This is a genomic window from Streptomyces meridianus (assembly GCF_023703325.1).
GTDB classification, from domain to species: domain Bacteria; phylum Actinomycetota; class Actinomycetes; order Streptomycetales; family Streptomycetaceae; genus Streptomyces; species Streptomyces meridianus.
The window spans coordinates 171,708-217,649 of the sequence record NZ_JAMQGM010000008.1 but is presented as its reverse complement, the minus strand read 5'-3'; the positions used below and the strand labels follow the sequence as shown (position 1 = coordinate 217,649).

The 45,942-nt window shown below is 70.9% G+C and carries 38 protein-coding genes and 1 tRNA gene (1 of these 39 cut by a window edge); 25 read left to right on the top strand and 14 right to left on the bottom strand.

Annotation, left to right across the window (positions count from 1 at the left end; translation table 11 throughout):
* Nucleotides 1–230 (bottom strand): hypothetical protein (locus tag M1E25_RS04140; RefSeq protein WP_251409650.1); only part of this gene is annotated, 230 nt, incomplete at its 3' end.
* Between the two features lie 200 nt (nucleotides 231–430).
* Between M1E25_RS04140 and M1E25_RS04135 the strand changes: the two genes are divergently transcribed.
* A complete protein-coding gene (locus tag M1E25_RS04135; RefSeq protein WP_251409647.1) occupies nucleotides 431–691 on the top strand; it encodes a DUF6343 family protein in 261 nt (86 codons plus the stop codon).
* A 161-nt stretch (nucleotides 692–852) separates the two neighbouring features.
* Here the strand turns inward: M1E25_RS04135 and M1E25_RS04130 are convergent, their stop codons facing one another.
* The gene (locus M1E25_RS04130; RefSeq protein WP_372500516.1) at nucleotides 853–1,674 is read right to left on the bottom strand and encodes a DMT family transporter; all 822 of its coding nucleotides are present in this window, start codon (nucleotides 1,672–1,674) and stop codon (nucleotides 853–855) included.
* A gap of 73 nt (nucleotides 1,675–1,747) precedes the next feature.
* On the opposite strand from M1E25_RS04130, the gene M1E25_RS04125 reads away from it, so the two are divergent.
* Nucleotides 1,748–3,199: an aminotransferase-like domain-containing protein gene (locus tag M1E25_RS04125; RefSeq protein ID WP_251409641.1), complete on the top strand. Its 1,452-nt coding sequence runs from the start codon at nucleotides 1,748–1,750 to the stop codon at nucleotides 3,197–3,199.
* Nucleotides 3,200–3,247: 48 nt separating this feature from the next.
* On the opposite strand, the gene M1E25_RS04120 is transcribed toward M1E25_RS04125, so the two are convergent.
* The 3 genes from M1E25_RS04120 to M1E25_RS04110 form a co-directional block, all read right to left on the bottom strand.
* On the bottom strand, nucleotides 3,248–3,616 hold the full coding sequence (locus tag M1E25_RS04120) for a tetratricopeptide repeat protein (protein WP_251409638.1): 369 nt from the start codon (nucleotides 3,614–3,616) through the stop codon (nucleotides 3,248–3,250).
* A gap of 236 nt (nucleotides 3,617–3,852) precedes the next feature.
* On the bottom strand, nucleotides 3,853–4,461 hold the full coding sequence (gene coaE, locus M1E25_RS04115; protein ID WP_251409634.1) for a dephospho-CoA kinase: 609 nt from the start codon (nucleotides 4,459–4,461) through the stop codon (nucleotides 3,853–3,855).
* Nucleotides 4,462–4,508: 47 nt separating this feature from the next.
* Nucleotides 4,509–5,453: a proteasome assembly chaperone family protein gene (locus tag M1E25_RS04110; protein ID WP_251409630.1), complete on the bottom strand. Its 945-nt coding sequence runs from the start codon at nucleotides 5,451–5,453 to the stop codon at nucleotides 4,509–4,511.
* A 161-nt stretch (nucleotides 5,454–5,614) separates the two neighbouring features.
* On the opposite strand from M1E25_RS04110, the gene M1E25_RS04105 reads away from it, so the two are divergent.
* On the top strand, nucleotides 5,615–6,259 hold the full coding sequence (locus M1E25_RS04105; protein ID WP_251409627.1) for an ArsR/SmtB family transcription factor: 645 nt from the start codon (nucleotides 5,615–5,617) through the stop codon (nucleotides 6,257–6,259).
* Nucleotides 6,260–6,261: 2 nt separating this feature from the next.
* The gene (locus M1E25_RS04100) at nucleotides 6,262–6,978 is read left to right on the top strand and encodes an SRPBCC family protein (protein ID WP_251409624.1); all 717 of its coding nucleotides are present in this window, start codon (nucleotides 6,262–6,264) and stop codon (nucleotides 6,976–6,978) included.
* Between the two features lie 67 nt (nucleotides 6,979–7,045).
* Here the strand turns inward: M1E25_RS04100 and M1E25_RS25730 are convergent, their stop codons facing one another.
* Nucleotides 7,046–7,939 carry an ATP-grasp domain-containing protein gene (locus M1E25_RS25730; RefSeq protein ID WP_251409621.1) on the bottom strand — a complete coding sequence of 298 codons (894 nt, stop codon included), beginning with the start codon at nucleotides 7,937–7,939 and terminating at the stop codon, nucleotides 7,046–7,048.
* Nucleotides 7,940–8,109: 170 nt separating this feature from the next.
* Here M1E25_RS25730 and M1E25_RS04090 point away from each other — a divergent pair, with 170 nt between their 5' ends.
* From M1E25_RS04090 to M1E25_RS04060, 7 genes are all read left to right on the top strand, one after another.
* On the top strand, nucleotides 8,110–9,783 hold the full coding sequence (locus tag M1E25_RS04090; RefSeq protein WP_251409618.1) for an AMP-binding protein: 1,674 nt from the start codon (nucleotides 8,110–8,112) through the stop codon (nucleotides 9,781–9,783).
* Nucleotides 9,780–11,216: an MFS transporter gene (locus M1E25_RS04085; protein WP_251409615.1), complete on the top strand. Its 1,437-nt coding sequence runs from the start codon at nucleotides 9,780–9,782 to the stop codon at nucleotides 11,214–11,216. The genes M1E25_RS04090 and M1E25_RS04085 overlap by 4 nt, the downstream gene beginning before the upstream one ends.
* Nucleotides 11,213–12,298 (top strand): NAD(P)/FAD-dependent oxidoreductase, encoded by a 1,086-nt coding sequence (locus tag M1E25_RS04080; RefSeq protein WP_251409612.1) that lies wholly within the window; start codon nucleotides 11,213–11,215, stop codon nucleotides 12,296–12,298. Before M1E25_RS04085 ends, M1E25_RS04080 begins: the two co-directional genes overlap by 4 nt.
* A 10-nt stretch (nucleotides 12,299–12,308) precedes the next feature.
* A complete protein-coding gene (locus tag M1E25_RS04075; protein WP_251409610.1) occupies nucleotides 12,309–15,323 on the top strand; it encodes a non-ribosomal peptide synthetase in 3,015 nt (1,004 codons plus the stop codon).
* Nucleotides 15,324–15,395: 72 nt separating this feature from the next.
* Complete coding sequence (locus M1E25_RS04070) at nucleotides 15,396–16,379, top strand: aldo/keto reductase (protein WP_251409607.1); 984 nt, start codon at nucleotides 15,396–15,398, stop codon at nucleotides 16,377–16,379.
* A complete protein-coding gene (locus M1E25_RS04065; protein WP_251409604.1) occupies nucleotides 16,367–17,110 on the top strand; it encodes a sulfotransferase-like domain-containing protein in 744 nt (247 codons plus the stop codon). The genes M1E25_RS04070 and M1E25_RS04065 overlap by 13 nt, the downstream gene beginning before the upstream one ends.
* 23 nt (nucleotides 17,111–17,133) lie before the next feature.
* Nucleotides 17,134–17,964 (top strand): family 3 encapsulin nanocompartment shell protein, encoded by an 831-nt coding sequence (locus tag M1E25_RS04060; RefSeq protein WP_251409601.1) that lies wholly within the window; start codon nucleotides 17,134–17,136, stop codon nucleotides 17,962–17,964.
* A gap of 57 nt (nucleotides 17,965–18,021) precedes the next feature.
* Here M1E25_RS04060 and M1E25_RS04055 read toward each other — a convergent pair whose 3' ends face one another.
* Both M1E25_RS04055 and rpsA read right to left on the bottom strand, forming a co-directional pair.
* Nucleotides 18,022–19,056 carry a Gfo/Idh/MocA family protein gene (locus M1E25_RS04055; RefSeq protein WP_251409598.1) on the bottom strand — a complete coding sequence of 345 codons (1,035 nt, stop codon included), beginning with the start codon at nucleotides 19,054–19,056 and terminating at the stop codon, nucleotides 18,022–18,024.
* 174 nt (nucleotides 19,057–19,230) lie between these two features.
* Nucleotides 19,231–20,742 carry a 30S ribosomal protein S1 gene (gene rpsA, locus M1E25_RS04050; RefSeq protein ID WP_251409595.1) on the bottom strand — a complete coding sequence of 504 codons (1,512 nt, stop codon included), beginning with the start codon at nucleotides 20,740–20,742 and terminating at the stop codon, nucleotides 19,231–19,233.
* Nucleotides 20,743–21,129: 387 nt separating this feature from the next.
* Between rpsA and M1E25_RS04045 the strand changes: the two genes are divergently transcribed.
* Nucleotides 21,130–21,933, top strand: coding sequence for a class I SAM-dependent methyltransferase (locus M1E25_RS04045; protein ID WP_251409592.1), 804 nt, complete (start codon nucleotides 21,130–21,132; stop codon nucleotides 21,931–21,933).
* A gap of 422 nt (nucleotides 21,934–22,355) precedes the next feature.
* On the opposite strand, the gene M1E25_RS04040 is transcribed toward M1E25_RS04045, so the two are convergent.
* Nucleotides 22,356–22,631 carry a hypothetical protein gene (locus M1E25_RS04040; RefSeq protein WP_251409697.1) on the bottom strand — a complete coding sequence of 92 codons (276 nt, stop codon included), beginning with the start codon at nucleotides 22,629–22,631 and terminating at the stop codon, nucleotides 22,356–22,358.
* A gap of 337 nt (nucleotides 22,632–22,968) precedes the next feature.
* On the opposite strand from M1E25_RS04040, the gene hrpB reads away from it, so the two are divergent.
* On the top strand, nucleotides 22,969–25,536 hold the full coding sequence (hrpB, locus tag M1E25_RS04035) for an ATP-dependent helicase HrpB (RefSeq protein ID WP_251409589.1): 2,568 nt from the start codon (nucleotides 22,969–22,971) through the stop codon (nucleotides 25,534–25,536).
* Nucleotides 25,537–25,631: 95 nt separating this feature from the next.
* Here hrpB and M1E25_RS04030 read toward each other — a convergent pair whose 3' ends face one another.
* Nucleotides 25,632–27,335: a lytic transglycosylase domain-containing protein gene (locus M1E25_RS04030; protein ID WP_251409586.1), complete on the bottom strand. Its 1,704-nt coding sequence runs from the start codon at nucleotides 27,333–27,335 to the stop codon at nucleotides 25,632–25,634.
* Nucleotides 27,336–27,532: 197 nt separating this feature from the next.
* Nucleotides 27,533–30,265: a DNA polymerase I gene (gene polA, locus M1E25_RS04025; RefSeq protein WP_251409583.1), complete on the bottom strand. Its 2,733-nt coding sequence runs from the start codon at nucleotides 30,263–30,265 to the stop codon at nucleotides 27,533–27,535.
* Nucleotides 30,266–30,414: 149 nt separating this feature from the next.
* Here polA and M1E25_RS04020 point away from each other — a divergent pair, with 149 nt between their 5' ends.
* The 8 genes from M1E25_RS04020 to M1E25_RS03985 all read left to right on the top strand — a co-directional run bounded on the left by M1E25_RS04020 (nucleotide 30,415) and on the right by M1E25_RS03985 (nucleotide 40,073).
* The gene (locus tag M1E25_RS04020) at nucleotides 30,415–32,694 is read left to right on the top strand and encodes an FdhF/YdeP family oxidoreductase (protein WP_251409581.1); all 2,280 of its coding nucleotides are present in this window, start codon (nucleotides 30,415–30,417) and stop codon (nucleotides 32,692–32,694) included.
* A 73-nt stretch (nucleotides 32,695–32,767) separates the two neighbouring features.
* Nucleotides 32,768–33,241, top strand: coding sequence for a PaaI family thioesterase (locus tag M1E25_RS04015; RefSeq protein WP_251409578.1), 474 nt, complete (start codon nucleotides 32,768–32,770; stop codon nucleotides 33,239–33,241).
* 354 nt (nucleotides 33,242–33,595) lie between these two features.
* On the top strand, nucleotides 33,596–34,198 hold the full coding sequence (locus M1E25_RS04010; protein WP_251409575.1) for a hypothetical protein: 603 nt from the start codon (nucleotides 33,596–33,598) through the stop codon (nucleotides 34,196–34,198).
* 169 nt (nucleotides 34,199–34,367) lie between these two features.
* The gene (locus M1E25_RS04005; protein WP_251409572.1) at nucleotides 34,368–35,612 is read left to right on the top strand and encodes a branched-chain amino acid ABC transporter substrate-binding protein; all 1,245 of its coding nucleotides are present in this window, start codon (nucleotides 34,368–34,370) and stop codon (nucleotides 35,610–35,612) included.
* 102 nt (nucleotides 35,613–35,714) lie between these two features.
* Nucleotides 35,715–36,644 (top strand): branched-chain amino acid ABC transporter permease, encoded by a 930-nt coding sequence (locus tag M1E25_RS04000; RefSeq protein ID WP_251409569.1) that lies wholly within the window; start codon nucleotides 35,715–35,717, stop codon nucleotides 36,642–36,644.
* 5 nt (nucleotides 36,645–36,649) lie between these two features.
* Nucleotides 36,650–38,455, top strand: coding sequence for a branched-chain amino acid ABC transporter permease (locus tag M1E25_RS03995; RefSeq protein WP_251409566.1), 1,806 nt, complete (start codon nucleotides 36,650–36,652; stop codon nucleotides 38,453–38,455).
* 5 nt (nucleotides 38,456–38,460) lie between these two features.
* Nucleotides 38,461–39,360: an ABC transporter ATP-binding protein gene (locus M1E25_RS03990; protein WP_251409563.1), complete on the top strand. Its 900-nt coding sequence runs from the start codon at nucleotides 38,461–38,463 to the stop codon at nucleotides 39,358–39,360.
* Nucleotides 39,357–40,073, top strand: coding sequence for an ABC transporter ATP-binding protein (locus M1E25_RS03985; protein WP_251409560.1), 717 nt, complete (start codon nucleotides 39,357–39,359; stop codon nucleotides 40,071–40,073). The genes M1E25_RS03990 and M1E25_RS03985 overlap by 4 nt, the downstream gene beginning before the upstream one ends.
* Nucleotides 40,074–40,164: 91 nt before the next feature.
* Here the strand turns inward: M1E25_RS03985 and M1E25_RS03980 are convergent, their stop codons facing one another.
* Nucleotides 40,165–40,806 carry an ANTAR domain-containing response regulator gene (locus M1E25_RS03980; protein WP_251409556.1) on the bottom strand — a complete coding sequence of 214 codons (642 nt, stop codon included), beginning with the start codon at nucleotides 40,804–40,806 and terminating at the stop codon, nucleotides 40,165–40,167.
* A 96-nt stretch (nucleotides 40,807–40,902) separates the two neighbouring features.
* Here M1E25_RS03980 and M1E25_RS03975 point away from each other — a divergent pair.
* Nucleotides 40,903–40,976, top strand: a tRNA-Leu gene (locus M1E25_RS03975).
* A 108-nt stretch (nucleotides 40,977–41,084) separates the two neighbouring features.
* A complete protein-coding gene (locus M1E25_RS03970) occupies nucleotides 41,085–41,855 on the top strand; it encodes a transcriptional regulator (protein ID WP_251409554.1) in 771 nt (256 codons plus the stop codon).
* 24 nt (nucleotides 41,856–41,879) lie between these two features.
* On the opposite strand, the gene pyk is transcribed toward M1E25_RS03970, so the two are convergent.
* Nucleotides 41,880–43,316 carry a pyruvate kinase gene (gene pyk, locus M1E25_RS03965; RefSeq protein WP_251409551.1) on the bottom strand — a complete coding sequence of 479 codons (1,437 nt, stop codon included), beginning with the start codon at nucleotides 43,314–43,316 and terminating at the stop codon, nucleotides 41,880–41,882.
* 266 nt (nucleotides 43,317–43,582) lie between these two features.
* Here pyk and M1E25_RS03960 point away from each other — a divergent pair, with 266 nt between their 5' ends.
* Entirely contained in the window at nucleotides 43,583–44,227 is a 645-nt protein-coding gene (locus M1E25_RS03960; protein WP_251409548.1) for a TetR/AcrR family transcriptional regulator, read from the top strand.
* 50 nt (nucleotides 44,228–44,277) lie between these two features.
* Here M1E25_RS03960 and M1E25_RS03955 read toward each other — a convergent pair whose 3' ends face one another.
* Entirely contained in the window at nucleotides 44,278–45,024 is a 747-nt protein-coding gene (locus M1E25_RS03955) for an SIMPL domain-containing protein (protein ID WP_372500515.1), read from the bottom strand.
* A gap of 98 nt (nucleotides 45,025–45,122) precedes the next feature.
* Here M1E25_RS03955 and M1E25_RS03950 point away from each other — a divergent pair, with 98 nt between their 5' ends.
* On the top strand, nucleotides 45,123–45,942 hold the 5' portion of the coding sequence (locus tag M1E25_RS03950) for a bifunctional metallophosphatase/5'-nucleotidase (protein WP_251409694.1). Its footprint extends 992 nt past the window's final position; the window shows 820 of its 1,812 coding nt (coding positions 1–820); it begins with the start codon at nucleotides 45,123–45,125; its stop codon lies off the right edge, out of view.

Below are 45,942 nucleotides of genomic sequence, written 5' to 3'. Positions count from 1 at the left end.
GCGCGAGTCAGCGGCGGCAGCGCCGCGGCGACGGGCAGGATCACGGCGGGAACGGTGCGGCTGCGGGCGCCGTTGCCGTGGCGGCGGGCGACGGTCAGCTCGGCGTCGGCGCCGGGCGGGCCGGTCCCGTCGGGGTGCCAGAAGGCCACGCGTCCCTCGCGGGGCAACCGGCCGGGGAGGAACACGGCGGCGCAGCGGGTGAGGGCGTCGTCCGCAGGGGTCGGTGCCACCTTGCCACTCCCCTTGCGCCGTGCGGTGCCGCGTGCCGGTTCGCCAGTCTAGTGCCGGGGGGTGTCAGTGCCGGGGTGTCACCCCTGGCGGGCTTCCGCCGCCCCTCGGCCGCTCCCGTGGACCGTCCCGCCACGGCCGTGCGGGCCGGGGTTCCGTCCCGCCGGCCGTGGGTGGATGCTGGAAGAGGTGGTGGTTTGCGATGCGTACCGGAAGTGAGCCCGTCGAGGCCCGCAGCCCCCTGAGGTTCCGGCTGACGCTGGCGATCTGGGGCCTGTTCTGGGCGATCGCCGGGACAGTGATCTTCGCGGAGCTCGACCGGATCGGCTGGGCCGTCGCCTGCGGCGTGGTGATGCTGACGGCAGCGGCAGACATCGTGCTGGTGGTGCACCGGATGCATCAGGGCGCGCACTGGCAGCCCGGACGTGACGTGCCGCCGTACCGGCCCGTCGGACGACGCTGACGCCGTTGCCGTGAGCCGTGCCCGCGGGCGGTACGGGTACAGCCCGCCGGGCTCAGGAGGACGCGCTGGGTGGAGGTCCGCCGATGTGGGCACGGCGGCCCCGCGGACTCCTGGGCGTCGGGTGGGACAGCCATCCCTCACCGTCCCACCCGACGTCCACCTCAGCTGCGTGCGCGCTGAGTTGCGGCGATGCAGGCCAGGACGACCAGGGCGGTCACCGGTGCCAGGGGGGACGGGTGCTCGCCCATCAGCCAGACCGCCCAGACGAGCGTGACGAGCGGTTGGGCGAGCTGGATCTGGCTGGCCCTGGCGACGCCGATCGCCGCCATGCCGCGGTACCAGAGGACGAAGCCGGCGAACTGCGAGACCCCGGCGATGTACGTCATGCCGATGACGGCGTCGGCGGTGAGACGGACCGGCTCCGACGGCAGGGCCAGGGCCGTGGTCGTCGCCATGACCGGCAGTGCGGCGACTGCTCCCCAGGCGATCACCTGCCATCCAGGCATGTGGCAGGACAGGCGGCCGCCTTCCGCGTAGCCGGCCGCGCACACCAGCAGAGCTCCGAACAGATACAGATCGCCCACGGCGGGTTCGCCGTGGCTCTGGTACAGCGTGAAGCCGATCACGACCGCCGCGCCGGTCAGTGCCGCGGACCAGAACAGGCGGGAGGGACGCCTGCCGGTGATCGCGGCCGACGTCGCCGCGGTGGCCAGCGGGAGCACCCCGATGACGACGGCCGAGTGCGCGGTCGATGACGTCTGCAACGCGAGCGTCGTCAGCAGCGGGAAACCAAGGACGCAACCGCCGGCGACCGTCAGCAGCCCCGGCCAGTGGCGTCGTTCGGGAACGGGGACGCGGAACCCGATCAGGCAGGCCCCGGCGAGCAGTCCGGCCAGCACCCCCCGGAGACCGGTCGCCGTCCAGGGGCCGAAGCCCTCCAGGGCCCAGACCGTCGCCGGGAAACTGGCGGAGAAGGAGACCACGCCCAGGGCGGCGAGAAGCGCGCCGCCGCTTTCCGCTGTCTCCCGTGTGCGAGTAGCGCTATCTTGTACTGTCATGCACGAACGTAGCAGTGTGGCCCAACTGGCGGCCATTCTTCGGGAAGATCTGCCCCGCTACTCCGAAGGCGAGAAACTGCCGTCCAGCCGGATACTGGTCGAGCGGCATCAAGTGAGTCCGGTGACGCTGTCCCGCGCCATCGGCGTCCTGGTCGCCGAAGGCCGGGTGGTCTCCCGCCCCGGCGTCGGTGTCTTCCGGGCCGGCCCCAACCGCGCGGCGGACCGGGCCGGCGACCTCTCCTGGCAGGAGGTCGCCCTCAGCGCGGAGCCCGGCGCGGCTCCGGGTGAGTCCGGCTCCCGGCGCGTCAGGGCATCCGGGGTCCTGGCCACCCTCACCGTCCCGCCGCCCGAGGTCATCGATCTCAACGGCGGTTATCCGCATCCGTCGTTGCAGCCCGAGCGCCCCCTCGCCGCGGCTTTGGCCAGGGCGGGGCGCAGGCCCGGCACCTGGGCACGGCCGCCGGTGGAAGGACTCCCGGACCTCAGGGAGTGGTTCGCCCGGGACATCGGCGGCCCGCGCGGTAGCCTCACCGCCTCCGACGTCCTGATCACGGGCGGGGGCCAGAGCGCGCTCACCACGGCGCTCCGTTCGCTCGCCGCCCCCGGCGCGCCCGTGCTCGTCGAGTCCCCCACCTACCCCGGCCTGCTGGCCGTCGCACGGGCGGCCGGTCTGCGTCCGGTTCCGGTGCCGGTCGACTCCGACGGGGTACGCACCGACCTGCTGGCGGAATCCTTCCGGCTCACGCAGGCGCGGGTCTTGGTCTGCCAGCCGCTGTTCCAGAACCCCACCGGGGCGGTCCTCTCCCCCGGTCGCAGGAACGACGTGCTCCGCATCGCGCGCGCGGCCGGGGCCTTCGTCGTCGAGGACGACTTCGCACGCCGGCTCGTCCACGCGGACGCGCCCCCGCCTCCCCTGCCCCTGGCCGCCGACGACCCCGACGGCGTGGTGGTGCACGTACGTTCGCTGACCAAGGTCACCTCACCCAGTCTGCGCATCGCCGCGCTCACCGCCCGCGGCCCTGCTCTGGAGCGACTGCGAGCGACTCAGGTCGTCGACAGCTTCTTCGTTCCCCGGCCGCTCCAGGAGACTGCGCTCGAACTCGTCGGCTCCCCGGCCTGGGGCCGTCACCTGCGGTCCCTCGCGGCGGCCCTGCGCGATCGCCGGGAGGCCATGGTCGCCGCACTGCTCCACCGGGTCCCGGGCCTGCTCGGGCCGGCCCCGGCCGGCGGCTACCACCTGTGGCTGCGCCTGCCCGACGGCACCGACGAGTGTGCTCTGGCGGCCGCAGCCCTGCGGGCGGGCGTCGCCGTCACCCCGGGCGGACCGTACTTCCCGGCCGAGGCGCCGGCACCGCGTCTGCGGCTGAGCTACGTGAGCGCCGCGGGCCCGGGCCCGATCGCCGACGGTGTGCGCCGACTGCATCTGGCCTGCTCCGGGACCGGCCTCTGAGCACCTGCGGCCGGGACGGGACCCGCTCCGCCCGGACTGTGCCTCGGGTCACGCGCCCTCGCCGAACCGGGCGGCCTCGACGAAGTCGGGACGCGGATCCAGGGCCGCCGCCAGCCGGAAGAACGGAACGGCCTCGTCGGCCCGGCCCGCCCGCTGGAGCGTGCGGCCCAGCGCGAAGTGCGCGAAGGCGTTGTCGGGCTCACGTTCCACGATCAAACGGAACTCCCGCTCGGCGGCACGCAGTTGCGCGGACGCGAAGTAGGCGCGGGCCCGCAGCAGCCGGGCTGCCCCGCTCTCCGGATGGTCGGCGAGGACACGGTCGAGCAGCTTGACCGCGCCCCGCGGGTCACGGGCGGCCAGCAGTTGCTCGGCGGCACGGAAGTCGATCACATGGGTCTCGGGCGTACGCTCGGCCACCGCTGCCTCCCGGAAAATCGCGCTGCTTGCCCGTTTGCGGTCCGCCACGACGCAACAAGTCCGGACCTCGGCTGATTCCCGTGCGACACGGCGTGCACCAGTGATGCCCGCGCGGGGCGGCGCTCAAGCGCCGGGCCCGTTCGCTGCCCTGCTCGGGACAACCGGTCGGTGGGAGCCCCGCGCTCGGGCCACGCCCTCGAGCCCCGGTCCGGATGGCGTGTCGGGCTCCCGTCCGTTCAGGCCCGGGCCGCCGCTTCCCGGCGCCGCAACTCGCCCCAGAGTTCGTCGATCCGCGGCTCCAGGTCCGCCGGCGGACCGTCGTTGCCGATCACCAGATCCGCGACCGCCCGGCGCTCCTCACGGGTGGCCTGGGCGGCCATCCGGGCACGGGCGTCGGCCTCGTCCATGCCCCGCAGCCGCACGAGACGGTCCAGCTGGGTCTGTGGGGAGGCGTCGACGACCACGACCACCTCGTAGAGGGGCGCCAGCCCGTTCTCGGTCAGCAGCGGAACGTCGTGGACGACGATCGCGTCCCGCGCCGCCGCCTCCTCCAGCTCGGCCGAGCGGGCGCCGACCAGCGGATGGACGATCGCGTTCAGCGCCTTGAGGCGGTCCGGGTCGTTGAAGACGACCGACGCGAGCCGGGGACGGTCCAAGCTCCCCTCGCTCGTCAGCACCTCCGGCCCGAACTCCGCGACGACGGCGTCCAGGCCGGGCGTGCCGGGCGCGACGACCTCGCGTGCGATCCGGTCGGCGTCGACGATCACCGCCCCACGGACGGCCAGCAGCCGGGACACCTCGCTCTTGCCGGCGCCGATCCCGCCGGTCAGGCCCACCTTCAGCATGAGAGCCACCCTAAGCCCCGCCCGCCCCCGGGCATCCGGCCGCCGCCTCAGCTCCCCTCCTCGCCCTCCCGCTCGGCGAGGAAGCGCTCGAAGTCCCGGCCGAGTTCGTCGGCGGAGGGGATGTGGGAGGGATCCGCGAAGAGGTTGCCGCGGGTCTCGGCCCCGGCCGACGCGTCGTACTGGTTCTCCAGACCGCGCACCAGCGCCACCAGTTCCTCGTCGCCCTCGCCCAGTTGGCGTTCGATCTCCGCCTGGGTCCCCTGGGCCTCCGTGCGCAGCTGCTGCGCCACGTCCGGCAGGACGAGGCCGGTGACCGAGACGACCGCCTCCAGGGCCGCCAGGGCCGAGTCGGGGTAGGGGGAGCGCGCGATGTAGTGCGGCACGTGCGCGGCCACGCCGAGCACGTCGTGTCCGGCTTCGGCGAGCCGGAATTCCAGGAGAGCGGCGGCACTGCCGGGCACCTGGGCCTCCTCGAAGACGCTGCGGTGGCCGGGCAGCAAGTCGACGCGGTTCCCGTGCGGTGTGATACCGACCGGCCGGGTGTGCGGCACGCCCATCGGGATGCCGTGGAAGTTCATCGCGAGCCGGACGCTCAGGCGTTGGACGATCTCGCGCACTGCGGCGGTGAAGCGTTCCCACTCGACGTCCGGCTCCGGGCCGGACAGCAGCAGGAAGGGGGTGCCGGTGGCGTCCTGCAGCAGTTTCACCTCGAGCTCCGGGGCCTCGTACGCGGTCCAGCGGTCGCGGCGGAACGTCAGCAGCGGGCGCCGGGCGCGGTAGTCGACGAGCCGGTCCGCGTCGAACCGCGCGACGGTGCGGCCGGGCAGCTGGTCGAGGAGGCGTTCGACGATCTGGTCACCGGTGTCACCGGCGTCGATGAAACCGTCGAAGTGGTAGAGCATGACCAGCCCGGCCGAGGCCTGGGCGATCGCCGTGTCCGCCGCGGCCAGCCCCTCCGGCTCCCATGTGTACAAAGCCTGCGGATCCAGCACCGTTCCTGCTCCTCCTCGTGGTTCTTCTGCACCCAACACAGCGCAGGGCGTCGGCATTCCCGTTGCCCCGTGCCCGGTCGCGGGAACCGCCCCACGACCACGGGAACACCGAAAGCTTATACATTCTTGACAAAGAAAGTTTTCGGAGTGATCCTGGTCTCATGTTGGACGTCGCAGTGATCGACGACCCGGCGGCGGCCGGGGTGTCCCTCGACCCGGTGCGAGCGCAGTTGCTCGCACACCTCGCCGAACCCGGCTCGGCGAGCACGCTGGCACCCCGGGCCGGACTGTCCCGGCAGAAGATCAATTACCACCTCAGGGCGCTGGAGCGGCACGGCCTCGTCGAACTCGTCGAGGAGCGGCGCAAGGGCAACTGCACGGAGCGGGTGCTGCGCGCCACCGCCGCGTCCTACGTCATCTCGCCGGCCGCGCTGCCCGCGGTGGCCCCCGACCCGGACCGCTCGCGCGACCAGCTGTCCGCGCGCTGGCTGCTGGCGCTGGCCGCCCGGATGGTGCGCGAGGTGGGCGAGCTGATGGCCGGAGCGAGCGCGGCGAGGAAGCGACTGGCGACCTTCGCGGTCGACACCGAGATCCGGTTCGCCTCAGCCGCCGACCGGGCCGAGTTCGCCGCCGAGCTGAGCCGCACTGTCGCCGCCTTGGCCGCCGAGTACCACACGGAGAAGGCGGAGCGGGGGCGGGACCACCGTCTGGTCATCGCCCTCCACCCCAGTCTCAAGGACCACGCCGTGCCCGGCGGCCGCACGACACGAGCCGCCGGCGACGGCACCACGACCGAGGAGCCGTGAACATGGGCAAGGAATTCGAGATCCGGCGCGAGGGCGAGCTGCCGACCACGCCGGAGGAGTACTGGGACGCGATCACCACGGGCCTCGGCGGATGGCTGTGGCCGATGGACATCGAACCCCGCGAGGGCGGAAGCGCGGCCTCCGTGGGCACGGTCACCGTCTGGGACCCGCCGCACCGTCTCGTCACCCGGGCTGAGGGGGAGGACGGCTGGTTCAACCAGTTGGAGCACGTCGTCCAGGCGCACGAGGGCGGCACGGTCCGGTTCCGTTACGTGCACAGCGGGGTCTTCACCGACGACTGGGACAACCAGTACGACGGCGCCGGCCGGCACACCGACTTCTACCTGCACACCCTCGGCCAGTACCTGCAGCACTTCAGCCGCCGGCCCGTCACCTACGTCTCGGCCGACGGCCCGAAGGCATCGACTGCACCCGACGCGTTCACCACACTGCGCCGGGATCTCGGACTCGGCCCGGCCACGGCCCAGGGGGACACGGTTCGTGTCGTCCTGCCGGGCGCCGGGACGCAGGAGGCGGTCGTCGACTACCACGCGGCACACTTCACCGGCCTGCGCACCCGGGACGCCCTGTACCGCTTCTTCGGGCGCAACGCCTTCGGAGCGCCGGTGGGCGTCGCCCTGCACCTGTTCGCCGAGGACGCAGACGGGACGCAGGCCGAGGAGTCCTGGCAGAGGTGGCTGGACGAGCTGTACGCCTGACCGTTCCCGGGCGTGCCGCCGCGGCGCCGCTCCGCCCCGGCTCCCCGGAGCCCGGGGCGGAGCCGCGTCACATCGCGGCCACCTTCTCCTCCACCCAGTCGTACACGCCGGCCAGCGTCGCCCGGTGCTGTTCCCGGCCGAGCATGTGCAGCCACCCGGGCACCATGTTGACCTCGATGATCACCCAGCCGCCGGCGGGATCCGGCAGGACGTCGAGGCCCGAGAGCGTCAGGCCCATCAGACGGGTCGCCCCGAAGGACAGTTCCAGCAGGTCGTCGGGGGCGTCGAGGCGCTCGAAGCTCGCGCCCTCCAGGGTCTTGCAGCGCCACGACCCGACCGCGGGCAGCTTCAGGATGTTCATCGGCGCCACGTCACCGGCGACGGTGATGCGGTACTCCCCGAACCGCGTCGGGTAGTACGGCTGGCACATGAGCGTCTCGTACTTCTCCAGCAGCCGCTCGGCGACCGCCTTGTCGGCCTCCGGGTCGGTGATGCGCTCGACGTCCCTGCCGCCGTAGCCGTACGACGGCTTGACGATGGCCGAACCCCACTGCTCGCAAGCCGCCGCCACCTCCTCCAGGGAGGTCGCCGAACGGACGGGCGGCACCGGGAACCCGTTCTGCGCCAGCTTCTGGTTCATCAGGAACTTGCTGTAGGTGTGGTGCCACACGTCGGCCGGGTCGAAGAGGCGCCCGCCCAGGGCGTGGCTGAGCATCGACAGCCGCTCGACCCGGTCCTGCCAGTCGTCGCCGTGCAGTCTGGCCCGACTGATCACCGCGTCGAACGACGACGCCGGCTCGCCCTTCAGCATCAGGTCGGGGCCGTGGTTCCCGGGGATGTAATCGATTTCCTTGAGCGTGAACAAGGACGTCTCATGGCCGCGTTCCCGTCCGAATTCGGCGAGATTCGGACCATCCGGATCCACACCGGTGTAGTCCCAGGCGAGAATTCCGATCTTCACGGCCACACCCCAGAGTTGACGAGCGGTCACCGGGCTCCGAATTCCGGCTGAACCACGGCACCGTACAGCAGTTTTCGCACGAAACAACAGATGGCGAAACGACTTTCGCATTGGCTATGGTGACCGCAATTCAGGGCCCCGCGAGGGGGCTCGGCGGGGAGGGGAAACCGATGGCAGCGCTGTTGGAGACGCTCGAGGCACCCAGCCCGGAGCGACTCGCCGAGTACCGGGCCGAGGGGTGGTGGAGGGAGTCCACCTTCCTCGACGACCTTGCGCGCGCGAGCCGGGAGCGCCCCGGCCATCCCGCCGTGATCGGCTACCTCGACGGCGCGCACGAACGCACCCTGACCTACGCCGAACTGGCCGCCACCGTCGACCGTTTCGCCGGTGCGTTCACCGAACTCGGCGTCGGACGCGGCGACGTCGTCGCCCTCTACCTGCCGAACCGCTGGATGTTCACCCCGCTGCTGCTGGCCTGCCACCGCGTCGGCGCCGTCGTCGCCACGGTCGGGCCGCCGCTCGCCGACTGGGAGCTGAACCTCGTCCTCGAGGCCACGTCCGCCAAACTGTGCGTCACCGTCGACACCTTCGAGGGCATCGACTACGCCGCCCGCCTCGCGGCCGCCACCTCCGCGGCCCTCGAACACCGCGTCGTCGTCGGGAACGCGTCCGCGACCGGCGCCATGTCCTTCGGCGAATTCTTCCTCGACACCCCGTGGGAGGAGCGGCACACCATCGACCCCTCGGCCGCGCTCGGTCCCACCGAGCCCGCGCTGCTGCTGTCCTCCTCCGGCACCACCGGGCCGATGAAGACCATCGCGCACAGCCAGGACACCGTCTACTCGTCGGTGCGTGCGGTCTCCGTGCCCCACGGCATCACCGCCGACGACGTCATCGCGATCCCCCACTACGCGACCCACATGGCGGCGCTGTCCTACTCCAACTACATGGCGCTCCTCGTCGGCGGCACCTGCGTCATGCAGGACACCAACACCGACATGAACCTGCTGCTCGACCTGGTCGCCCGGCACGGTGTCAGCTGGCTCTACGCGGCCCCCGGCTACCTCGTCAACGCCTGCGCCGCCCAGCAGGAGAAGCCCCGTGAGACCGGCACGCTGCGGCACATCGTCTCCGGGTCCGCGCCCATCCAGCCCCAGCTGATCGACGACGTCCGCGGGGCGTTCGGCGTCGAACCTCACGCCCTGTGGGGCATGACGGAGAACGGCGCCGTCACCATCACCCGCCCCGACGACCCGCCGGGCTGGGCCGCGCACAGCGACGGCAGCCCCGTCCCGTGGATGGAGATCCGCATCGCGGAGGACCCCGAGGCGGACCCCGACGCCCCCGACGGAGTCGGCCGGCTGCTCGTCCGCGGTGCCTCGCAGTGCCTCGGCTACGCCGGCCAGCGCGAGACGTACGAGGCGAGCGTGGACGCAGACGGCTGGTTCGACACCGGTGACCTCGCCAAGGACGACGGCCGCGGCGGCATCCGCATCACCGGCCGACGGGTGGACCTGATCATCCGGTCCAATGCGATCAAGATCCCCACACTGGCGATCGAGGCCGTCCTGCTGCGTCACCCCAAGATCACCGAAGTCGTCCTCGTCGGCTACCCCGACCCGGCCGTCCCGGGCACCGAACTGGCCTGTGCCGTGGTCGTGTTCGAGGGCGAGCCACCGACGCTCGAGGAACTCCACGAGCACCTGGAGAAGGAGGGCGTGGCGCGGGTGATGTGGCCCGACCGCGTCCAGTTCGTCTGGCAACTGCCCAAGAACTCGCTCGGCAAGGTGATCCGCCAGCCCTTGCGCGAGCGACTGGAAACCGCTCCGGTCCCACGGGCGTGAGCGGCATCGGCACCGAAGCCGGACAGGTCACGGCCGGACCGGCGACCGGCGGACGGGCCCGGACGTCCGCGCTGGTCCTGATATCGGCCGCCCAGCTGATGCTCCTGCTCGACTCCACCATCGTGAACGTCGCGCTCCCCGCCATCCAGGAGTCGCTGGGCATCCACGGGGCGGAACTCGAGTGGGTCGTCAGCGGCTACTCACTGGCCTTCGGCGGGCTGCTGCTCCTCGGCGGCCGCGCGGGCGACATCCTCGGCCGGCGCAGGGTGTTCACCGCCGGACTCGCCCTGTTCACCGCCGCATCCCTGCTCGGCGGCTTCGCCTCCGAACCATGGATGCTGCTCGTCAGCAGAGCCGCCCAGGGCGTCGGCGCGGCGGCCGCCTCCCCCGCAGCCCTCTCCCTGATCGCCACGACCTTCCCCGAGGGCCGCGAACGCAACCGGGCCATCGGCATCTACACGGCCGCAGCCACCTCCGGCGGCGGCGTCGGCCTCCTGGCCGGCGGCCTCATCACCACCTACCTGTCGTGGCGATGGATCCTCTTCGTGAACGTTCCCGTCGGCACGCTCATGATCGCCCTGGCATGGAAGCTGCTCCCGGAGACCGAACGCAGCCGCAAACGGCTCGACCTGCCCGGCGCCCTCACCGGCACCCTCGGGATCACGCTGCTGGTGTACGGGCTGATCAACGCCGCCACCGACGAGACGGGCCGGCAGCACTGGGCCGACCCCGACGTCCTGCTGACGCTCGCCGCCTCGGCACTGCTCATCGCCGCCTTCGCACGCATCGAGCGCCGCGCCGCCCATCCGCTCGTCCCGCTGCGCATCCTCACCGACCGCGCCCGCGCCGGCACCTACCTCATCCTCACCCTGTCGAGCACCGCCATGTTCGGCATCTTCTTCTTCCTCACCCTCTTCCTCCAACAGGTGTGGAACTACACGCCGTTGAAGACCGCCCTGGGATACCTCCCGCTGACCTGCCTGCTGATGTACAGCACGAGTCTCGGCGGACGGCTGCTCGGCACGCTCAGCGCCCGCACCCTCGTCCCCGGCGGCCTCACGATCGCCGCGGCCGGCATGTTCTGGCTCTCGCGCATCGGCGACTCCGCCGGCTACTGGACCGGCCTGCTGCCGCCCACGATCCTCACCTACCTCGGCCTCGGCGTCATCAGCGTCCCGCTCACCGCCGCCGCCCTGTCCGGCATCTCCGCCGAGGACTCGGGTATCGCCTCCGGGCTGTTCAGCACCGCGCGCCAGGTCGGCGGCGCCACCGGCCTCGCCGTCCTGGGCACGGTGGTCTGGGCCTCGGCCGCGCACTCCTCGCTCTCGGTGGCGGCAGGCCACGGATTCGCCGTCGCCGGCGCGGCGGCCGCAGTCGCCGCCCTCGTGGCGCTCGCGACGGTCCCCCGCGTACGGAAGGAGCCCGGCGCATGAGCGAGACGAGCGACTTCCTCGTCCTCGGCGGAGGCATCGCCGGCGCCGCGGCGAGCCACCACCTGGCCGAGCACGGCCGGGTGACCCTGCTCGAGGCGGAGCCCCGGCCCGGCCTGCACTCCACGGCCCTGTCCGCAGGCCTGTTCTCCGAGTACTACGGCAACCGGGCCGTCCGCACCCTCACCACCGCGTCCCGGCCCTTCTACGAGGAGGCAGGCCTGCTCCGCCCCCGCGGGGTCCTGGCCCTGGCGCCCCCCGGCACCGGCAGCGCCTTCGAACAGGCCCTGCGCTCCGGAGCCGAAGCCCCCGAGGGCGTCGCCGAACTGGAACCGGACGAGGCACTGCGGCTCTGCCCGATCGTGCGGCCGGGCTTCGAACGCGCCCTGCTGCGCCGCGGCGCCTGTGACGTCGACGTCGCGGGCGCCCACCGGCTGCTGCTGCGCCGCGGCCGGGTGGTGACCGACGCCCGGGTCACCGCGCTGAGTCGCAACGGCGGCGGCTGGGTCGCCGAGACCACTGCCGGCCGCTTCACCGCCCCGGTCGTCGTGAACGCGGCAGGCGCCTGGGCCGACGCGATCGCCGTACTCGCCGGCGTCGCCCCGCAGGGCATGGTCCCCCTGCGCCGCACCGCCGCCGTGGTGGCGCCCCCGGACGGGCACGACATCAGCGGCTGGCCGATGATCACCGACATCGCCGGGACCTACTACGCCCGGCCCGAAGCCGGCGGCCTGCTGCTGAGCCCCGCCGACGCCGCCCCGATGCCGCCCGGCCCCGTCCACGCCGACCCCGCGGACATCGCCACAGCCCTCACCCGGTTCGAACGGGCCACCACCGTCCCGGCCGGACCGGTCCGCCGCAGCTGGGCCGGGCTGCGCACCTCCACCCCCGACGACACCCCCGTCATCGGCGAAGCGGCCGGTGCGCCGGGGTTCTTCTGGCTCGCCGCCCTCGGCGGATACGGAGTGCAGTCCGCCCCCGCCGCAGGTCTGCTCCTCGCCCACCTCGTCACCGGAACCACCACGCCACCACCACTCTCGGCGGTCACCGCGGCCCTCGCGCCGGACCGGACCGCCCGGATCTGAGGGACGACGCATGGGGAACACCACGGGCACATCCCGGCGGCAGGACGACCCGGCCGTCAGAGCACGCGTCCTGGGAGCCCAGGCCGGCCAATCGGTCGACCACGGTCCGTACCGGCCGGTGAGCGCGCTGTTCGAGGCCCAGGCCGACCGGACACCGGACCGTCCGGCGCTCTCGTACCGCGGGACCACCGTGAGCTACCGCGAACTCGACGAGCTGGCCAACGGTCTGGCCCTCCGGCTGCGCGCGGCCGGGGTTCAGCGCGGCGACCTGCTGCCGGTGTTCGTCCCCAACAGCCTCGAACTGCCCCTGTGCATGCTGGCCTTGATGAAGCTCGGCGTCGCCTTCGCCCCCTGCGACCCCGCCTGGCCCGCCGAGCGGATCCAGGCCGTGCACTCCCTGCTGAGACCCCGGATCACCCTGGTCACCGGAAATTCCGGGCTGCCCGGCCTGGTCGTGGACCGGGACCACGTCACGCCCGTGCCGGAACGCCCGGGGCAGCCCCCCGGCCCGAACGAGCCCGCGTACGGCATCTTCACCTCCGGCACCACGGGCACCCCGAAGTGCGCGGTCAACGTGCACCGCGGACTGACCAACCGCTTCCGTTTCATGACCCGTCACATGCGCGCCGACGGCTCCGAAGTCGTGCTCCAGAACAGCAAGCACACCTTCGACTCCGCCATCTGGCAGCTGCTGTGGCCGCTGACCACCGGCGGGCACAGCGTCATCCCGGAACAGGGCGAGTTCCTGGACCTGGAGCGAACGGTCGCAACCATCGCCGAACACCGGGTCACCATCACCGACTTCGTTCCCGCCACCCTGGCCTCCCTGGTGGCACTGCTGGACAACGATCCCGCAGCAGTCCCCGCGGTGTCCTCGCTGCGCCATCTCGTGGTGGGCGGCGAGGAGATCGTCCCGCACTCCGTCCACCGACTGCGCGAACTCGTACCGGGAGTGGCGGTCAGCAACGGCTACGGGCCGTCCGAGACCTCGATCGGCATGGTCTTCCACCCGGTCGACACGGCCGACGGCGACCACATCCCGCTGGGCCGTCCCATCGACAACTGCTACGCGGTCGTACTCACCGACGACCTCGGGCTGCTGCCGCCCGGGGAAGTCGGGGAGATCGTCATCGGCGGTGCCTGTCTGGGCACCGGCTACTTCGCGGACGCCGGACAGACCGCGCGGGCCTTCGTCCCCAACCCGTTCCCCGAGATACCCGGCAACCGCCTCTACCGCACCGGCGACCTCGGCTGGTTCGACGACCGCGGCGACCTCCGCTTCGCCGGCCGGCTCGACCAGCAGGTGAAGATCGACGGCGTCCGCATCGAACTGCTCGAGCTCGAGGCCGTGGCCGAAGGCGCCGACGGCGTGCAGCAGGCCAAGGCCCTGGCCGTGCGCGTCGGGGGGCGCAACCGCCTCGCCGTCGTCGCGGCCGGCACCGTCGAAGCCGGTGAACTGCGCGACCACCTGGTCTCCCGCCTTCCGCGCACCAGCATGCCGCAGCACTGCCTGGTGGTGCCGGCGCTGCCGCTCACCGACAACGGAAAGGCCGACCTGCGGGCCCTCGAGGCGCTGGTCCTGCGGGAGCTCGCCGCCCCCAGGGCACCGGCAACCGTCACCGGCCCGCTGCCGGTGCGCATCGCCGACGTGCTGCGCGAGACGCTCGGACTGTCCGCGTACGGCGTGGACGACGCCTTCCTCGACCGCGGCGGCGACTCGCTCTCCGGTCTGACGGCCGTCTTCCGGATGCGCGAACTCCTCGGTGTCCGGGTCGGCGTCCAGGACCTGTACACGTGTCAGACCCCGTCGAGGCTCGCAGCTCTGCTGACCGGCACCGGGGCGGGCACCGACGGGGATCATCGGCCCGGGGCCGATGTCGCCGCTCTGATGGAAAGCGACGCCGCACTGGCCGACGGCCTTCCCGTCCTCGCTGCCGGCTGGACTCCCGGCCCGCAGCCCGCAACGGTGCTGCTCACCGGAGCCACCGGGTTCGTCGGCTCCCGGATCCTGCACCGGCTGCTCACCGCGACCGGGGCGCGGGTGGTCTGCCTCGTCCGCGCGGCCGACGACCGGGATGCCCGGCAACGAGTCCGACACGCCCTGGACGTACTGCGGTTGCCCGTCGATGAGGGTGCGGGCCGGCTGGACGCGCGTGCCGGGGACCTCGGCGCCGAGCGGTTCGGGCTGGGGACCGCCGACTGGGAGAAGCTCGCCGCGGACTGCGACGCCGTCGTGCACGCCGGGGCCCTGGTCAACTTCCTGCTGGACTACGGCGAGCACCGGGCGGCCAACGTCCTCGGCACCGCGGAAGTCCTTCGCTTCTCCCTGGCCGGCCGGATCAAGCCGCTGCACCACGTCTCCACGCTGGGCGTGCTCGACCGGCATGCCGCGGCCACCGGCGAACGGCTCGCCGAGGACACCGACCCGCACCGGATACTGCCGCCGCTCAGCGGCTACAGCAGGTCCAAGTGGGTCGCCGAACGGCTCCTCACCGGAGCCCGCGAGCAGGGCGCGCCGGTGACCGTCCACCGGCTCGGCGAGGTGATGCCGGCGGCCGACAACGGCGTCCCCAACGACAAGGCCCTCACTCACCTGTTGCTCGGCGTCTTCCACCGGCTCGGCGTGTGCCCGGACGTGCCGATGCGCTCGGACTACACCCCCGTCGACGAGGTCGCCGTCCGCATCGTCACCGCCCTCGAGCACCACGTCCAGGGTGTGTTCAACGTCTTCCACCGGCAGAGCACCGACTTCCGCGACGTCCTCGTCCGGGGCGGGGTCGCCCTCACTCCGGTTCCCGAAGGCGACTTCCTCGACCGGCTGCGCGCCGACGCCCTGGCCCGCCCGGGCCGGTCGGGTGCGCTGCTGGGGCTGCTGCAGCGGGCGCCCCTGCGCGACCTGCTCAGCGACAACCCGGCACTGTTCGCCAGGAAGGGACTCGACGCGTTCGACCGGCGGCACGGATTCACCGACGGACCACTGGACGCGGCCATCACCGCGTACGTGCGCACGCTGGAGGCGTGCTGACGATCCCGGGCCGGGTTCCCGGCCCGCGGATTTTCAGGGCGCCCCCGGGGCGACAGGAGAGAAGGAGAAGCGGTGCAGTACCGAAAGATGGGCCGTCTCGGCTGGGAAGTCAGCGAGATCGGCTACGGCATGTGGGGCATCGGCGGCGGCCCGGGCGGCTTCACCGGCTGGGACTACGACGTCGCCCCGGACTGCCTGAACCTGGCCGTCGAGCAGGGGTGCACGTTCTTCGACACCGCCTGGGTCTACGGCCGCGGGGTCAGCGAGCGGATGCTGGGCTCGCTGCTGCGCGAGCACCCCGGCCGCAAGCTGTACGTCGCCACCAAGGTGCCGCCGAAGAACCGCGAGTGGCCGCCGCGCCCCGAGGACACCCTGGGCGACGTCTTCCCCGCCGACCACATCCGCGAATACGTCGAACTCAGCCTGGAGAACCTCGGCGTCGACCGGATCGACCTGCTCCAGTTCCATGTGTGGGAGGACCGCTGGGCCTCCGACGAGCGGTGGCAGCGCGTCGTCGCCGACCTGAAGTCCGAGGGCCTGATCGACGGCTTCGGGATCAGCGTCAACCGCTGGGAGCCGGCCAACTGCCTCGCCGCGATCGACACCGGCCTGGTCGACGTCATCCAGGTCATCTACAACATCTTCGACCAGGCGCCCGAGGACGAACTGTTCGAGCGGGCGCAGCGCGACGGCATCGGCATCATCGCGCGGGTTCCCTTCGACGAGGGAGGTCTGACGGGCAGACTCACCGCGGACACCGTCTTCCCCGAAGAGGACTGGCGGGCCACGTACTTCGGACCGGAGAACCTGGGCCCGACGGTCGAGCGCGCCCGGCGGCTCGAGCGGATCCTGCCCGAGGGCATGACCCTGCCCGAGCTGGCGCTGCGGTTCATCCTGCACCACCCTGCGGTGAGCACCGTCATTCCGGGCATGCGCCGGCCCGAGCACGCACGTGCCAACCTCGCCGTCTCCGACGGGGTTGCGCTGGACCCGGCGCTGCTGGCGGAGCTGCGGGCGCACCGCTGGGACCGGATGCCGACGGCGTGGTCGATGTGACCGTCATCGCGATGTGGGCGCATCCGCGCTCGGTGTCGACCGCGTTCCTGCGCATGATGATCGAGCGCGGCGACATGACGGTGGTGCACGAACCCCTGGTGACACTCACGGACTTCGGCGAGACGACCGTGAACGCCGGGGCGGACGCGGATGACGGCGGTGAACCGGTCACCGTCCGCACCCCCGGTGAACTCTTCGCCCTGTTCGGGAAGTTGGCCGAGGAGCGACCGGTGTTCTTCAAGGACACCGTCGAGTACCGCTACCAGTACCTGTTCGACCATCCCGAGACCGTCGCCGGGATGACGCACACCTTCATCGTCCGGGAACCGGCCGCCGCCATCGCCTCGCACCACGCGGTGAAGCCCGAGGTGACCTGCCCGGAGATCGGTTACGAGCACCAGTACGACCTGTTCCGTCACGTCCAGGACGTCACGGGACGCCGTCCCGTCGTGGTGTCGGCCGAGCGGCTGCTGGCGGACCCCGTCGGTGTGGTTTCCCGGTACTGCACGGAGACCGGCCTGCCGTTCGTTCCGGAGGCGCTGCAGTGGCAGCCCGAGGACCGGGCGGAGTTCCGGCTCACCCGCAAATGGCACGTGGACGCGATCGCCAGCTCGGGCTTCCGGGCCCCGGAGAAGGAGTACGCCGCCACCGTCGAGAACGACGAACGGCTGCGCTCCTACCTCGAGCATCACCGCCCCTTCTACGACCTGCTCGTCGAGCACGCGCTCTGAGGCGCGCCGTTAAGGAGATGCGCATGACGAACCAGTCCCCGGGCGAGCAGTTCGCCCAGGCCTACGCCAAGGACGGCGAGCGGGCCGAGGTGCACTTCGACTACACCATCACCGACGCCTTCCAGCCCGGCAAGGAACGGCCCCGCTGGACCGTGCGGAACCTGTTCAACAAGCGCCGTGTCGACCCCGGGGCCGGGAGCGTGCGCACCTGGTGCGAGACCCGGCCCGCGGACGGCGAGGCGGAGCGGGTCGCGGAATCCGGCCTGCGCCGGGAGGCCGCCTTCCGCTTCGGCATGGCCGAGTTCCCCGTCGAGCCGATCCAGGGCTGGGTGCAGTTGCCGCCGGAACTCGCCGACGACGCCGAGGCCCTGGCCCGGTTCATCGACCGGCGGTTGCTGGTCCGGCTGGCGACCGCCGAGAACCAGGCCCTCTCCATCGGCCCCAACGGCGTGGTCAGCCACCCCGAGGTCGCCACGCTGCCGTACACCGGCACGTACACGGAGGGTCTGCTGGCCGCCTGCGACCAGATCGAGCAGACGGGCGCCACGGCCCACGCGATGATCATCAATCCGTACGACTACTACACCTGTCTCATGACGTCCGGCAGCGTGATGGACGAGTTCGCACGGAACGAGGTGAAGATCTGCCGCACGCGGATGATCGAGCCGGGCTGTGCCCTGGTGGGCGACTTCTCGGTGGCTGCCCAGCTCCTGGATGCCGAGCGCTCGGTGATCCGGATCGCCGAGCCTCCGGAGGGCACCTTCGCCGAGCCCGGTATCGCCGTGTGCGCGCAGGTGCACGAGGGTGTGGCGATCAACCTGCCCACGCACTTCTTCTTCTCGGCGCCCGCCTGACGGCCGGCCGGTACCGCGTCGCGGACGGTTGCGCACCGTCTGCGGCGCGGCGCCGCGTCAACGGGTGACGACCAGCGGGCTGTCCGCTCCCCGGCGCAGCGCCTCCTCCAGCAGCAGCTGGGCGGCCAGTCCGTCGTCGAACCCGGCCATGTCCCAGGCCGCGGGTCCGGCGGCCGTCTCGGCCAGGATGCGGTCGTACGGGTTCATGGCGTCACCGGGGAACGTCCGGGTCTCTCTCCGGGCATCGGGGCCTGCGCAGAGCGTCAGGGTCGCAGCACCGCCGTTCGGGTCCGCCTCCACCACCGCGGTGGCCGCCGTGCCCTGCACGGCGACGCGGATGGTCCGGTAGCCCGTGCACACCCGGGAGACGAACACCCGGGCGCGGCGGGCCGTTCCGGAGTCGATCAGCCCGACGTCGGCGATGTCCTCGCTCTCGCAGTCGACGATCTCACCGTCCGTCAGGGTGCGCTTGGGAGCTGTGATCAGGGCCCGCGCCGACTCGACCCCCCAGTTGCCGGGGAGCATCCAGCGCAGCACGTCGAACATGTGGACCCCGAGATCGGCGAGTGCCCCGGCGCCGCCGGCCGCGCGGTGGTGCCGCCAGCGCCAGCGGGTGGCGTCCCCCGCCATGAAGTCGTGCTGGAACTCGAGGTCGACGGTGAACACCGTGCCCAGTTCCCCGCCGGCGCACAGGTCGCGCAGGGCACGCAGCGCCGGGTTGCCCCGCCATTGGAAGCACACCACGGCCCGGCCGGTGCTCGCCCGGGCACGCTCCGCGAGCCGGGCTGCCGTGGCCGCGTCGTGTGCCAGCGGCTTGTCGGTGACGACCAGGACGCCCGCGTCGAGTCCGGCATTGAGCAGGTCCTCGCGGGCGTCGGGCGGTACGGCGACGGCCAGCGCGTCCACGTCCCCATTCGCGAGGACGGCGGGGACGTCGTCGCTGATCCGCGGGACCTTCCACTGGTCCGCGATCTCCCGCGCCCGCTCCGCGTCGCTGCGGTAGCAGAGCGTGGAGACCCGGGCCGCTTCGCAGTCCGTGAGCCAGCGCAGATGCGTCTGGCCCCAGCGAGTTCCGGCAACGGCGAAACGCACGGCATACCCCCCGATCGGTGTCGTGACCGTCGCGCAGACTACAGCGTCCGGGCCGTTCCGGCGACGGTGCGGGGGATGTACGCGCACGGACGGCGAGAGGCCCGCCCCCCGAAGGGGACGGGCCTCTCGTCGGCTCATGCCGTTCCGGGTGAGGTCACCCGGTGGACACGATGCTCAGCTCTGGCCGCCGGCGAGCTTCTCGCGCAGCGCGGCAAGCGCCTCGTCCGACGCCAGGGCGCCGGAGTTGTCCTGCGACTCCGAGGAGTACGAGCCGCCGCCACCGCCGGCGTTGCCACCCGCGCTCGGCGCGGACGGGGCGGCAGCGCCCTCGGCCGCAGCCTGCTCGTCGGCCTCGCGGGACTTGATGACCTGCGCCTGGTGCTGCTCGAAGCGGACCTGCGCCTCGGCGTACTGGCGCTCCCACTCCTCGCGCTGCTTCTCGTAGCCCTCGAGCCAGTCGTTGGCCTCGGGGTCGAAGCCCTCGGGGTAGATGTAGTTGCCCTGGTCGTCGTAGGACGCGGCCATGCCGTACAGGGTCGGGTCGAACTCGACCGCGGACGGGTCGGCACCGAAGGACTCATTGGCCTGCTTCAGCGAGAGGCTGATGCGGCGGCGCTCGAGGTCGATGTCGATGACCTTGACGAAGATCTCGTCGTTGACCTGGACGACCTGCTCCGGCACCTCGACGTGGCGCTCGGCCAGTTCGGAGATGTGGACCAGGCCCTCGATGCCCTCGTCGACGCGGACGAACGCACCGAACGGAACGAGCTTCGTGACCTTACCCGGGACGACCTGACCGATCTGGTGGGTCCGGGCGAACTGCTGCCACGGGTCCTCCTGCGTCGCCTTGAGCGACAGGGAGACGCGCTCGCGGTCCATGTCGACGTCCAGGACCTCGACGGTGACCTCCTGGCCGACCTCGACGACCTCGGACGGGTGGTCGATGTGCTTCCAGGACAGCTCGGAGACGTGCACCAGACCGTCGACGCCGCCGAGGTCCACGAACGCACCGAAGTTGACGATCGAGGAGACGACGCCGGAGCGGACCTGACCCTTCTGCAGGGTGGTGAGGAAGGTCTGACGGACCTCGCTCTGGGTCTGCTCGAGCCAGGCGCGGCGGGACAGGACCACGTTGTTGCGGTTCTTGTCCAGCTCGATGATCTTCGCCTCGAGCTCCTTGCCCACGTAGGGCTGGAGGTCGCGGACGCGGCGCATCTCGACGAGCGACGCCGGGAGGAAGCCACGGAGGCCGATGTCGAGGATGAGACCACCCTTGACGACCTCGATGACCGTACCGGTGACGATCCCGTCCTCTTCCTTGATCTTCTCGATGGTGCCCCAGGCACGCTCGTACTGGGCGCGCTTCTTCGAGAGGATCAGGCGGCCTTCCTTGTCCTCCTTCTGGAGAACCAGGGCCTCGATCTCGTCGCCGACGGCCACGACCTCGTTGGGGTCGACGTCGTGCTTGATCGAAAGCTCGCGGGAAGGGATGACGCCTTCGGTCTTGTAACCGATATCGAGCAGGACCTCGTCCCGGTCGACCTTCACGATGACGCCGTCGACGATGTCGCCGTCGTTGAAGTACTTGATCGTCTCGTCGATCGCGGCGAGGAAGGCTTCCTCGTTACCGATGTCGTTGACCGCAACCTGGGTCGGGGTGGCGGTGGTCTCGGTGCTGCTCGTCATGTGGGAAAGGGCTCCGGTACGGACAGTGAGTCGTAGGTACTGCTACGCCGGGAGCCCGTATCGCAACCGCCGAAGCCGGACAGCGTGAGAGGCGTGGATCTTGCCGATCTTTCCCTGGGGAAACCCGCAAGCGCCTCGATTACCGAGGGGCATACAACAGATGCGAGCGCGACCTGCTCTGTCTGAGGCGCGCAGGCCCGCAGCGCAACTTGTAGCATACGGGGGCAGCCGGGCATGCGCAATGCACGAAGGCGTCATACGGCACAGAGCCGTCATACCCGGCACATCTTCCGTGCGACGGGGCCGCACGCCGACATCCTTCCCGGTCGCGCCGCAGCGGCACGTCCGGCCAACAGGTCCGGACCGAAGAGTACGACGACGGGCACGATGAACCAAGAGGACGAACCGGAAGCAACCCGGCGGGCCACCACCGGATCCGAGACCACCCGCGCCAGCCGCGGCTGGTGGGACGGCAACGCCGACGACTACCAAGCGGAGCACGGCGCCTTCCTCGGCGACGACCGCTTCGTCTGGGGACCCGAGGGACTGGACGAGGAGGTCGCCGGACTCCTCGGGGACCCCGCCGACCTCAAGGGGTGCGACATCCTCGAGATCGGTGCCGGCGCCGCCCAGTGCTCCCGCTGGCTGGCCGCCCGCGGCGCACGGCCCGTCGCCCTCGACCTCTCCCACCGGCAACTCCAGCACGCCCTGCGCATCGGCGGCCCCCTCCCCCTGGTCGAGGCCGACGCCTGCGCCCTGCCGTTCGCCGCGGAATCGTTCGACCTCGCCTGCTCCGCCTACGGAGCGGTCCCCTTCGTCGCAGACCCGGTGCAGGTCATGCGGGAGGTGCGGCGTGTGCTGCGCCCCGGGGGGCGCTGGGTCTTCTCCGTGACCCACCCGATCCGCTGGGCCTTCCCCGACGAACCGGGACCGGAGGGACTCTCCGTCAGCGGCTCCTACTTCGACCGCACCCCCTACGTCGAACAGGACGACTCCGGACGGGCCGTCTACGTCGAGCACCACCGCACGATCGGCGACCGCGTCCGCGACATCGCCGCCGCCGGCTTCCGCCTCGTGGACCTCGTCGAGCCCGAGTGGCCGCACTGGAACACCCAGGAGTGGGGCGGCTGGTCCCCGCTGCGCGGCCACCTCATCCCCGGCACCGCGATCTTCGTCTGCGTCCGCGACTGAGCGGCGGGCTTGCGCGCAGGCCCGCCCTCCCGGTCCCAGGGGGCCGATACGAGGCGGGGACGGTCCTCACGGCCCGCTGACATGACGACGCGAGCCGGGGACCGTCCTCGATCGGAGGCCGGGAAACGCCCATCTCTGCGGCCACATGCGCAACCGGGCGGCCGGAATCGACACGATCGACCGGGAGGCGCCTGCCGAAGGGGGTCGGGCGACATTACGGCGAGGCACGAGGGCCCTTCTGGTCGCCGGTGCAGATGTCGCAATCCCACCAGGCCAGAAGGCCCTCGCCCATTTCAGGATCACACCTCAGTGATCGCAGTCACCAACCTCCGTGGACAGAAAACCTGGACAGCTCCACCACACCGGAGCCCTTCGCCACGATCAAGAACCGCGAGCGTCAACAACGCTCATGAGCAAGACAGCTAGCCGGCCGTCCTCCGCAGTTCACGGACCTCCCCTTCACCTCCGAGCATGCCTTCCGACTGCTCGTAGTGGGAGAGGGCGAGACCGAGGCCGAAGAAGGTGGGTGCCCACTCGCCGACGAAGATCCCCCACCGGTCGGCACGAGCAACGTTCGCGCCGGGTTCCACCTTGAGGGACCCGAACCAGAAGGCGACGGAAAGCCCGATGGAGGCCATGGCTGCCAGATAGGCGTGCTCGCTGCGGAGGCCCACGTCATGAAGCTTCTTGATGACCATGGTGATGCCCTTCAGGGAGACAACAACTCCCGACGAAGTGCCCGGCAATCACCGAAATACACCGAATCGGGAAACGTCGTTGTTCGTGTCGCCGTGAGCGGCCCGGCAAGGTCGCGGAGCGGCGCACGCCGGCGCTCGCTCCCCGACCGCGGGACACTGCTGCCCGAGGTGACGGGCCGAGGGTCTCCCCACGGGCTTTGCCGTGCAGGAGGGCGAGCCCGCCCGTGAGGCCGTGACCGGCCCCCGCCGCCGTCCCCTCCCCCCGCGTTTCCCACGCCGCTCGTGGTGACCCCGTGCTCCACCCGGACGAGGAGTACCTGGATGCGACACTGACCCGATGCGCCCCGCCTGGCTCGACCTGCCCGTACGCACCGCGCTTCCCGCGCTCACGGACGCCCTCGGCGAGCACGGGAGCGCCGTGCTCGCCGCACCGCCCGGCACCGGCAAAACGACCCTCGTCCCGCTCGCGCTGGCCGGACTCGTCCCACCCGCGGACGGTCCCCCGCGCAGGGTCGTCGTCGCCGAGCCCCGGCGCATGGCGGCACGGGCGGCGGCCCGGCGCATGGCCTGGCTGCTCGAGGAGGACATCAACGGACGGGACGGCACGGGCAGCGGCCGGATCGGCTACACCGTGCGCGGCGAACGCCGCGCCGGGCCGCGCACTCTCGTCGAGGTCGTCACCACCGGGGTCCTGCTGCAGCGCCTCCAACGCGACCCCGAACTGCCCGGCGTCGACGCCGTCCTCATCGACGAATGCCACGAACGCCACCTGGACGCCGACACGGCCGCCGCCTTCCTGCTCGACATACGCGCCGCGCTCCGGCCCGACCTGCGGCTGATCGCCGCCTCCGCCACCACCGACGCCGACGCCTGGGCCCGCCTGCTCGCCGCCCCCGGCGCAGCCGGACCCGCACCGGTCGTACGGGCCGACGACGCCCTGCACCCCGTCGACGTCCGGTACGCACCCCCACCGCGGCCGGTGCGCCCGCCGCACGGCATGCACGTCGACCCCGCGCTCCTCGGCCACGTCGCCGCCACCGTCCGCAGCGCCCTGCACCGCGACGACGGCGACCTGCTCTGCTTCCTGCCCGGCGTGGGCGAGATCGGCCGGGTCGCCGGTCTGCTCGACGGTGTCGACGCCGAGGTGCTGCAACTCCACGGACGGGTGCCCGGGCCGGCGCAGGACGCGGTACTGCGCGGGGGCGGAGGGCGGCGGCGCGTGATCCTCTCGACCTCCGTCGCCGAGTCCAGCCTGACCGTGCCGGGAGCGCGGTTGGTGGTCGACGCCGGACTCTCCCGGGAACCGCGCACCGATCACGCCCGGGGCCTCGGCGCCCTGACCACCGTGCGCTCGTCGGCCGCCACCGCCGGACAGCGCACCGGACGGGCCGGGCGTGAAGCGCCCGGCGTCGCCTACCGATGCTGGGCTCACTCCGAGGACGCCGCGCGGCCCCGGTGGCCGGCACCCGAGATCACCGTTGCGGACCTGACGCCCTTCGCCCTGCAGGCCGCCTGCTGGGGTGACCCCGACGCCTCCTCACTGGCCCTGCTCGACGCCCCGCCGGCCGGAGCCCTGGCCGCGGCCCGGGAGGTGCTGCGAGCCGTCGGCGCGGTCGACTCCCACGGCCGGGTCACCGAACGCGGCACCCGGCTCGCCCGGCTCGGCCTGCACCCGCGGCTCGGACGGGCCCTGGTCGACGGCGCCGCACAGCTCGGACCGCGCCGTGCCGCGGAGGTGGTCGCCCTGCTGTCGGAGGAACCTCCGCGCAACTACGGCGACGACCTGGCAGGAGCATGGCGCAGCGCAAGGCGCGGTGGCGACGGCTACGCCGCCCGCTGGGCAGCCGAGACCCGCCGGCTCCGGCGGGCCCTGGAAGCCTCCGGGTCCACGGGGCCCGCACCGGGCACGGCGCCGAGCGACGACGCCGCGGCGGGTCTCGTCGCCGCCCTCGCCCACCCCGAACGGATCGCCCGCCGCCGCACCGCCGGCGCCTTCCTCATGGCCTCGGGCACGGCGGCGCAGCTCGGCGACGGCTCACGGCTCGGTGCCTCCGAGTGGCTGGCGGTGGCCGTCGCGGACCGTCCGGTGACGGCCGGCTCGGCCCGGGTCCGGCTGGCCGCCGTCATCGACGAGGCCACCGCTCGGACAGCGGGGGCGCCCCTGCACGCGTCGGGTGAGGAGGTGGGCTGGTCCGCCGAACGCGGTGACGTCACGGCACGGCACGTGGAGCGGATCGGTGCCGTCGAGCTGGCGGTGCGGCCACTGACCGCGCCCGATCCGGCGCTGGTGCGCGGGGCTCTGCTGGAGGGACTGCGCCGCGAGGGGCTCGGACTGCTGCGCTGGACCCGGGATGCGGCGGACCTGCGCCGGCGGATGGCTTTCCTGCACCGGGAGTTGGGCGAGCCCTGGCCGGACGTGTCCGACGCGGCGCTGCTGGACCGGGCGCCCGAGTGGCTGGGCCCCGAACTGGCGACGGCCCGGCGCCGCGCCGATCTGGAGCGGGTGGACGCCGGACAGGTCCTGGTGCGGCTGCTGCCCTGGGCCTGCGGCGAAGCAGCGAGGTTCGACGAACTGGCGCCGGAGCGCCTCCAGGTCCCCAGCGGGTCGCGGATCCGCCTGGACTACAGCGGGGAACGGCCGGTTCTGGCCGTGAAGTTGCAGGAGCTGTTCGGGTTGCAGGAGACCCCGCGGATCGCCGACGGCGCCGTGCCGCTGCTCGTCCATCTGCTGTCCCCGGCGGGGCGGCCCGCGGCCGTCACCTCCGACCTGGCCTCCTTCTGGCGGGAGGGCTACCGGTCGGTGCGCTCCGAGCTGCGCGGGCGCTACCCCAAGCACCCGTGGCCGGAGGACCCCGCGGCGGCCGAGCCGACCCGGCACACGAAGGCGCGGACGGGACGCGGTTGAGGGGGCAGCGGGGCGGCTGACGGGGCGCGGAAAAACAACGTTGCCCTGCCGGGGGCGGGTCCGGCAGGGCAACGCTGTTCGTTCAGCAGGGGCGGTTATTCGGCGGATGCCGTCTCGGTGACCGTCACCGGGATGTTCACCGGGTCGGCACCGGGGGCGGTGAGCTGGAGGGTGTAGCTGACCGAGTCGCTGGACGGCTTGGTGGCGGGGCTGCCATCCGTGCCATCGCTGGTGTGGATCGCCGGGAGCTTCAGCACGCCGTTCTCGTCGGTGGTGAGCTCCAGGGACCGGACAGGATTGCCCTGCGCGTCCTCGAAGTACGGCGTCGCCTGATCGGCGACGAGGACGTCGTTCTGGAGCAGCTTCGCGGTCACCCCGAGGTCCGGGACCGCGATGTCCTTGTAGGTGGCCTTGACAGTCCCCGGGTCCGCGATGGTCCCGCCGGCCTCGACCGCGAGATCGCCCCCCGTGCGGACGACCTTCTCGGCGCTCGTCGGTGCCTTGGCGGTCGCCTTGAAGTACACGGGCTGGACGTTGGGCGCCGAGGCCCGGACGGTGAAGGATCCCGCCTTGCCGCGTGCCACCAGGTCGGGTGCGGTCGCCTTGCCGTCCTCGCCGGTGACGACGGTCCTGACGGTCGCTCCGCCGGGGAACTGGGCTCCGGTCCCGCCGGTGTCCTGGATCCGGAACGTCACGGGCACGCCCGCCCTGGGCTCGCCCTCGGAGTCCTTGGCCTTCACGGTCATCGGCTCGGAGAACAGGTCGCCGAGGACAGCCGAAACGTCGACGCCCGTGACCGCCTCGATGGCCTTCAGCACGACCTGGACGGGGTCCTCGTCGGAGGAACCGCCGCCGCCCGGCGCGGCCGGCTCGTCCGACACGGGGTCGCCGCCCGGAGCTTCGAGGCTTCCTTCCGGCGAGTCGCCGGACGGCTTCGCGTCGTCGTCGCTCCCGCTCCGGGTCTCGTTCTTCGTGCCGCCCTTGCCCCCACCGGGCGCCCCTCCTGCGCCCGGCGTGCCGCCGCTGTCCGGGATCTCGTGGGTGCCCTTGCGGTAGAACTCCAGCCAGGACAGGACGGTTCGCAGGTACTGCTGCGAGTGGTTGTAGCCGAGGATGGCCCGGTGCAGCTGGGCGTCGACGGACAGGTCCCGTCCGCCCGCGCACAGATAGCGGCCGGCGGCGAGCGCCGCGTCGTACACGTTGTTGGGGTCCCGCTCGCCGTCACCGTTGCCGTCGGCGCCCCAGGTCGCCCAGGTCGACGGGATGAACTGCATGGGGCCCACGGCACGGTCGTGCGTGGTGTCCCCGTCGTACGCACCGTTGTCGGTGTCGGTGATCCGGGCGAACCCGTTGCCGTTCAACTGCGGGCCCAGGATGGGCTTCAGCGTGGTGCCCTCCGAGTCGACCGCTCCCCCGCGGGCCTGCCCCGACTCGACCTTGCCGATGGCGGCCAGCAGTTCCCACTCCAGGTTGCAGCCCGGCCGGCTGCGGCGCAGTTCCGCCTCCGCCTTCTTGTACGCGGCCAGCACGCTCGCGGGTATGCCGGACTGGGCCGCCACCGGGCCACTCGGCAGGTCTATCGAACTCTCGGGCTTTCCCGGGGTGTTGAGCGGAGGCAACTCCGTGCGGTACGACGAACCGCCGTCGATCGGAGTGTCCTCCGAAGGCGCCCCCGTGCGATTCCGCTGGGTGACCAGCTCCTCCGGCGCCTGAGAGGCCGTGAGTGCGGCCATCGCAACCGCTGCCACAGCCGTGGTCGCCGCTCCTCTGCGCAGTCGTCGGCCGAGTTGCGCTGCCATACAGCTGTCCTCCCCAAGGATCGGGTACCCGCCCTGCCCGCAGGATCGCCACCGCAGGCGTCTCGAGGCGACCCTACGGCAACATTCCGCCCGCCGACACCGTCCCTTGACCACCTTTCACGGCGTGGACGGGAACGGCGGACACCCCGCCGCGCCATGCGAATCCCCCCTGCGGGCCGGCACGACGGGGCCGATCCTCAGTGCGCAGCCGACTCCCAGTCGCGGCCGGATCCCACCGAGACGTCGAGCGGGGCACGCAGTTCCACCGCGCCCGTCATCTCCCGGCGGACCAGCTCCTCGACCTGCTCCCGCTCGCCCGGCGCAACCTCCAGCACGATTTCGTCGTGCACCTGCAACAGCATGCGGGTGGACAGCTTCTGCTCCTCCAGGGCCTCCGCCACCCGCAGCATCGCAATCTTCACGATGTCCGCCGCGGTCCCCTGGATCGGCGCGTTGAGCGCCATCCGCTCGGCCATCTCCCGGCGTTGCCGGTTGTCGCTCGTGAGGTCCGGCAGATAGCGGCGACGGCCCAGGATCGTCTGCGTGTAACCGACCGCCCGCGCCTCCTCGACCACCCGGTGCAGATAGTCGCGCACCCCGCCGAAACGCTCGAAGTAGGTGTCCATCAGCCGGCGCGCCTCCTCCGGCGTGATGCCCAGTTGCTGCGACAGCCCGAACGCGGAGAGACCGTAGGCGAGTCCGTACGACATCGCCTTGATCTTGCGGCGCATCTCCGGATCCACCGCCGTCTTTGCGACGTCGAACACCTGCGAGGCGACCGTCGTGTGCAGGTCCTCCCCCGAGGTGAACGCCTCGATGAGCCCCTCGTCCTCCGACAGGTGCGCCATCACCCGCAGTTCGATCTGGCTGTAGTCCGCCGTCAGCAGCGACTCGAAGCCCTCGCCCACGACGAAACCGCGCCGGATCGCCCGGCCCTCGTCCGTGCGCACCGGAATGTTCTGCAGGTTCGGGTCGGTCGACGACAGCCGGCCCGTCGCCGCGACCGTCTGGTTGAACGTGGTGTGGATGCGCCCGTCCGCAGCGATCGTCTTGATCAGCCCCTCCACCGTCGACCGCAGTCGCGCCTGCTCCCGGTGGCGCAGCATGATCACCGGCAGGTCGTGCTCCGTCTGCGTCGCCAGCCACGCCAGCGCGTCCGCGTCCGTGGTCCAGCCGGTCTTCGTCTTCTTCGTCTTCGGCAGGCCCAACTCCCCGAACAGCACCTCCTGCAGCTGCTTCGGCGAACCGAGATTGAACTCGTGGCCGACGGCGGCGTGCGCCTCCTTCACCGCCTGCTGCACGGCTCCCGCGAACTGCTGTTCCATCGAGCTGAGCCACTCGCGGTCCGCGGCGATTCCCGCCCGTTCCATCCGGGCCAGCATCGCCGACGTGGGCAGCTCCACATCGCGCAGCAGATCCACCGCCCCGGCCTCCGCCAGCCGGCCGGTGAACTCCTCCCCGAGGTCCAGGATCGTGCGGGCCTGCACCATCAGGGCATCCTTCTCGCCCTGCTCGTCGGTGCCGAACGCCAACTGCCCGTCACCGTCCGGGGCCGGGGCCAGCTCACGGCCCAGGTACTCCACCGACAACGCGTCCAGGGCGAACGAACGACGGCCCGGCTTGACCAGATACGCGGCCAGGGCGGTGTCCATCGTCACGCCCTCCACCTCCCAGCCGTGCTCGGCGAAGACCCGCATCACACGCTTTGCGTCATGCAGCACCTTCGGCCGGGCGGCGTCCGCGGACCAGGCCGCGAACGCCTGCTCGTCGGCCTCGTCCAGCTCCGCCGGATCGAACCAGCAGGCGGGGCCGCCGGCCGCCGCCAGCGCGACCTCGGCGACGCTGCCGCTGCCCAACGCCCAGGTGTCCACCGCCGCCAGACCCAGCTGCAGCCCGGCGTGCTCCGCCAGCCACGGCGCCAGCCCGCCGGCGGCGAGCACCTCACCGTCCACCTCCACCCCGGCCACCGGGGCAGCCTCCTCGGCCGCGCCGGCCGGATCGGCCGCCATCAGCCGGTCCCGGAAGTTCTGGTGCCGGAACTCCAGCGAGTCCAGCAGCACCGCCATCGCCTCACGGTCGTAGGGCGCCCGCGCGAGATCACCGGGCCCCACCTCGAGCCCCACGTCCCGCACCAGCTCGGTCAGCCGCCGGTTGCGCCGGACCGACTCCAGATGATCACGCAGGTTCTGCCCGGCCTTGCCCTTGACCTCGTCGACCCGCTCCACCAGCTCCGCGAACGAACCGAACTGGTTGATCCACTTCGTGGCCGTCTTCTCCCCCACCCCCGGAATACCGGGCAGGTTGTCCGACGGATCGCCGCGCAGCGCCGCGAAATCCGGGTACTGCTGCGGCGTGAGACCGTACTTCTCCTCCACCTTCCCCGGCGTGAAGCGGGTCAGCTCCGACACGCCCTTCGTCGGATAGAGGACCGTGACGTGATCACTGACCAGCTGGAACGCATCGCGGTCACCCGTGACGATCAGCACCTCGAAACCGTCGGCCTCCGCCTGCGTGGCCAGCGTCGCGATGACGTCGTCCGCCTCGAAGCCCTCCACGGCGAACCGCGTCACCCGCATCGCGTCCAGCAGCTGACCGATCAGGTCGACCTGCCCCTTGAACTCGTCCGGCGACTTCGACCGGTTCGCCTTGTACTCGGTGAACTCCTCCGAGCGCCACGTCCTGCGGGACACGTCGAACGCCACCGCCAGATGCGTGGGCTGCTCGTCGCGCAGCGTGTTCGCCAGCATCGAGGTGAAGCCGTAGATCGCGTTCGTCGTCTGCCCGGTCGTCGTACTGAAGTTCTCCGCCGGCAACGCGTAGAACGCCCGGTACGCCAGGGAATGCCCGTCCAGCAGGAGCAGCCGGGGCCGGTCCCCCTTCCCGGCGGCGGGAGCGTTCGGTGCGGTCTTCTTCGATGCTTTCTCTGCCACGCCCCCGATCCTGCCACGCCCGACCGACAGCAGCGCTTCCCCGTCCACCGCCGCCACTGAACCCCGCCCCGCCGGGTACGGGTGTACGCACGACCGCACCACCGTGCGAGGATCGAAGTGAGCCGCCAGCCACGCCGGAGGAGAGTGTCATGGCCACCGAACCGCCCACCTCGGACCCGGCCCAGGACGCACCCGAGGTGACCGGACCCCGGCACGCCGCAGCCGGCCTGCCCGCCGTCCAGCGCTCCCTGCGCATGGCCCACCGGCAGATGGGCGTCCGGCGCACCGCCCGCACCCTCTTCCGGGTCAACCAGAAAGAGGGGTTCGACTGCCCCGGCTGCGCCTGGCCCGAGGCAGACAAGCGCCACCGGGCCGAATTCTGCGAGAACGGCGTCAAGGCCATCGCCGAAGAAGCCACCGAGCGCCGGGTCACCCCCGCGTTCTTCGCCGAGCACGGCGTCGCCGACCTCGCCGGCCGCAGCGGCTACTGGCTGGGCCAGCAAGGGCGCATCACCCATCCGATGTACCTCGCCGACGGGGCCACCCACTACGAACCCGTCTCCTGGGAACGGGCCTTCGACATCATCGCCGGCGAACTCCAGGGCCTCGCCTCACCCGACGAGGCCGTCTTCTACACCTCCGGCCGCACCAGCAACGAAGCCGCCTTCCTCTACCAGCTCTTCGCCCGCGAGTTCGGCACCAACAACCTCCCCGACTGCTCCAACATGTGCCACGAGTCGTCCGGCTCGGCACTCGGCGAGACCATCGGCGTCGGCAAGGGCAGCGTCCTCCTCGAGGACATCCACCAGGCGGACCTGATCATCGTCGCCGGCCAGAACCCCGGCACCAACCACCCCCGCATGCTCTCCGCCCTCGAGAAGGCCAAGCAGAGCGGGGCACGCATCATCACCGTCAACCCGCTGCCCGAAGCCGGGCTGGAACGGTTCAGGAACCCCCAGACCCCGCGCGGCCTCGCCGGCCCCGGCACCGCCCTCACCGACCTCTTCCTCCAGATCCGCCTCGGCGGCGACCAGGCCCTCTTCCGCGCCCTCAACCGCCTCGTCATCGAGACCGAAGGCGCCGTCGACGAAACCTTCGTCCGCGAACACACCCACGGCTACGAGCAGTTCGCCACCGCCGCACGCACCGCCGACCGGGACGAGACCCTCCGCGCCACCGGCCTCGACCCAGCCGACATCGACCGCGCCCTCGAGATGGTCCTCGGCTCACAACGCATCATCGTCTGCTGGGCCATGGGACTCACCCAGCACAAACACGCCGTCCCCACCATCAAGGAAATCGTCAACTTCCTCCTCCTGCGCGGCAACATCGGCCGCCCCGGCGCCGGCGTCTGCCCCGTCCGCGGCCACAGCAACGTCCAGGGCGACCGCACCATGGGCATCTTCGAACGCCCCGCCCCCGCCCTCCTCGACGCCATCGAGCGCGAATTCGGCTTCGCACCGCCACGCGAACACGGCCTCGACGTCGTCCGCTCCATCCGCGCCCTGCGCGACGGCAACGCCAAGGTCTTCGTCGCCATGGGCGGCAACTTCGTCTCCGCCACCCCCGACACCGACGTCACCGAAGCCGCCATGCGCCGCGCCCGGCTCACCGTCCACGTGTCCACCAAGCTCAACCGCTCCCACGTCGTCACCGGCGCCCGCGCCCTCATCCTGCCCACCCTCGGGCGCAGCGACCGCGACATCCAGCACAGCGGACCCCAGTTCGTCACCGTCGAGGACTCCATGGGCATGGTCCACGCCTCACGCGGCCGGCTCGAACCCGCGAGCGACCAGCTGCTGTCCGAACCCGCCATCGTCTGCCGGCTCGCACGCCGCACCCTCGGCGAGCGCAGCAGCACCCCCTGGGAAGAGTTCGAAAAGGACTACCGCCGGATCCGCGAACGCATCTCCCGCGTCATCCCCGGCTTCGACGACTTCGAGAGCCGCGTCTCCCGCCCCGGCGGCTTCGCCCTCGCCCACGCCCCCCGCGACGAACGCCGCTTCCCCACCGCCACCGGCAAGGCCAACTTCACCGCCGCCCCCGTCGAATACCCCCGAGTGCCCGAAGGCCGCCTGCTCCTCCAGACCATGCGCTCGCACGACCAGTACAACACCACCATCTACGGCCTCGACGACCACTACCGCGGCATCAAGGGCGGCCGCCGCGTCGTCCTCGTCAACCCCGACGACGCCCGCACCCTCGGCCTCGCCGACGGCGACCGCACCGACATCGTCAGCGAATGGACCGACGGCACCGAACGCCGCGCCCCCGGCTTCCGCGTCGTCCACTACCCCACCGCCCGCGGCTGCGCCGCCGCCTACTACCCCGAGACCAACGTCCTCGTCCCCCTCGACCACGTCGCCGACACCAGCAACACCCCCGTCTCGAAGTCCCTGGTCGTACGGCTCGAGAGCACCGCCCCCTGACCACCACCCCCCGGCGCCCACCTGATAGGACGGTGCCCACTGCACCGAAGGACGAAGAACGGAGCCGGCCGGCATGGGCGAGCAGAACACGACGAAGTTCCCCCAGGAGATCCTGGACCAGTACGCCGGACTCGGCATAGACCTGCCCGCCCTCTTCTCCGCAGGGCACCTCGGCGACCGCATGGGCCTGGAGATCACCGAAGCCGCCCCGGAGCGCGTCGTCGGCACCCTGCCCGTCGAAGGCAACACCCAGCCCTACGGCCTCCTGCACGGCGGCGCGTCCGCCGTCCTCGCCGAAACCCTCGGCTCGGTCGGCGCCATGCTGCACGGCGGTCCCCACAAGGTCGCCGTCGGAGTCGACCTCAACTGCACCCACCACCGCGGCATCCGCTCCGGCCTCGTCACCGGCGTCGCCACCCCCGTCCACCGCGGACGCACCACCACCACCTACGAGGTCGTCATCACCGACGAACAGGACCGGCGCATCTGCACCGCCCGCCTCACCTGCCTGCTCCGCGAAACCGCCGCCCCCACATCGCCCGCCTGACGGGCCCTCTTCCCGCGGGCCCCGGCGGAACCAGCACCGTGACCGGGAAGCTCGCCGGGGCCCCGGCACGGGGCATCGCAAGGCGGAGCACCGCCCCCGCACCCGGGGCACCTCCCAGCCGGAAGCCGGGGACACCCGGGTGACACGACAACGCAGTGTCGGGCCGTGCAGTGCCTCGCGAGCCGGTGAACCTTCACGGTCACGGCGCTAACATCGCGGGATGGTGTCAGGACCCTGCACGCCTCCCCCGCCGGGCCACCCGTGACCGCCCGCCACCCCCAGCCCCGGAAACCGCCGCCAGACCTGCTGGAGACCGGCGACGACCGGCCCCGCCTCGGCGAACGATGGGCCGCGGTGCCCCGACGCACCCGGCTCATCGCCACCGCCGGCCTGCTCCTCACCCTCGCCACCGCCGCCGGCCTGCGCGTCCTGGACCGCCCCGGCCCGCCCGAACCACCGGCACCCTGGCCCATCCACGCCACGGACATCACCTACACCGGCATCTCACGGCCCGCCGACCGGCAGTCCCGCAGCTTCTCCTTCACCCTGCGCGCCGAGGCCACCAGCCGCACCCCCGTCACCGTCGAAACCCTCCGGCAGGGCTACCGGTCGCTGCGCACACACGTCACGCCGCGCCTGCCCACCACGCTTCGCTCCGGCCACCCCCACCGCATCACCGTCACCATGACCGTCCGGTCCTGCAAAGACCTCCCCCTCGACGCCGGCCTCCCCTTCCTCGACGTCACGTTGCGTAACGTCCGGGCGCGGCAGGAGATCAGCGAGATCCTCGGCGCCGCCTACGCCCACGACCTCACCCAGGCGCTACGGACGATCTGCCGCCCCACCCCCGCCCCACGCCATAGCGGAACTGCACATTCTCACCATCCGGTCACTTCGTTCCGCGGCGATACGGGAAGCATGTCCCCCGCGGCGCCCCGCAGCGGCAACCGGACGTGACCAGCGTCATAACAAGAGCGTCACAGCATGGGCCACACCTCTGCCGCCCAACCGCACCCACGCTTAGAGTCACGGCCAGTCACCGCGCGCCGGACCCGGAGACGAACTGCCCCCGGCGCGCCAGACGGCACCTCAGACGAGGGGGCCGCGTCCGGGGAAAGGACTGATCGTGCGTCACCGTTCCTTGCTCGTTCTCACCACTGCGGTCACCGCAGGAGCACTCACACTCTCAGCATGCGGCTCACGCGACGGCGGCAACTCCGGCAACGACAGCTCCGGCGGCGGCACCACCGTCGTGATCGGCCTCGACGCGCCGCTCACCGGTGACCTGTCCGCCCTCGGCCAGGGCATCAAGAACTCCGCCGACCTCGCGGTCAAGACCGCCAACAAGAACAAGGAGGTCGAGGGAGTCACCTTCAAGCTCACCTCCCTCGACGACGCCGCCCAGGCCGGCACGGGCCAGCAGAACGCCACCAAGTTCGTCGGCAACGACAAGGTCCTCGGCGTCATCGGCCCCCTCAACTCGCACGTGGGCGAGTCCATGCAGAAGGTCCTGGCCAACGCCAACCTGGTGCAGGTCTCACCCGCCAACACCGCGCCCCAGCTCACCCAGGGCCCGGAGTGGCAGGACGGCAAGAAGGTCCGCCCCTTCAAGACCTACTTCCGCACCTCCACCACCGACGCCGTACAGGGCCCCTACGCCGCCCAGTACGTCTACAACGAGATGAAGCTCAAGTCGGTCTTCGTCATCGACGACAAGAAGACCTACGGCGCAGGTCTCGCCGCCACCTTCAAGAAGGAGTTCGAGAAGCTCGGCGGCAAGGTCGTCGCGACCGACAACGTCAATCCCGAGGACCGCGACTTCTCCGCGATCGCCACCAAGGTCAAGAACTCCAAGGCCGACTTCGTCTACTACGGCGGCGAATACCCGGCCGGCGCCCCGCTGACCGACCAGATCAAGAAGGCCGGCGCGAAGATCCCCGTCGTCGGCGGCGACGCCCTCTTCAGCGGCGACTACATCAAGCTCGCCAAGAAGAACTCCGAAGGCGACATGGCCACCTCCGTCGGCGCACCGCTCGAGACCCTCGACACCGCCAAGGAGTTCATGAAGAACTACAAGGCGGCCGGCTACAAGCTCCCCTACGAGGCCTACGGCGGCTACGCCTACGACAGCACCTGGGCCATCGTCGAGGCCGTCAAGGCCGTCGTCGAGAAGAACGACGGCAAGCTGCCCGAGAACGCCGACGAGACCCGCAAGCAGATCACCGAAGCCATGCAGGACGTCTCCTTCAGCGGCGTCACCGGCGACGTCTCCTTCGACGAGTTCGGCGACACGACCAACAGGCAGTTGTCGGTCTACAAGGTCAAGGACGGCAAGCACGTCCCGGCCAAGACCGGCGAATTCAAGGGCTGACGGCAACCACCGCCACGCCGCAACACCTTCCTGCTGTGCGGGGGCGCGCACCTCAGCGCCCCCGCGCAGCCGTGTCTCATCCCACCCACTCGGAGGCCCCCGGTGCACGACCTGCCGGAGCAACTGGCCAACGGCCTGATCCTCGGCGCGATGTACGGACTCATCGCGATCGGGTACACGATGGTCTACGGCATAGTCCAGCTCATCAACTTCGCCCACGGCGAGATATTCATGATCGGCGGCTTCGGTGCGCTGACCGCATGGCTTTGGCTCCCCGACGGGACATCCCTCATGGTCGCCCTGCCCGTCATGGTCCTCATGGCCATGACCTGCGCCATCCTCGTCGGCATCGGAGCGGAACGACTCGCCTACCGTCCCCTGCGCGGCGGACCGCGGCTCGCACCACTGATCACCGCGATCGGCCTGTCCATCGCACTCCAGCAGGCGATCTGGGCCTTCTACCCCGACGCCAAGAAGGACCTCTCCTTCCCCCAGTTCGAGGGCGGAACCGTCCACCTCGCCGGGATCTCCCTCCAGCGCGGCGAGATCTTCCTCCTCGTCGCCGCCCCCCTGTGCATGATCGCCCTCGCCGTCTTCGTGTCCAAGAGCCGCACCGGCCGCGCCATGCAGGCCACCAGCCAGGACCCCGACACCGCCAAGCTGATGGGCATCAACACCGACCGCATCATCGTCACCGCGTTCGCCATCGGCGCGGCCTTCGCCGCCATCGCCGCCGTCGCACACGGCCTCAAATACGGCCAGGTCAGCTTCCGCATGGGCTTCATCGCCGGCCTCAAAGCCTTCACCGCCGCCGTCCTCGGCGGCATCGGCAACATCTACGGCGCCATGATCGGCGGCCTCGCACTCGGCCTCGCCGAAGCCCTCGCCACCGCCTACATGGCCGACGTCCCCGGCATGGAACAGTTCGGGGGCGGCGCCTGGAAGGACGTATGGGCCTTCGTCCTCCTCATCCTCGTACTCCTCCTCCGACCGCAGGGCATCCTCGGCGAGCGCGTTTCGGACCGGGCGTGATAACCATGACGACCAACACTCCGACCACCACCAAGGACCAGCCGGCGGCCACCACCGCCCCCGGCCTCATCCCCCTCCCCCCGGCGAGTGCCCGGATCACCGCCGTCATCGGCGCCGCGACCACCTTCGCCTCCACCTTCCTCGCCTGGACCTGGACCGAGGCATTCCCCGGCAACCTCACCATCAGCGGCTACCCCGGCGGGCTCCAGGTCCTCACCCTCACCGGCGCACTCCTCACCCTGCTCTTCCTCCTCTCCGGACAGGGCATCCGCGGCCTGCGCTGGCTCACCCCCGGCGGCACCAACAGCCCCGTGCTGCTGCTCGCCCTCGGCACCTTCGCCGTCACCTGGTTCGCCGTCGGCGCCATCGCCGTCGAACTCGGTGGCCTCGTCAACCTCGAACCCGGCGGCTGGATCGCCGCCGTCACCAGCCTCCTGCTCGTCATCGCAGCCACCGCGCTCCCCTCCGACCTGCCCGCCGACGACCAGCGACCCGCAACCGGCACCTGGAAGCGGCTCCTCCATTCCTTCAAGGCACCCGAGCCCGGCCGCGCCGCCCCCCTGCCCGCCTGGATCGAAGTCCTCACCATCGCCGCAGCCTGCGGCGCCGGCCTGATCGTCTTCACCTACGGCATCGGAACCGAGTACGGCCAACTCTTCATCGGCTTCCTCATTCTCACCGGATTCGGCGCCCCGGCCCTCCAGCGCTCCGGACTCGTCCGCCGCTTCTCCACGCTCAGCCAGAAGCACCGCAACGTCACCATCACCGCGGCATTCGTGGCAGCAGCGGCCTTCCCCTTCACCCAGGAATCCGACACCTACACGTCCGTCGCCGTCAGCATCCTGATCTTCGCGACCGTGGCCGTCGGCCTCAACGTCGTCGTCGGCCTCGCCGGACTCCTCGACCTCGGCTACGTCGCCTTCCTCGGCGTCGGCGCCTACACCGCCGCCCTCGTCTCCGGAGCCCCCACCGCCGCACTCGGCATCCAGTTCCCCTTCTGGGCCGCCGTCCTCGCCGGCGCCGTCGTCTCCATGATCTTCGGCGTGATCATCGGCGCACCCACCCTGCGCGTACGCGGCGACTACCTCGCCATCGTCACCCTCGGTTTCGGCGAAATCTTCCGCATCGCCATGCAGAACCTCGACGGCACCTCCGGCCCCGACATCACCAACGGCCCCAACGGCATCCCCAGCATCCCCGACCTCAAGTTCTTCAGCTTCGACCTCGGAGAACCCCACACCGTCCTCGGCGTCGAACTCGGCAGGTTCGCCAACTACTACCTGCTGATGCTCCTGTTCACCGCCCTCATCATCATCGTCTTCCGCCGCTCCGACCGCTCCCGCATCGGACGCGCCTGGGTCGCCATCCGCGAGGACGAAACCGCCGCCGGAGCCATGGGCATCAACTCCTTCCGGCTCAAGCTCATGGCCTTCGCCCTCGGCGCCACCCTCGCCGGCATCGCCGGCACCGTCCTCGCCCACGTCGAATACGGCGTCCACCCCGACGGCTACAAGTTCGTCCACACCGTCCCGCCCAACTCCGCCTTCCTCCTCGCCGCCGTCATCCTCGGCGGCATGGGCACCGTCAGCGGGCCCCTCATCGGCGCGGCACTCCTCTACCTCATCCCGGCCAAACTCCAGTTCATGGCCGACTACCAGCTGCTCCTCTTCGGCATCGCCCTGGTCCTCCTCATGCGCTTCCGCCCCGAAGGACTCATCGCCGACCGCCGCCAGCAGCTCGAATTCCACGAAACCGGACAGCTCGACGTTCCGAAGGACAGCGCCACCGGCCTCACGAAAACGGAGGCATGACCACCATGACCACAGCAACACCCACCCCACCCGCCGCGGAAGCACAACCCGCCGCCACCGTCCTCTCGGCCACCGGCGTCACCATGCGCTTCGGCGGACTCACCGCCGTCCAGAACGTCGACCTCACCGTCAACAGCGGCGAAATCGTCGGCCTCATCGGCCCCAACGGCGCCGGCAAGACCACCTTCTTCAACTGCCTCACCGGCCTCTACACCCCCACCGAAGGCACCGTCAGCTACAAGGACAAGGTCCTCCCCCACAAATCCCACCTCGTCACCCAGGCCGGCGTCGCCCGCACCTTCCAGAACATCCGGCTCTTCGCCAACATGACCGTCCTGGAAAACGTCCTCGTCGGCCGCCACACCCGCACCAAGGAAGGCCTCCTCTCCGCCCTCCTCCGCGGACCCGGCTTCCGCCGCGCCGAGAACCAGTCCGAACAACGCGCCATGGAACTCCTCGAGTTCACCGGGCTCGCCGCCAAGCGCGACCACCTCGCCCGCAACCTCCCCTACGGCGAACAGCGCAAGCTCGAAATCGCCCGCGCCCTCGCCAGCGACCCCGGCCTGCTCCTCCTCGACGAGCCCACCGCCGGCATGAACCCCCAGGAGACCCGGGCCACCCAGGACCTCGTCTTCGCCATCCGCGACCAGGGCACCGCCGTCCTCGTCATCGAGCACGACATGCGGTTCATCTTCAACCTCTGCGACCGCGTCGCCGTCCTCGTCCAGGGCAGGAAGCTCGTCGAGGGCACCCCCGACGTCGTCCAGAGCGACGAACGCGTCGTCGCCGCCTACCTCGGCACCCCCTACGAGGGCGACACCTCCGCCGAGACGGCCCCCGAAGACGGCCCCGAGGACACCACCGGCACCACCAGCACCAAGGACACCGAGGGAGGCACCGCGTGAGCGCACTGCTCGAAGTCGAGGACCTGCGCGTCGCCTACGGCAAGATCGAGGCCGTCAAGGGCATCTCGTTCAGCGTCGAAGCCGGCCAGGTCGTCACCCTCATCGGCACCAACGGAGCCGGCAAGACGACCACCCTGCGCACCCTGTCGGGCCTGATCAAGCCACTCGCCGGCAAGATCGTCTTCGACGGGCAGCCGCTGAACGACGTCCCCGCCCACAAGATCGTCTCCATGGGCCTCGCCCACTCCCCCGAAGGCCGCCGGCTCTTCCCCCGGCTCACCATCGCGGAAAACCTGCAACTCGGCGCCTTCCTCCGCAAGGACTCCGCCGGCATCACCCAGGACATGCAGAAGGCCTACGACCTCTTCCCCATCCTCGGAGAACGCCGCAACCAGGCCTCCGGCACCCTCTCCGGCGGCGAACAGCAGATGCTCGCCATGGGACGGGCCCTCATGTCCCGGCCCAAGCTGCTCATGCTCGACGAGCCCTCCATGGGCCTCTCCCCGATCATGATGCAGAAGATCATGGAGACCATCACCGAGCTCAAGTCCCAGGGCACCACCATCCTGCTCGTCGAGCAGAACGCCCAGGCGGCCCTGTCCCTCGCGGACCGGGGCCACGTGATGGAGATCGGCAACATCGTGCTCTCGGGCACCGGCCGGGAACTGCTGCACGACGAGTCCGTGCGCAAGGCCTACCTCGGCGAGGACTGAACCGCACCGGCCGAGCACCAGGGGCCCGCATCCGCGACATCACGGATGCGGGCCCCTCGTCGTGCGACGCGTGGCCGGGACCGGCGCACGGTCAGCCCTGCTGCTTCTTCTCCTCGGCGTCCTCGATGACGGCCTCGGCGACCTGCTGCATGGTCATCCGGCGGTCCATCGAGGTCTTCTGGATCCAGCGGAAGGCCGCCGGTTCGGTCAGGCCGTACTGCGTCTGCAGGATGCTCTTCGCCCGGTCCACCAGCTTGCGGGTCTCCAGCCGCTGGGTGAGGTCGGCGACCTCCTTCTCCAGCTCCTTCAACTCGGTGAAGCGCGACACCGCCATCTCGATGGCCGGCACCACGTCGCTCTTGCTGAACGGCTTGACCAGGTACGCCATCGCCCCGGCGTCCCGGGCCCGCTCCACGAGTTCCCGCTGTGAGAAGGCGGTGAGCATCAGCACCGGCGCGATGTTCTCCCCGGCGATCCGCTCCGCGGCCGAGATGCCGTCCAGGACGGGCATCTTGACGTCGAGGATGACCAGGTCGGGACGGTGCTCGCGGGCCAGTTCGACCGCTCTCTCGCCATCCCCGGCCTCGCCCACGACGACGTAGCCCTCCTCCTCGAGCATCTCTTTGAGATCGAGACGGATGAGGGCCTCGTCCTCGGCGATGACGACGCGGGTGGTCTGCGGCGGGACGTGCGGCTGCTCGTCGGCAGGCTGCTCGGGCTCGGCGGCGCTCACGGGACTCCTCGGAAAGGCAGGTGGTGCCCCACGAGCCTACCTAGCTCCTGTATGTTTGAGTCACCGAGGGGTTAGACTTACCTTCGGATCGCAGGGGCTCCGGTAGTCCAATCGGCAGAGACGATACCCTCAAAAGGTATTCAGTGTGGGTTCGAATCCCACCCGGGGCACTTACCTTCAAAAGCAAGGTCGCCAATCGATTGGCGACCTTCACTCGCTCAGGTGAACACTCCTTCGAATCGCTTCCTGGCGGCGAACTCCGCGTCACGCTCGGCTGCATGTACGACCTCCACACACGCCGGCATGCGCTCGCCCTGGTCGACCAGGGTCGCAGCCTCAACTCCGTCAGCAAACAGACAGGAATCTCCCGGCACGCGCTCCGATCCTGGCAGACCCGGATCGAACCGCTCTCACGCGCTTCTGAATGCCCGAGGTGCAACCCCACCCCCGATTCGGCCATCCCCCTCGGGGCCTATGCCTACCTGCTCGGTCTGTATCTCGGCGACGGCTGCATCAGCGAACAGTCGCGCGGCGGCTACGCGCTGCGCGTCGCGTGTGCAGACGCCTGGCCGGGACTCATCCAGGCTTGTCAGACTGCGATGGCGAGCGTCCGGCCGGAAAACAAGGTCTGCATTGTCCAGAATCAAGGCTGCGTGACGGTTACCTGCTTCAGCAGGCACTGGCCGTGTTTCTTCCCGCAGCACGGGCCCGGCCGGAAGCATGAACGCCGTATCGAACTCGCGCTATGGCAACAGGACATCGTCGATGAACGTCCCTGGGATTTCCTGCGGGGACTCGTCCACTCCGACGGCTGCCGCACCACCAACTGGACCGAGAGAACAGTCGGCGGCGTCCGCAAGCGCTATGAATATCCGCGGTATTTCTTCACCAACACCTCGGCGGACATCGTCCGGCTGTACACCGCGACCCTCGAACGGGTGGATGTCGAGTGGAAGTCCTGTCGGCAGCAGCGAGAAGCCCAGAACATCTCCGTGGCCCGGCGGGCGTCCGTGGAGCTCATGGACCGGCACATCGGGCCCAAGTACTGAGCCCGACGCCCCTCGTCGGCCACGTCAGCACGGCCCGTAGTCGTCCTCGCCGATGTGGTGGACCCGGACGAGGTTGGTGGAGCCGGGCACCCCGGGCGGCGAGCCGGCCGTGATGACGACGGTGTCGCCCTTCTCGCAGCGGCCGAGCGCGAGCAACTGCTCGTCGACCTGCTCCACCATCGCGTCGGTGGAGGACGCCTGCGGGGCGAGGAACGTCTCCACGCCCCAGGTGAGGTTGAGTTGGGAGCGGGTCGCCTCCTCCGGGGTGAAGGCGAGCACCGGGATGGGCGAGCGGTAGCGGGAGAGGCGGCGGACGGTGTCACCGGACTGGGTGAAGGCGACGAGGAACTTCGCGCCGAGGAAGTCGCCCATCTCGGCGGCGGCCCGTGCGACGGCGCCGCCCTGGGTGCGGGGCTTGCTGCGCTCGGTCAGCGGCGGGAGCCCCTTGGCCAGCATGTCCTCTTCCGCCGCGGCCACGATCCGGCTCATGGTGCGGACGGTCTCCGTGGGGTGCGCGCCGACGCTGGTCTCGCCGGAGAGCATCACGGCGTCGGCGCCGTCCACGACGGCGTTGGCGACGTCGGAGGCCTCGGCACGGGTCGGCCGGGAGGACTCGATCATCGAGTCGAGCATCTGGGTGGCCACGATGACCGGCTTGGCGTTGCGCTTGGCGAGCTTGACCGCGCGCTTCTGGACCAGCGGCACGGTCTCGAGCGGCATCTCGACGCCGAGGTCGCCGCGGGCGACCATGATGCCGTCGAAGGCGTCGACGATGCCCTCGATGGCGTCGACGGCCTGCGGCTTCTCGATCTTGGCGATGACGGGGACGCGGCGGCCCTCCTCGTCCATGATCCGGTGGACGTCGGTGATGTCGCGGGCGTCGCGGACGAAGGAGAGGGCCACGATGTCGGCGCCGGCCCGCAGCGCCCAGCGGAGGTCGTCGACGTCCTTCTCCGACAGTGCGGGGACCGAGACGGCCACGCCGGGGAGGTTGAGCCCCTTGTGGTCGGAGACCAGGCCGCCCTCGACCACGCGGGTGCGTACCCGGGGACCGTCGATGCCGGTGACTTCGAGCGTCACGCGGCCGTCGTCGACGAGGACGAGTTCGCCGGTGCGGACGTCGGCGGGCAGTCCTGCGTGGGTGGTTCCGCAGCTGCTCCGGTCGCCCTGGACGTCCTCGACGGTGATCGTGAAGTCGTCGCCGCATTCAAGGAGTACGGGGCCGTCACAGAAAGTTCCGAGCCTGATCTTCGGACCTTGAAGATCCGCGAGGATACCGACGCTGCGGCCGGTCTCCTCGGATGCCTTGCGGACCCGGCGGAGCCGGTCCTCGTGGTCGCTGTGCGCCCCGTGGCTGAGATTGAGGCGTGCGACGTCCATTCCGGCCTCGACCAGTGCAGTGATCTGCTCGTACGTGTCGGTGGCGGGTCCCAGGGTGCAGACGATTTTGGCTCGGCGCATGAACCGACCCTAAGACCTACCGACGGGTAGAGAACGGTCATGCAGGCACCTTCAAGGCCCTATCTGCCCAAGCACGTTGACAAGAGTTGAAAACGTGCACGACGTCGCTCCGATGAGCACCACCCGCGGGCACGCGACGGAACCCCGGGACTGCCGGGCAGCGGCCGACAGGCAGGCGGAGGGCCGCGCACCTATGCTCGGTGACGTGTTGTGTCGAACACAGATTTGGGTTCGGCTCACCGAGCGGCGCGTGAGTGGTGGAGCGCATGGCGGACGACGGCGTACCGGGCCTGCGGGCGTACAAGAAGCGGCAGACGCGGCAGGCGATCGTGACGGCGGCGAACCGGCTCTTTGCGGAGCGGGGGTTCGACCGCGTCACGATCTCCGAGGTGGCGGCGGCGTCCGGGGTCGCGAAGATGACGGTGACGAACTACTTCCCCCGCAAGGAGGACCTGGTCCTCGGGTTGCACGACGCGTTCGTCACCGGTCCCGCTCGTACGGTGGCGCAGCGTGCGGTGGGCGAGTCGGCGCTGGCGGCGTTGCGGGAGGCGTATCTGCTGGCGGTGGAGCGGCATGATCCGGTGATCGGGTTCTCGGATGGGCCGTTCGCACGGATCGTGGTGGGGAGTCCGGTGCTGATGGCGCGGTTGCGGGAGTTCCATGAGCAGCGGGAGGACGCGTTGGCGGGGGTGTTGATGGCGGAGACGGGGGCGGAGCCGCATGACATCACTCCGCGGGCGGCTGCGGCGTTGTTGGGGGGTGCGCATCGGGCGTTGTATCAGGAGGTGTTGCGGCGGTCGTTGGGTGGGGAGCGGGTGGAGGAGTTGGCGGAGGCGCATGCGGGGTCGGCTCGGCGGGCGTTCGGTCTGCTGGAGCCGTCGTTGGGTGGTTATGCGGTGCGTCGGGGGTGAGGTGCGGCCCCGCCCCGTGGTTTGGGGTGGGCTTGTTGTGGCGGGGGTTTTCAGAGTGTGGGGGGGTGTGATGGTGAAGCGGGCGTTGACGTGGGCGTGGAGGGTCTGGCGCCGTGGTTCGAGGTCGGGGGGCGGTGCGGGTTCGGTGGGGGCGCTGCCGTAGCCGGCGTGCATGCCGCCGGGGGCGGGTGGGAGGGATGGTGGGGTGTTCTCGGCGCCGGTGTCGGCGAGTTCGAGGAGGCGATGAGTCGGGTGTCGAGGGCGGCGGCGTATTCGCGGGCGCGCTGGACTGCTTCGGTGACGGCTTGCTGCCGTGCTCGTCGGTGGTCGGGTGAGTCGGTTCGGAGGGCCCGGTAGGGACCGTCGCCGGCGGTGAGTTCGAGATCGGCGAGGCGGGTGGTGAGTTCTCCGAGTGCGGTGGAGTCGTTGAGGGTTGCGGCGATCCGTACGTGGCCGTGGTGGGCGCGGATGCGTTCGCCGCGGCCTTTGTCGTTCCAGCGTTTTCGCGGGGTGATGACGAAGGCGCCGGTTTCGAGTTTTTCGACGGTGTCGCCGTAGCTCTTGAGGGAGTCGAGGGCGGTGGTGTTGCGGCGGGTGAGCTGGTCGAGGGCGTGGCGTCGGTCGGTTCCGCGGGGTGACGGTGAGGCCGATGCGGGCGGTTTCGTGGTCGGTTGCGAGGCGGGCTTCGCCGCGGACGGCGATGCGGGTGGGTTCGGGGGGCCCGTAGGGCAGGGGTGGCCGTGGCAGGTGGTCAGGGGCCCAACTGTGGCAGGTGTGGTGGTGTGGTGGCCGGTCACCGGATCGAAACCTTGGGGCTCTGTTGCGCGGGTCTGTCGGCGGGCCAGAATCTACGCGCGTCATGGATGACGCCGACCATGAGACAGGGAGCCCTTTGATGTCGCTCGACCGTAGAAGATTCCTGGGCCGTACGGCGGCCACCGGGGCGGGAATGGCCGTTGCGGGCGGTGTGGCGGCCGGTTCGCCGGCTGTTGCGCAGGAGGTGGGTCGCGGTGGTGGGCGGTCCGCGAAGCGGTATGCGTTCACCGTGATGGGGACGACGGATCTGCACGGCAACGTTTTCAACTGGGACTACTTCACGGATGCGGAGTTCGACGACAAGGCGCACAACGATGTGGGGCTGGCGAAGATCTCGACGCTGGTGAACCGGGTGCGCGAGGAGAAGGGCCGTCGCAACACGCTGCTCATCGACGCGGGTGACACGATTCAGGGGACGCAGTTGGCGTACTACTACGCCAAGGTGGATCCGATCACGGGGGCGAACGGCCCGGTGCATCCGATGGCGCAGGCGATGAACGCGATCGGGTACGACGCTGCGGCGCTGGGCAACCACGAGTTCAACTACGGGATTCCGGTGCTGCGGAAGTTCGAGGAGCAGTGCGACTTTCCGCTGCTGGGGGCGAATGCGCTGGATGCGAAGTCGCTGCGGCCGGCGTTTCCGCCGTATGTGATCAAAGAATTGCGTACTCCGTGCGGCCGTGATGTGCGGGTGGGGATTCTGGGGCTGACGAATCCGGGGATCGCGATCTGGGACAAGGCGAACGTCCAGGGGAAGATGACGTTCCCGGGGCTGGAGGAGCAGGCGGCGAAGTACGTGCCGCGGTTGCGGTCGATGGGTGCGGACGTGGTGATCGTGTCGGCGCACTCGGGGACGAGCGGGACCTCGTCGTACGGGGATCAGCTGCCGCACGTCGAGA

Bases quoted from the DNA above. Each gene is read 5' to 3' on its own strand.
- M1E25_RS04080 (WP_251409612.1), top strand. From the start codon at position 11,213: ATGAGCGAGACGAGCGACTTCCTCGTCCTCGGCGGAGGCATCGCCGGC.
- coaE (WP_251409634.1), bottom strand. From the start codon at position 4,461: ATGCTGAAGGTGGGCCTGACCGGCGGGATCGGCGCCGGCAAGAGCGAG.
- M1E25_RS04020 (WP_251409581.1), top strand. From the start codon at position 30,415: ATGGCCACCGAACCGCCCACCTCGGACCCGGCCCAGGACGCACCCGAG.
- M1E25_RS04100 (WP_251409624.1), top strand. From the start codon at position 6,262: ATGGGCAAGGAATTCGAGATCCGGCGCGAGGGCGAGCTGCCGACCACG.
- M1E25_RS04125 (WP_251409641.1), top strand. From the start codon at position 1,748: ATGCACGAACGTAGCAGTGTGGCCCAACTGGCGGCCATTCTTCGGGAA.
- M1E25_RS04135 (WP_251409647.1), top strand. From the start codon at position 431: ATGCGTACCGGAAGTGAGCCCGTCGAGGCCCGCAGCCCCCTGAGGTTC.
- M1E25_RS03995 (WP_251409566.1), top strand. From the start codon at position 36,650: ATGACGACCAACACTCCGACCACCACCAAGGACCAGCCGGCGGCCACC.
- M1E25_RS03960 (WP_251409548.1), top strand. From the start codon at position 43,583: ATGGCGGACGACGGCGTACCGGGCCTGCGGGCGTACAAGAAGCGGCAG.
- M1E25_RS04015 (WP_251409578.1), top strand. From the start codon at position 32,768: ATGGGCGAGCAGAACACGACGAAGTTCCCCCAGGAGATCCTGGACCAG.
- M1E25_RS04040 (WP_251409697.1), bottom strand. From the start codon at position 22,631: ATGGTCATCAAGAAGCTTCATGACGTGGGCCTCCGCAGCGAGCACGCC.
- M1E25_RS04045 (WP_251409592.1), top strand. From the start codon at position 21,130: ATGAACCAAGAGGACGAACCGGAAGCAACCCGGCGGGCCACCACCGGA.
- pyk (WP_251409551.1), bottom strand. From the start codon at position 43,316: ATGCGCCGAGCCAAAATCGTCTGCACCCTGGGACCCGCCACCGACACG.
- M1E25_RS04030 (WP_251409586.1), bottom strand. From the start codon at position 27,335: ATGGCAGCGCAACTCGGCCGACGACTGCGCAGAGGAGCGGCGACCACG.
- M1E25_RS04075 (WP_251409610.1), top strand. From the start codon at position 12,309: ATGGGGAACACCACGGGCACATCCCGGCGGCAGGACGACCCGGCCGTC.
- M1E25_RS04105 (WP_251409627.1), top strand. From the start codon at position 5,615: ATGTTGGACGTCGCAGTGATCGACGACCCGGCGGCGGCCGGGGTGTCC.
- M1E25_RS04090 (WP_251409618.1), top strand. From the start codon at position 8,110: ATGGCAGCGCTGTTGGAGACGCTCGAGGCACCCAGCCCGGAGCGACTC.
- M1E25_RS04060 (WP_251409601.1), top strand. From the start codon at position 17,134: ATGACGAACCAGTCCCCGGGCGAGCAGTTCGCCCAGGCCTACGCCAAG.
- M1E25_RS03990 (WP_251409563.1), top strand. From the start codon at position 38,461: ATGACCACAGCAACACCCACCCCACCCGCCGCGGAAGCACAACCCGCC.
- M1E25_RS03970 (WP_251409554.1), top strand. From the start codon at position 41,085: ATGTACGACCTCCACACACGCCGGCATGCGCTCGCCCTGGTCGACCAG.
- rpsA (WP_251409595.1), bottom strand. From the start codon at position 20,742: ATGACGAGCAGCACCGAGACCACCGCCACCCCGACCCAGGTTGCGGTC.
- hrpB (WP_251409589.1), top strand. From the start codon at position 22,969: ATGCGCCCCGCCTGGCTCGACCTGCCCGTACGCACCGCGCTTCCCGCG.